Raw genomic sequence first — 56997 nt, forward strand, 5'->3', positions numbered from 1 at the left:
GACCACGCGGGCTGATCCGCATCAGCCGCACCGGGGTCAAACCACGCAAAGGTGCCATTCACTACGAGAGGACTGCGCCATGAGTGAAGTCGTACTCTCTGTTGAAAAACTGATGATGCATTTCGGTGGCATCAAGGCTTTGAGCGATGTCAGCCTGAAGGTCAAACGCAATTCGATCTTCGCCCTGATCGGCCCCAACGGCGCTGGCAAGACCACGGTGTTCAACTGCCTGACCGGGTTCTACAAGGCCTCTGGCGGCAAGATCGAACTCAACGTGCGCGGCCAGCAGACCAACGTCATCCAGCTGCTGGGCGAGTCGTTCAAAGCGACCGATTTCGTCTCGCCGAAATCCTTCCTCAGCCGCATGTACTACAAAATGTTCGGCGGGACTCACCTGGTGAACCGTGCAGGTCTGGCCCGGACGTTCCAGAACATTCGCCTGTTCAAGGAAATGTCGGTGCTGGAAAACCTGCTGGTGGCGCAGCACATGTGGGTCAATCGCAACATGCTCGCCGGCATCCTCAACACCAAGGGCTATCGCAAGGCCGAGAGCGATGCGCTGGATGTCGCCTTCTACTGGCTGGAAGTGGTCGATCTGGTCGACTGCGCCAACCGTCTCGCCGGTGAGTTGTCCTACGGTCAGCAACGGCGTCTGGAAATTGCCCGGGCCATGTGCACGCGGCCGCAGATCATCTGCCTCGACGAACCGGCCGCCGGCCTCAACCCTCAGGAAACCGAAGCGCTGAGCGCGATGATCCGGCTGCTGCGCGACGAGCACGATCTGACCGTGGTGCTGATCGAACACGACATGGGCATGGTCATGAGCATTTCCGATCACATCGTGGTCCTCGACCACGGCATCGTTATCGCCGAAGGCGGACCGGAAGCGATTCGCAGCGATCCGAAAGTGATTGCAGCCTACCTGGGCGCCGACGAAGAGGAGCTGGTATGAGCCAACCGATCCTCGAATTGCGCAATCTGGACGTGTTCTACGGCCCGATCCAGGCGCTCAAAGGCGTTTCGCTGCAGATCAACGAAGGCGAGACCGTCAGCCTGATCGGCTCCAACGGCGCCGGCAAGTCGACCCTGCTGATGTCGATCTTCGGTCAGCCCAGAGCGGCGGGCGGGCAGATTCTTTATCAAGGCGTCGACATTACCCACAAGTCCTCGCATTACATCGCCTCCAACGGCATCGCGCAGTCGCCGGAAGGACGGCGGGTGTTCCCCGACATGACCGTCGAGGAAAACCTGCTGATGGGCACCATCCCGATTGGCGACAAGTACGCCAAAGAGGACATGCAGCGCATGTTCGAGCTGTTCCCGCGGCTTGAAGAACGACGCAATCAGCGCGCGATGACCATGTCTGGCGGTGAGCAGCAGATGCTCGCCATCGCCCGTGCGCTGATGAGCCGGCCGAAATTGTTGCTGCTCGATGAACCGAGCCTGGGCCTGGCGCCGATCGTGGTGAAGCAGATTTTTGCCACCCTGCGTGAACTGGCGAAAACCGGGATGACCATTTTTCTCGTCGAGCAAAACGCCAACCATGCGCTGAAGCTGTCGGACCGGGCGTATGTGATGGTCAACGGCGAGATCCGTCTGACCGGCACAGGCAAAGACCTGTTGGTGAATGAGGAGGTGCGTAACGCCTATCTGGGCGGGCACTGATTCTTCTCGCGGTTATACACAGCCCCGGCGACGACAGTCCCGGGGTTTTTTTATCCCCCCAACTCACCACCTCCCCCTGTAGGAGTGAGCCTGCTCGCGATAGCGGTGTGTCAGTCCTGTAGATGTTGCTGAATAACCGCGATCGCGAGCAGGCTCACTCCTACATTGGAATTGCACAACTTTCAGAATTGTGGAAAACAAATTCCCCAAGCTGCCAAAGCGCGACATATAGACGCTGCAAATGGCTGTTTTTCCACAGTTTTGACTTGTCCCCGATTGCTGTGGAGCTGGCTGTGCATAACGTGGGTGTATATGGTTGCAGCCCTTTTAATCCGTGGCTTTCAAGCTCGTGGTTGTTTTTTGATCAGGCAATTTCAAGCAAGCGCGGGGTGCCATTGTCAACCTTTTTATAGCGTTGGTAGCACACACGATTTCGTGTGCCTCGGCCTGTGGATAAGTCTGTGACTAAACTCTGGAAAGACCTCGCTGAAGGCCGTAATTGCTGGCCTCGCGCAATCACGCGGTTGTACCGTCCGTCGTGCAAAATGCCCTGTCCCGCACATCCGGTCACTCAGGGTCAAGCAAAAAACTTTGCATTTCGCCCGCAAAGCCTTGTGCAGCGCGGCTTTGCGCGTTTCTACTTGCCCCCGGAAACTGTGGAGCAGACTGTGGATAACATGCGTGCACATGGCTGGAAGCCACGCAGGCTAAGGACTTGGTGCGTCTGGTTGATTTTTGTACAGACGGCGGGTGTTGCCCGTATCCGCGAGGGCGGGCATGCTGCCTGCTGATTTTCTATTCCAAGGGCTGCCGTGGCGGCCGAAGCAAGGAGAACACGATGTCCGACACCCTGTTTATCACCGGCGCGACGTCCGGTTTTGGTGAAGCCTGTGCCCGCCGTTTTGCCGAGGCTGGCTGGAAACTGGTGCTGACCGGCCGTCGTGAAGAACGCCTCAACGCCCTCTGCAGCGAGCTGTCGAAGCAGACCGAAGTGCACGGTCTGGTCCTCGATGTGCGTGATCGCAAGGCGATGGAAGAGGCGATCGCCAACCTGCCGCCGTCGTTCGCCAGACTCCGTGGCCTGATCAACAACGCCGGCCTGGCGCTTGGTGTCGATCCGGCGCCCAAGTGCGACCTGGACGATTGGGACACCATGGTCGACACCAATGTCAAAGGCCTGATGTACGCCACCCGCCTGCTGCTGCCACGCCTGATCGCCCACGGCCGTGGCGCCGGTATCGTCAACCTCGGTTCCATTGCCGGCAACTACCCGTACCCGGGCAGCCACGTGTATGGCGCAACCAAAGCCTTCGTCAAACAGTTCTCGCTGAACCTGCGTTGCGATTTGCAGGGCACGGGCGTGCGCGTGAGCAACATCGAACCCGGCCTGTGCGAAAGCGAGTTCTCGCTGGTACGTTTCGCCGGCGACCAGGAACGCTACAACGCCACTTACGCCGGCGCTGAGCCGATCCAGCCGCAGGACATCGCCGAGACAATTTTCTGGGTAATGAACACCCCGGCGCACATCAACATCAACAGCCTGGAGCTGATGCCGGTCAGTCAGACCTGGGCCGGGTTTGCCATTGAGCGCAACAAGACCTGATACCTGATCCTGTGGCGAGGGAGCTTGCTCCCGCTGGACTGCGCAGCAGGCCCCTGCTTTTTTGCTGAAACAGGGGGGGCGCTTCGCACCCCAGCGGGAGCAAGCTCCCTCGCCACAAAGTCGGGTGTAAATCGACGATAAGCTAAACTCCTCCCTCAACCAGCCACCGCATCCTGCGGTTTTTCAGGTTTCATGAGGAGTTCAAGTGAGTAACCGAGGTGAGCAGGCACTGCTCAAACAATCGACGCTGCTGATGCTGGCGGTGTCGATTGCCGGGATCGTCACCGGTTTTGTTTCAGGTTCGCAATCCATCCTGTTCGATGGTTTTTTCTCGCTGATCGCAACGTTTATCAAAATCCTGATGCTGATCACCGCCCGGTTGATCGCCAAGCAAAGCAATCAGCGTTTCCAGTTCGGCTTCTGGCATCTGGAGCCGATGGTGCTGCTGATTGAAGGCAGCTTCCTGCTGCTGATCGCCATCTATGCATTTCTCAATGGCGTGTTCGGCATCATCAACGGTGGTCGCGATATCGAGCTGGGTCTGGTGATCGTCTACGCGGCGGTGTTCACCGTCGTCGAGTTCGCTTATTTCTTCTACGTGCGCCGGCGTAATCGCACGCTCAAATCCAGCCTGATCCAGTTCGACAACATCAGTTGGCTGGTCGACGCGATGCTCTCGGTGGGCTTGTTGATCAGTTTCCTCGCCGCGCTGCTGCTCAAGTCCCAGGGTTATGGCGAGTGGGCGATGTATGTCGACCCGCTGATCCTTATCGTACTCGCGCTGAGCATGCTGCCCCCGGCGTTGAAGATCCTCGGCCCGGCGTTGCGTGATGTGCTGGGTATCGCCCCGGACACGCTGGATGAGCAGGTACGGCAGGTGATGGAGGTGGCGAAGGTCGAGCATGGTTTCGACGATTACGTCTCCTACGTACAAAAGCACGGTCGGGCGCGGTTCATCGAAATTCATGTGGTGCTGCCGGCGGCTTATCCGTTGCGCAATGTCGCGCAGCTGGACGCGTTGCGTGAGCAGATTTCCGCGCAGTTGGGCAAGCCGGATGCGGCGCGGTGGCTGACCATCAGTTTCACCGGGGACAAGAAGTGGATTGCCTGATGACCGCATAACGCCATTCGCGAGCAGGCTCGCTCCTATAATTTGAAATGCGTTTCTGTGTAGGAGCTGCCGAAGGCTGCGATCTTTTGATCTTCAAGCAAGATAAGCGGCCAAACCGTGATAGCAGGTCGCCAAATGATAAGGCGTGGTCGAAGGCATGTCCTTGCGGCTGACTTCGCCGTTTTCATCCCGGCACTCGTGCCACCCACCGGCGTGTAGAAACCGTTGCTGCAACGCCTGCAACTGGCGCAGCACCGCCGCTTCGCTGCCCTTGCGCAACGTCAGTGCGCGCAGGTATTCGGCCTGAGCCCAGATACGCTGGGTCGAATCCCTCGGTCGGCCATTGCTTTCCAGGTCAAGCATCGCCCGCACGGCGCCGCAAGACTCCAGCACTCCATATTGTTCGGTAAAGGCAAACGCCCGATCCAATGCCCGATGCAGTTTCGAATCGCGCAACAGCGGCGACGATTCGAGCAGGAAATACCATTCGAACTGATGCCCCGGCTCGTACCAGTTATCCACAGCGCCCAGCGGCTTCTCCATCAACACGCCATGTTGCGGATCGACGAATTGCTTGTGCATGGCTGTGCATAACTCAAGCAGGGCTTTCTGCGTCTGCGGATCTTCGCGCACCGCAAGGGTGGCCAGAAAGGCTTCAGCCAAATGCATCAGCGGATTTTGCAACGGGCCGGTCTGCAAGGTGATCCAGTCACGCTCAAGGCAGGCTTCGTACAAGCCGTCACCGGTGGCGAAACGGCGGCCGATGATTTCCAGCGCGGCGTTCAATGTCGACTCGGCCAGCGAATCGCCGGACTTGTGCCAGTAATGCGCGCAGGCAAACAGAATGAAAGCGTGGGTGTAGAGATCCTTGCGCTGATCCAGCGGCTTGCCCTGGGCGTCGATGCTGTAGAACCAGCCGCCATGCTCGGCGTCATGGAAGTGCCGTTGCAAGGAACGGAACAGCGCCGCCGCCCGTGCTTCGGCGTTATCCACAACCCCGATCAAGCTGGAGAACAGGTACAGCTGCCGTGCGCAGGCCATCGCCCGATAACGTTGCGCCGGCAACGCTTGATGCGCGGCGTCCAGTGCCTCATAGGGCAACGCCATGTCGGCATTCCAGCCCGGGCCTTGCCACAGCGGCACGATGACATGCAGAAAATGCTTCTGCACCTCGGCAAACAGGGCGTTCAATTCGGGCAGGGTGGTGGAGCGGGAAGCGTGGGGCATGAGCGGATGTCGTCACGGGCTGGGGCGATTGCGCGACATGGTAGCAGAGAGCACCGCTTGAGAGATGCGGTGTCTGTCAGGCCGTCTTCGCGAGCAGGCTCGCTCCCACAGTGGATTTGCAGCGTACATAAAACCTGTGGGAGCGAGCCTGCTCGCGAAGAGACCAGTGCAGGCGCTAAACAATCATCCTGCCAACAACCAGACCCCGGTCGCCGCCGAAGCCGCACCCGCCAGTCGCACAAGCGGTGCCGCTGCCTGCGGAAGAACCCGCACCACGCCATAGCCGAGCGCATGCAACACCGCCGTCGCCGCGACAAACCCGGTCGCATACGCCCACGGGCTGCTCATCTCCGGCAACTCCAGCCCATGCGCCACGCCATGGAACAGCGCAAACAGCGCCGTCGCCGCCACCGCCATCACCAGCGGTGGACGCACCGCCAGTGCCACGGCCAGGCCCAGCGCCAATACCGACGCGGCAATCCCGCTTTCCAGCGCCGGCAACTCCAGCCCTTCAAAACCGAGCAGGCCGCCCAGCAGCATGGTGCCGACAAAGGTGCACGGCAGCGCCCAGCGCGCCGCGCCTTGCTGCTGCGCCGCCCACAAACCGACGGCGAGCATTGCCAGCAAATGGTCGAGACCGCCGATCGGGTGGCTGATGCCCGCGACCAGGCCACTGTCGCCATGGCCCGGGTGAGCGAAGGCCAGCGCCGGTGTCAGCAGCAGCGCCACGGCGCCAAGAATGCGTTTGAATGTCATGGATAAGCTTCCTTGTTGATAAGTGAATCAGGCGGCGGTCAGCAGGCCCTGGCGTTCGATGAAGGCGATGATTTCTTCAAGGCCCTGACCGGTTTTCTGGTTGCTGAACACGAACGGCTTGCCGTTGCGCATGCGTTTGGTGTCGCTGTCCATCATTTCCAGCGAGGCGCCTACCAGCGGAGCCAGGTCGATCTTGTTGATCACCAGCAGGTCGGACTTGCAGATACCGGGCCCGCCCTTGCGCGGCAGCTTGTCGCCGGCGGAAACGTCGATCACGTAGATGGTCAGGTCGGACAGCTCGGGGCTGAAGGTCGCCGAGAGGTTGTCGCCGCCGGACTCGACCAGAATCAGATCCAGCCCTGGAAAGCGTCGGTTCAGTTGGTCGACCGCTTCAAGGTTGATCGAAGCGTCTTCGCGGATTGCGGTGTGCGGGCAACCGCCGGTTTCCACACCGATGATCCGCTCCGGCGCGAGGGCCTCGTTGCGCACCAGGAAATCGGCGTCTTCGCGGGTGTAGATATCGTTGGTGACCACGGCGAGGTTGTAGCGCTCGCGCAGGGCCAGGCACAGGGCCAAAGTCAGCGCAGTCTTGCCGGAACCGACCGGGCCGCCGATGCCGACGCGCAGAGGTTGTGTTTGCATTTCATTCTCCAAAATAAACAGGCCTAAGAGCGGAAGAGACGGCTGTACTGGCGTTCATGGGCCATGCACGCCAGGGACAGACCGAAAGCGGCGCTGCCGATGTGTTCGGGATTGATTCGGCTCGCGTCGTGCTGCGCCTGTTGCAGCAGCGGCAGCAGCTCGCTGGTAAGGCGCTGGGCGGCTTGCTGGCCCAGCGGCAGAGTCTTCATCAATACAGCGAGCTGGTTTTCCAGCCAGCTCCACAGCCACGCGGCAAGCGCGTCCTGGGGGCTGATGCCCCAGGCGCGCGCGGCCAGTGCCCAGCACAGGGCCAGATGCGGTTCTGTGATCTGTGCAAGAAAATCGCGGGCGGACGCGTCGAGTTCCGGCAAACCGTTCAACAACTGCTGCAAGGAGTAGCCCATCTGCCGGCTCTCCAGATGCAGTTCGCGGGTTTCGCGGCTGGCACGATGGTTTTCGCAAAGTAGCTGCAGGTCCGCCCAGTTTTCGTCCGCCGCCACCCGGCAATGCGCCAACAGCAGCGGCGCTTCGAAGCGGGCGAGATTGAGCAGCAGTTGGTCGCTGATCCAGCGACGGGCGCTGTCCGGGTTGTTCACCCGGCCGTTATCCACCGCCATTTCCAGACCCTGGGAATAGCTGTAGCCGCCAATCGGTAATTGCGGACTGGCCAGACGCAGCAGCGCCCAGGCCGGATTCACAGGCGCACGCCGAACTGATGGAGTTTCGGCGCGTAGTTGAAGTCCTCGTCACCGTGGCGGGAATGATGATGGCCGCCGCCGTAGGCGCCGTGCTCCGGCTGGAACGGCGCTTCGATGGCTTCGACTTGTGCGCCGAGCTGTTCGAGCATGGCCTTGAGCACGTAATCGTCGAGCAGGCGCAGCCAGCCATCGCCGACCTGTAGGGCGACATGGCGGTTGCCGAGGTGATAGGCCGCGCGCGTCAGTTCGAACGCATTGGCGCAGGTGACATGGAGCAGTTGTTCGGGACGGGCGCAGACGCGCACGACGCGGCCGTCTTCGGCCTGCAGGCATTCGCCGTCAAACAGCGGTGGCTGGCCGCGCTCCAAAAACAACCCGACGTCTTCGCCTTCGGCACTGAAACAGCGCAAACGGCTTTTGCTGCGCGCTTCGAAGGTCAGGTGCAACTCGGCGGCCCAGACGGGTTGAGGGTCGATTCTGCGATGAATCACCAGCATCGGAAAGCTTCCAGCAATGAACGTTGATTGGGCTAGAGCAAGGGCCGCGCCAATCGCACGAGATGTAGGAAATAGCTGTCGGCGCGTATCCGATCTTTCAACAGGCGCGGGGATTCTGGAAGGTTTTGGTGCATGAAGAATTTGTCATGCACCAAATCGAGGCTATTGCGGTGCACCCTTGTAGGGGTGAGCCTGCTCGCGATGACGGTGGATCAGTCAGTAAATATCTGACTGTTAAACCGCTATCGCGAGCAGGCTCGCTCCCACAGGGGATTTGTGGGGTAGCAGAGAGAGGGGGGAGTTATTCGGTACTGCCCAGCCCTTGCCAGTGCTTGAGGCCGATGAAGATGAAGCGCAGTTGCTGGGTGATCTTCGCCTGCGGCGTCAGGTGCTCCGGCAAGGCTTCGGGCGGTGGGTCGATGATGTCGGGGAGGGTGGCGAAGACTGATTTGACGATCAGGTCGGCCATCACGCTCAGACCCGCCAGATCCAGATGTTGCAGTTTGGGCATCAGCGCCAGGTCCGCCGCGAGGTCGGCGCTGATGTTCTCGCGCAAGCGTCCGATTGCCTGCCGTACCGGCAGCGAGCCGCCATACTGTTCGCGGGCGAGAAACAGGAATTGCGAGCGGTTGGCGTTGACCACATCAAGGAAGATGCGCACCGACGCATCGATGATGCCGCCCATGACGAATTCATTGTGCCGCACCAGGCGGATGGTCTCGCGGAAGGTCTGGCCGACTTCGCTGACCAGCACCAGCCCCAACTCGTCCATGTCGGCAAAGTGACGATAGAACCCAGTGGGCACGATGCCGGCGGTCTTGCTCACTTCGCGCAGGCTCAGGCTGCCGAATCCTCGGCCGCTTTCCATCAGGTGGCGGGCAGCGTCCATCAAGGCGTTGCGGGTCTGTTGTTTCTGTTCGGCGCGGGGCAGCATCGCAGGGTGTGTTCTTCGGCAGGACAAGCGCCGCACTCTAGCAAATCGGCTTTGTCGGCGTCGAACGGGGAGTCGTGCAGCGAGGAATTTACAGAAGCTGAAAAGTCAAAAGCCCAATCCGCTGATTGGGCTTTTTTGCCGGGCCGTCATGGGCTCAGCTCAGTTTGCTGTTGCGTTCGATCACACGGTCACCACCGCCTTCAGCGAGGGCTTGACCCAGTGGGGTTTTATCGAAGCCGTCATCAGCCAGGGTCTGGCCCTGTGGAGTGCGCTCGGAACCGTCAGACGCCAGGGTCTGGCCTTGTGGGGTGCGCTCGGTGCCGTCGGAGGCGAGGATCTGACCTTGAGGCGTGCGATCCGAACCGTCTTGCACCAGACCTTTTTCTTCGAGGCGATTGCGACCGTTTTCAGCCAGGGCTTGCCCTTGTGGGGTGCGATCCGAGCCGTCTTGAACCAGGCCTTTTTCTTCGAGGCGGTTGCGGCCGTTTTCAACCAGGGTCTGACCTTGTGGAGTGCGCTCGGAACCGTCGGAAGCTACGGTCTGGCTAAACACCGAGTGGCTCGATTTGATTTGCGGAGTGGCCTGATCGGCAGCGGGCAGGGCGAAAGCAGTGCTGGCTAGCATCGACAGGGTAAGGCTGAGCAGTAATTGGCGTTTCATGATAGTGGCTCCTTGGGAGGGCGATAAAGTGGGTACGAGGGCAATGCTACTCTCGATAAGTCGATATAAAAGTTCATAAACGCAATGGTAATAATCAACAGAATTGATTGTTCCACGCGAAGGCTCTAGCACGGGGCTTTCCGGGCGGCGGTTTTGCACCGTCGTGGGTATTTTCGACTCACTCGCGCCTCGCAAAAGTGCGGGTCGCGGTAACACTGCTCGACCGATCGGTCAGATTTGCTGCGCTTTTTATGGCTTAAACTGCCTTTCGATTAAACCTGCGGGCCTTTCGCCAGTCACAGACTGCATAGGGGCCGCTTCGGTCTGCCGTTTCAGCTGTGCGTCGGGTAATCGGCGTGCAGTCGTGATCAGGAGCTTTGTGCATGACGCGCACTGGAAAAATCTTCAGTTGGACCTTCGCCATCCTCGTGCTGCTAGTGGCAGCCTTGATTCTGATCATCGTGTTCTTCGACTGGAACCGGATCAAACCCACCATCAACGCCAAAGTCTCGGAAGAACTGCACCGGGCGTTTGCCATCAATGGCAACCTCGCGGTGATCTGGCAGCGCGAGCCGGAAGAGGGCGGCTGGCGTGCCTGGGTGCCGTGGCCGCACGTGGTCGCGGAGGACCTGAGCCTGGGCAATCCGGACTGGTCGAAGCAGCCGCAGATGGTCACGCTGAAACGCGTCGAGCTGCGCATTTCGCCGCTGGCCCTGCTGGCCCAGCGCGTGGTGATTCCGCGCATCGACCTGACCGAGCCGAATGCCGAGCTGCAACGTCTGGCCGATGGCCGCGCCAACTGGACCTTCAAATTCGACCCCAAGGACCCGAATGCCGAGCCATCGAACTGGGTGGTCGACATCGGCGCGATCGGCTTCGACAAGGGCCACGTGACCCTCGACGATCAGACCCTGAAAACCAATCTCGACGTGTTGATCGACCCGCTCGGCAAGCCGATCCCCTTCAGCGAAATCGTCGGCGACAAAGCGGCGAAAACCGCTCAGGACAAGGGCGGCGCACCGCAGGACTACGCTTTTGCGCTCAAGGTCAAAGGCCAGTACCACGCGCAGAATCTCACCGGGCAGGGCAAGATCGGCGGGCTGTTGGCTTTGCAGGACGCGAGCAAACCGTTCCCGTTGCAGGCCCAGGCGAAGATTGGCGACACCCGAATTGAGCTGGCCGGCACCCTCACCGACCCGCTTAACCTCGGCGCCCTCGACCTGCGCCTGAAGCTCGCCGGCGATAGCCTTGGCAATCTCTATCCGCTGACCGGCGTAACCCTGCCGGACACGCCACCGTATTCCACCGACGGTCACCTGATCGCCAAGCTGCATGACGAGGCCGGGGCGAGATTCACTTACGAGAAATTCAACGGCAAGATCGGCGACAGCGACATCCACGGCGACCTCACCTACGTCGCCAGCCAGCCACGGCCGAAACTCAGCGGTGCGTTGCTCTCCAATCAACTGCTGTTCGCCGACCTCGCGCCATTGATCGGCGCCGACTCCAACACCGAACAGAAAGCCCGTGGCGGTGCGAGCAAGCAACCCGCGGACAAGGTTCTGCCGGTAGAAGAGTTCAAGACCGACCGCTGGCGCGCCATGGATGCCGATGTCGAGTTCACCGGCAAACGTATCGTCCACAGCGAGAAGCTGCCGTTCAACGACCTCTATACCCATGTGAAACTCAACGATGGCGAGCTCAGCCTGGAACCGCTGCGCTTCGGCGTTGCTGGCGGCACCCTGGATGCACAGATTCGCCTCAATGGCCGCACCGAACCACTGGAAGGCCGGGCGCGTTTGACCGCACGCAAGTTCAAGCTGAAAGAGTTGTTCCCGACTTTCGAACCGATGAAAACCAGTTTCGGTGAGCTCAACGGCGATGCCGACATCAGCGGCCGTGGCAATTCCGTGGCGAAGCTGCTCGGCGGCGCCAACGGTAATCTGAAGATGCTGATCAACGACGGTGCGATCAGCCGTGAGCTGATGGAACTGGCCGGGCTCAATGTCGGTAACTACGTGGTCGGGAAGATCTTTGGCGACAAGGAAGTGAAGATCAATTGCGCGGCGGCGGACTTCGATATCAAGACCGGCCTGGCGACCACGCGGCTGTTTGTCTTCGATACGGAGAACGCAATCATCTACATCGATGGCACGGCAAACATGGCCACCGAGCAACTCGATCTGACCGTGACGCCTGAATCCAAGGGCTGGCGCCTGATCTCCCTGCGCTCGCCGCTGTATGTGCGCGGCAAGTTCATCAAGCCGGATGCCGGCGTCAAAGCCGTACCGTTGATGTTGCGTGGAGCGGGGATGGTCGCGTTGGGCGTGATCGCCGCACCAGCGGCGGGATTGCTGGCGCTGGTGGCGCCGAGCGGTGGCGAGCCGAATCAATGCGCGCCGTTGCTGGAGCAGATGAAGCAGGGCAAGGCGCCGGTGACCGTCAAACCTACCAAGTAAGCAGGGCAGATCAAAAGATCGCAGCCTTCGGCAGCTCCTACATTTGGAATGCGTTCCTTGTGTAGGAGCTGCCGAAGGCTGCGATCTTTTGCTGTTAAGGGTTACAGGTCGTTGAGGATGTCCGCCATGTCGTCGGCGTGCTCTTCTTCCTGGGCGAGGATGTCTTCGAAGATGCGGCGGGTGGTCGGGTCCTTGTCGCCGATGTACTGGATGATTTCCCGGTAGCTGTCGATCGCGATACGCTCGGCCACCAGATCCTCGTAAACCATTTCCTTGAGCGAATTGCCGGCCACGTACTGCGCGTGGGACAGCTTGCTCAGCAGGTCAGGGTTGAACTCCGGCTCGCCGCCCAGTTGCACAATGCGTTCAGCGAGGCGATCGGCGTGTTCGGCTTCCTGGTTGGCATGCTCGAGGAATTCGTCGGCGGCGACGTTGGCTTTCAGGCCGTTGGCCATGAAGTAATGGCGCTTGTAGCGCAATACGCAGACCAGTTCGGTGGCCAGCGACTCGTTCAGCAAGCGCAGCACCTCCTCACGGTTGGCACTGTAGGTCTCGGTGACCGCGCCGTTTTCCACGTGTTGCCGTGCGCGTTCGCGCAGGGTTTGAACATCAGACAAATGCAGGTCACTCATTTCATTCTCCTGGAGGCTAATCCGATGGGCGCCACGTTCTGAAGACGCGGTCGCTACCCAGGTTGTGAGTCTTGAGCGAAGCGAAAAGTTTTATGCGATTTACGCCGGGCTCCGTGCAGGAACTGCTGAAGACTGCGATCTCGGGGTCAGTCCAGACAACAGCGCTTCGTCCTGCAACCAGCGGAAAAACGCCCGCACCGGTGGATGCCGCTCGCGGCCCGGCACGCACAGCGCGCTGTATCCGGCGCCGTCGACCTGCACCTCGCCCCGGTAGGGCACCAGCAGACCGCTGCTGACGCTTTCCGACACCAGAATATTGCTCGCCAGCACCAGGCCCTGACCGGCGATCGCCGCTTGCAGCGCGTAATGCTCCTCGTCGTATGCGCGATTGACCGGATTCTGCTCCAGCCAATGCTCACCGGCCCTGGCGCACCACGCTTGCCAGCCATGCGCATACAGCTTCGAGTTGTGCCAGAGCACGCTGATCAGTGTCGGCGTGCGCCGCGCGGCCAGCGCCACCTGCTCGGGCGAGCCGTAAACGCCGAAGGATTCGTCGAACAGACACAGTCCATACAGGTTCGGGTAATCGTCGAGGCTGTAGCGCAAGACCAGATCGACGCTGGCGTCCTGATGCAAATCGATGACCTCGCAATGGGTATCGAGGCGCACATTGATCGTCGGATGTTGCGCATAGAAGCGCCCGAGGCGCGGCACCAGCCACAACGCGGCAAACGCCGCCGTGGTCGACAACGTCAGGGTGCTGGCATTGCGTTGCGGGCGCAGGGTGTCGACGCTTTGCGCAACCTCCAGCAGCGCACCGTGCACGCTGCGAAACAGACGCTCGCCACCCTCGGTCAGGCGCACCTGCCGCGGCAGGCGTTCGAACAGGGCAACGCCGAGCCAGTCCTCCAGCGAACGAATCTGATGAGAGATCGCCGTCGGCGTCACCGCCAGTTCTTCCGCCGCCGCCTTGAAGCTCAGCAGGCGAGAAGCGGATTCGAAAGCGCGCAGGGCGGTCAGCGGCAGAGAAGTGAACATTGAAAACTCCATGGATGAAATGAATTCATCCCGACTGATTTTTGCTCATTTGAAGAGCAGCAGCGAGCGGCTTCACGCTGCAGGCCTCAAGAGGTTTGAGTTTAGCTGGAGGATTTATAGATGAGCAGGATTCTTGTGGTGCATGGCAGTCCGCGTGGGGATCGGTCGACTTCGCGGCGTTTGGCGGAGGGATTTCTGAGTGCCTGGCAGGAGCGTCATCCAGAAGGGCAGGTGACCCGCCGCGAAGTCGGGCGGGTGCCGGTTCCTGCAGTCAACGAGGCTTTTGTGGCGGCGGCGTTTTATCCACAACCGCAGGCGCGGCCATTGGTGATGCAGGCGGATCTGGCGCTCAGCGATCAATTGGTCGACGAGTTGTTCACCCACGATCTGCTGCTGATTTCCACGCCAATGTACAACTTCAGCGTGCCCAGCGGCCTCAAGGCTTGGGTCGATCAGATTGTGCGGTTGGGGCTGACCTTCGATCACACGCTGGACAATGGCGTCGCGCAGTACAGCCCATTGTTGCAGGGTAAGAAAGCCTTGATCGTCACCAGTCGCGGCGGTTTCGGCTTTGGCCCGGGCGGGGACCTGGCGGCGCTCAATCACGCCGACCCATGGCTGCGCACTGCGCTGGGCTTTATCGGTATCAATGACGTCAGCGTGGTCGCGGCAGAAGGCGAGGAGTCCGCTGAGCGCACCTTCGCGGTGTCGGTGGCCGAGGCCGAGCAGCGTTTGCTCGAACTGGCCCGGGAGTTTCAGGTGGGGTTGATGTAGGCTCATCCAAGAGTTGTCATCGTCACGGTGGATGCTTGGCGGGCGTCTTGCACGTCAGGCCTCCACTCACCGCGCACAAGGATGTAACCCATGTCGACACGTTATCCACTGGTGCTGGTGCCGGGCATGCTCGGCTTTGTCCGGCTGGTGCTTTACCCGTACTGGTTCGGCATCATCAAGGCCTTGCGCCATGGTGGTGCGACGGTGATCGCGGTGCAGGTTTCGCCGCTCAACTCCACCGAAGTGCGCGGTGAGCAGTTGCTGGCGCGGATCGAGGACATTCTCCGCGAGAGCGGGGCGCAGAAGGTCAATCTGTTCGGTCACAGCCAGGGCGCGCTGACGGCGCGCTATGCAGCGGCGAAACGTCCCGATCTGGTCGCCTCGGTAACCTCGGTGGCCGGGCCGAATCACGGTTCGGAGCTGGCCGATCATCTGGAAAAAAACTATCCGGCGAACACCGCCAAAGGGCGTCTGCTCGAAGCATTGTTGCGCTTGATCGGCTGGATCATGGCGATGCTCGACACCGGTTATCACGGGCCAAGATTGCCTGTGGATATCCATGCCTCCCACCACTCGCTGACGACGGCGGGCGTTGCCTTGTTCAATCAACGTTATCCACAAGGGTTGCCGCAAACCTGGGGCGGGCAGGGCCCGGAAGAGGTCAACGGAGTGCGTTACTACTCTTGGTCAGGAACGCTGCAGCCGGGCAAGACCGATCGTGGTGGCAATCTTTTCGACGGCACCAATCGCAGTTGCCGCCTGTTCGCCACGACCTTCGTTCGCGAGCTTTGGCAGTGCGATGGCATGGTCGGTCGTTACAGCTCGCATCTGGGCACGGTAATCGGTGATGACTATCCGCTGGATCATTTCGACATCGTCAATCAGTCGCTGGGGCTGGTGGGCAAGGGCGCGGATCCGGTGCGGCTGTTTGTCGAGCATGCGGCGCGGCTGGAGGCGGCTGGGTGTTAACAGTCAAACCGCGTCATCGTTCTTCGCGAGCAAGCTCGCTCCCACAGGTGTCTGCATTTCAACTGAAGGAATGCGCTTGAATGTGGGAGCGAGCCGGCTCGCGAAAGCGTCGGTTCAGGCGACGCTGATCCTGCGGCCCAACACTGTGGTCCAGCGCTCCGACAAAACCACCCCACCCAAGGTCAGCAATCCGCCCACCAGGTGATACATCGCCAACTGCTCCTTCAGCACCACCGCGGCAATCATCGCGGTAATCAGCGGCAGCAGATTGAAGAACAACGTTGTCCGGCTCGGCCCCAGCCGCTGCACCGCCTGCATCCACGCCAGCGGCGCGACCATCGAAGCGAGCAGGCACGCATACAGCACCAGCGGCACGTTCTGCAGATTCAAACCGGTCTTCGGCGACACCGCGAACAACGGAAACAACACCACAATCGCCACCAGCACCTGCAAGTACAGGAGCACCAACGGTGGCAGGCGCAGCTGCCATTTTTTCAACAGCGTGCTGTAAACCGCATAGGCCAGCGTCGCGATCAGCATCATCGCGTCACCCATGTTGACCCCGTGTTGCAGCAGCGCACCGAGGCTGCCGGCCGACACCACCACCAGCACGCCAGCGAACGACAGCACTGCGCCGACCAGGGCGCCAGCCGTCAGGCGCTGACCGAGGCTGACGATCGCCATGGCCAGCGACATCAACGGCATCAGCGAGAGAATGATGCCCATGTTGGTGGCCGTGGTCAGGGTCGCGGCGAAGTAGGCGAGGCTCTGATACACCGCCATGCCGAGCACGCCGAGGACGAAGATCCGCCCCAGGTTCGGCCGAATCTGCGGCCAGTGCGCGATGACTTTGCGCAGCATGAACGGCGTAAACAGCAGCCCGGCCAGCAGCCAGCGATAGAAACCGATCTCGGCGGGGAAGATCGCCCCGACGGCCAGTTTGTTGATCACGGTATTGCCGGCCCAGATGAAAATCGCCAGCAGGGGAAACGCGTATTGCATGGGACAAAACCAGAGCGTTGATGAAGCGCGATTATCCCCTGTCTGGATGCAGGCCTATACTGCGAACCAGACAACCTGCCCCTGCATCCGGACAGCATGAACAGTAAACACATCGACTTGCTCGCATTCAGCCAATTGCCGTCAGCGGTGTACTTCCGCTACGCCGATTTCAATGCCCACGAATATGCCGCGCCCCATCGGCATCCCTGGGGCACGCTGGAATACGCGGCCCATGGCGTGCTGCACATGGATGTCGACGGCAGTCGCTTCATGTCGCCGCCGCAATACGCGGTGTGGGTGCCGCCCGAGGTCGAGCACAGTTTCTACAGTCATCAACCGGTCAACTACCGCGCGGTGTGCCTTGATCCCGATGTCTGCGCGCGCTTGCCGGCGCGCCCCTGCACGTTGGCAATCAGCGACATTCTCAAGGCGATCCTCAAGGACTTCGCCGCCCGCGATGTGAAGATCCCCGAACATGCGGCCGACCAGCGTCTGGCCCAGGTGCTGGTCGATCAACTGCAACAAGCGCCGGTGCAGGAATGTTACCTGCCGTATGCGAGCAGTCCCGGGCTGCTGACGATTCTGGAAACCTTGCAGGCGGCGCCGGGCGACAATCAGCCCTTGGCGCATTGGGCCGCGCAGGTGCATGTCAGCGAGCGCACGCTGGCGCGGCAGTTTGTCCGCGAGCTGGGCATGAGCTTTGGCGAGTGGCGTCAGCGCCTGCGTTATCTGGCGGCGATCGAAGCGCTGGAGACGTCGCGTTCGGTGCAGGAAATCGCTTTCGATCTCGGCTACAGCAGCGGCTCGGCCTTCATCGCCATGTTTTCCCGCCAGGCCGGTTGTACGCCAGAGCAGTATCGGCGCAGCCACCTCGACGACAGGAAGGTGTAACAAGCTTTGACTACACTGCGACAGAGGCCGCATCCATCGGTGCGGCAACAAGGAGAAAACTCCATGAAGATGTTGCGTGTGCCGTTGTTGATGATCGGTCTGCTCCTGTGTTCCCAGGGTTTCGCCGCCACGGCGCAACAGAACAAGATGACCACCTGCAATGCCGATGCGACCGCCAAGAGCTTGAAGGGCGATGAGCGCAAGGCGTTCATGAGCACCTGCCTGAAAGCGGCGCCAGCGGCCAACGATGGCAAGGTGCTGACCCCGCAGCAGCAGAAAATGACTACCTGCAATGCCGATGCGAAAACCAAGGCGCTGACCGGCGATGCGCGCAAGACATTCATGAGTGAGTGTCTGAAGAAGAAATAAGCGGGCTCCATGCGTGTCCGATTGATTCGGTCGGCTTGAGATTTGCCCTCACCCTAACCCTCTCCCGGAGGGAGAGGGGACCGACCGCATGTATACCGACAGGAACTGTGGTCTGAAATACCGAGTCGATGGCGGATTCGGCGCTGCACGTTCAGGTCGGCAAATTTCTCGAGCAACCCCCAATCGGTCCCCTCTCCCTCTGGGAGAGGGCTAGGGTGAGGGGGAAAATCGCACGCGTTGCACGAAAATCCGAAACCCCGCATATCCCTAGTGCTAACCCCGGATCGCTGGCAGACTGCCCATCCTTTCACGCCGTTCGTTTTGAGGCTGTATGCCAACGTTTTCTCAGCGTCATGTTGTGTTCTGGGTCAGTTGCATCATCATTTTTGGCGGACTGCTGCTGGTGCTGCCGCTGCGCCTGTTGCCGAGCCTGCTGGCCGGATTGCTGGTGTTCGAGCTGGTCAACATGCTCACCCCGCAACTGCAACGACTGATCGAAGGGCGGCGTGCGCGCTGGTTGGCGGTGGCGCTGCTCGGCACGCTGGTGGTGAGTGTGCTGGCGCTGATCTTCGCCGGGGCTATCAGTTTCCTCCTGCATGAAGCGGAAAATCCGGGCGCTTCGCTGGATAAATTCATGGGCGTGGTCGATCGCGCGCGGGGGCAGTTGCCGCCGTTCATCGACGCCTATCTGCCGGCCAGCGCGGCGGAGTTTCGCGTGGCGATCGGCGAGTGGGCGAGCAAGCATCTGGCCGACCTGCAACTGGTCGGCAAGGACGCCGCGCACATGTTCGTCACCCTGCTGATCGGCATGGTGCTCGGCGCGATCATCGCCCTGCAGCGCATCCCCGACGTGACCAAGCGCAAACCCCTGGCCGCGGCCCTGTTCGACCGTCTGCATCTGCTGGTGCAGGCGTTTCGCAATATCGTCTTCGCCCAGATCAAGATTTCCCTGCTCAACACGGTGTTCACCGGGATCTTCCTCGCAGTGATCCTGCCGATGTTCGGCATCAAGCTGCCGCTGACCAAAACCCTGATCGTGCTGACCTTCCTGCTCGGCCTGCTGCCGGTGATCGGCAACCTGATGTCGAACACGCTGATCACCATCGTCGGCCTGTCGCTGTCGATCTGGGTAGCGCTCGCCGCGCTGGGCTACCTGATCGTTATCCACAAGCTCGAATACTTCCTCAACGCGCGCATCGTCGGCGGGCAGATCAGTGCCAAATCGTGGGAGTTGCTTCTGGCGATGCTGGTGTTCGAAGCCGCGTTCGGTTTGCCGGGCGTGGTGGCGGGACCGATTTATTACGCGTACCTGAAGAGTGAGTTGAAGCTGGGCGGGATGGTTTGAGCTGACTGTCTGGCTGTCGACCATTGTGGCGAGGGAGCTTGCTCCCGCTGGGGCGCGAAGCGGCCCCGCTCTTGAAAGTCCAAAGCAGGGGCCTGCTGCGCAGTCCAGCGGGAGCAAGCTCCCTCGCCACAGAGAGTGTGGTCAGTTCATGGCGCCGTAGCGCTTCATCGCTTCAATCGCCAGGCCGCTGCCAATGCTGCCAAAGATGTTGCCTTCGACATGCCGCGCGTTCGGCAACATTGCCGACACGCTGTTGCGCAGGGCCGGGATGCCACTCGAACCCCCGGTGAAAAACACCGTGTCGACCTGATCGACCGCAACTCCGGCGTCATTCAACAGCTGCGTAACGCTGCCGCGCACGCGCTCGAGCAAAGTTTCGATTGCCGATTCGAACAGCGCACGCGTCAGCTCGACGCTCAGGCCGGCTTCGATGCGGTCCAGCGGCACGTGACGGCTGTCGGCGTGGGTCAGCTGGATCTTGGTTTCTTCGACTTCCATCGCCAGCCAGTGGCCGGCGCGCTGTTCGATCAGTTTGAACAGGCGATCGATGCCGCCGGTGTCTTCGATGTCGTAGCGCATGCTGCCCAGGGCCAGCGTGGACTTCTGCGAGTACACCGAGTTGATCGTGTGCCAGGTCGCCAGGTTCATATGGTGGCTGGTCGGCATGTAGGCACCGCTTTTCATCCGGCTGCCGTAGCCGAACAGCGGCATCAGGCCCTGCAGGCTCAGCTGTTTGTCGAAGTCGGTACCGCCGATGTGCACGCCGCCGGTGGCGAGGATGTCATCGTGACGGTTATCCACAGCGCGGCGCTCGGGCGACAGGCGCACCAGCGAGAAGTCGGAGGTACCACCGCCGATGTCGACGATCAGCACCAGCTCTTCTTTTTCGATGGTCGACTCATAGTCGAATGCCGCCGCGATCGGCTCGTACTGGAATGACACGTCTTTGAAACCGATCTTGCGCGCCACTTCGACCAAGGTGTCTTCGGCTTCCTGGTCAGCCAACGGATCGTCATCGACGAAAAATACCGGACGGCCCAGCACCACTTGTTCGAATTCCCGACCGGCGGCGGCTTCGGCGCGGTGCTTGAGCTGACCGATGAACAGCCCGAGCAGGTCCTTGAACGGCATCGCCGTGCCGAGGACGCTGGTGTCGTGCTTGATCAGCTTGGAACCGAGCAGACTCTTGAGCGAGCGCATCAGGCGGCCTTCGTAGCCTTCCAGATACTCGTGCAGGGCCAGGCGACCGTACACCGGGCGGCGCTCCTCGATGTTGAAGAAGACCACCGACGGCAGGGTGATCTTGTCGTCTTCCAGCGCAATCATGGTGTCCATGCCGGGGCGCAGCCAGCCGACGGTGGAGTTGGACGTGCCGAAGTCGATGCCGCAGGCACGGGCTGGAGAGGCGTCTTTCATGTCTTTCGGATTCCGGTCAAAAAACGGCCGCGCAGTGTATGTCAGTGCGCGGCAGATTCGAAGGCCGGTCATCCGCTATTTCGCCACTTGGCAGGTTGAAAACCGCCGCATCGCCCCAAACTTGCTGGCATGGGCCGGCAGACACACCGGCGGTCGCAAGAACCGTCGTCCACTGCCGATAAACTTCTGCGGCGCCACCCGGTCACAACCTTGAGATCGGTCAACCCGGCACGCGCCATTCGGGCGCACGCTGGCCTCGGCGCGAAATCGATAACGGATGGTGATCCTTCAATGGACTTCAAAGACTATTACAAGATACTCGGCGTGGAGCCGACAGCCGACGACAAGGCCATCAAAGCGGCCTATCGCAAGCTGGCGCGCAAATACCACCCCGATGTCAGCAAGGAAAAAGACGCCGAGGCCAAGTTCAAGGACGCCTCGGAAGCCTATGAAGCGCTGAAAAGCGCCGACAAGCGCGCCGAATACGACGAGTTGCGTCGTTATGGCCAGCACGGTCAGCCGTTCCAGGGGCCACCGGGTTGGCAGAGCCGTGGCGGTTTTGGCGGCGGCGGTGGCGACACCGGCGACTTCTCGGACTTCTTCAGTTCGATCTTCGGCAATCGCGGCCCCGGTTTCGGTGGCGCCGAGAGCCGCCAATCACGCGGACGCCGAGGGCAAGACGTGGAAATGGAATTGCCGGTCTTCCTCGAAGAAACCCTGTCGAACGAATCGAAGAAAGTCACCTTTCAGGTGCCGCAATACAACGCGCACGGCCAGCACGTGAGCAACACCAGCAAGAGCCTGAACGTGAAGATCCCGGCCGGCGTGACCGATGGCGAGCGCATTCGCCTCAAGGGCCAGGGCGCACCGGGCATCGGTGGCGGAGCGAATGGCGATCTGTACCTGACCATTCGTTTTGCGCCGCACCCGAAATTCGATGTCGAAGGCGAAAACCTGATCATTACCTTGCCGCTGGCGCCGTGGGAGCTGGCATTGGGCACTGAAGTGGCCGTGCCGACCCTGACCGGCAAGATCAACCTCAAGGTTCCGGCCGGCAGTCAGAATGGCCAGCGCATGCGTGCCAAGGGCCACGGCCTGCTGAACAAGGCCGGCGAGCGCGGTTATCTGTTCGTGCAACTCAAGGCCGTGATGCCGAAAGCGTCCGACGATGAGGTCAAGGCGCTGTGGCAGGAACTGGCGAAGAAAGCCGCGTTCAACCCGCGAGAGAACTTCTGAACCCGACGACGGAGTAGCCCATCATGAGCAGCCCCCTGATCGTTCAACTGGACCTGGCAGAATTCTGTGAGGCGGCCGATTTGTCGGACGTCTACGTGATCGAAATCGTCGAGCACGGCATCCTCGAACCTCAGGGCGCGCAGCCCCGGGAATGGCGCTTCACCGATTACGAACTGGCGCTGGCCAAACGTGCGGCGAAGCTGCGGCGTGATCTTGAGCTGGAGTGGGAAGGCGTGGCGCTGGCCCTGGACCTGCTGGAGGAAGTGCAAGCGCTGCGCGCCGAGAACCGCATGTTGCGGCAACGGTTGGGGCGCCTGGTGGTGGAATAGAGGGTCTGAAGGCTGTGTGCGGGTCATCAGCGGGTTAGTGTTTGCGCGTGTTTCCATCCATGTTAAGCGTGAGCAGGGTCTGATACTTTTTCGCGCTCAGGTCGGCAATGGATGCCGACTGTCGTAGCGCCAGCCACGCGGGCCAGCGCTACGCAAACTTTGCAAGGAAGCCTGCCCATGCCAGTCAAACCCAAACCGCCCAAAACGGCCACAGCCGATGTGAACACGCCTGCGCGCCCGCCTGTCGATGCAACTGCGCAGGGTCTTGAAACGCTGCGCATTACCCCCGATCCGGTCATTCACCAGACCCCGCGCGATACGCAAGGAACCGGCGACGGCACGCGGCAGATCGAGACCGCAGCCGCAACGCCGAACATCCAGGTTCACCCATCATCGTCCAGCGCTTCAATGGCCGCGACCGCTGAAGCCGTTTCTCTGCAGCATTATCTGATTCCCTCGACGGTTGCCTTGCCAGGCGCCGATGCTCAGGGGTTTCGTGTGTTCAAGGGACGTCAATACGCCGACCTGCAGAATGGCGGTACCGTCCTGCTTGGCGTCGATGCCGAAACCGGTCTGTACCGGGCCACATTACCCAGCGAGGCGCAAGCCTCCGGTCCCACTCTCGCGTTCGACCCGCTGCACAATCACTGGTATCCGCTGCAGGATTTCACCGCGCCCGCGGACGGTTCCGTACTCCTGCCGCGGAAAAACCGCAGGGTAAGCCGGCAGAGTGACGATGAATTCGAGTCGGCGCTCGAAGAGCTGCCCACTGATCACGACGGCGCTGGCGAGACGTTTTATCTGGCCTCCGAATCGATGCCGATCCAGCCTTACACGGCGGAAGAATTGAACACGATGCGCAGTGAAACGCGTTATTCATTCCTGGCCAATCAATTGGGTACCTACAACCGCGCCAACAACGGCAAGTATCCGCTGCGCGACACCGCTGGCCGGCCGATTCGCATCAAAAAACTGCAAACGAAAGTGCGCTTCGAAAACGGCGATCTCTACACCTCCGAGCAGATCAAACCTTACATCAGGTTTGAAGGGTACGAGGATGTCGCGCGGCTGTATGAGGAGAAGCTGCAATGGCGCGTGTTTACCGAAGCCGATATGCAAGCCCCCGGTGAGCGGGCCTTGATCGGTCAGTCCATGGTGGTCGCCAACCGGCGCATTGCCAAAGGCGAGGCGCTGGGTGTCTACGGCGGGGCCATCACGCCAGCACGCTTCGTCCAGCCCCACGAGCAGACCTTCACCATGCTTGCCGGTGTACGTTTGAAGTATGGCGCCGGAGAGTTTATCCCCGATCCGCTCGCGATCCTGGGTGACACCATCATGTCCCGCATCAACTCCACCTTTGAATATGACGCGACGGGCAAACCTGTGCGTCAGGCAACGGAGGGGTACAACGTCGAGCTGGTGCCGTTCGATGTCGAGGCGCAGCAATGGATCGGCAAACAGTTGGTCACCAGGGATTTTATTCTCAACGCCGTATTTGCCACCCAGGACATCCCCGCGGGCACCGAGCTGCGTCTGGATTACAACTACAGCGAGCAACAGATGTCGTGGGCGTTTCCCTGAGCCTTTGCCATGCACGGCTGAATACGGATGTGCCCGTCCGTATTCAGCCCCCGGCAGTTATCAGAACAGAAAGTAACGCTGCGCCATCGGCAGTGTTTCCGCCGGCTCGCACCACAGTAATACGCCGTCTGCCTTGACCTGATAGGTCTGAGGATCGACATCGATGTCCGGCAGATAGTCGTTGTGGATCAGGTCGGTTTTCTGCACGTCGCGGCAGCCTTTGACCACCGCGATTTTCTTCTTCAGTCCCAAGGCTTGCGGCAGTCCGGCCTCCTGCGCCGCCTGACTGATAAAGGTCAGGCTGGTGGCGTGCAGCGAGCCACCGTAGCTGGCGAACATCGGCCGGTAGTGCACCGGTTGCGGCGTCGGAATCGAGGCGTTGGCATCGCCCATCAGACTGGCGGCAATCGCACCGCCCTTGAGGATGAGCGTCGGCTTCACGCCAAAGAATGCCGGGCGCCACAGCACCAGGTCTGCCCATTTGCCAACTTCGATCGAACCGACTTCATGGCTGATGCCGTGGGTGATCGCCGGATTGATCGTGTATTTGGCGATGTAGCGTTTGGCGCGGAAGTTGTCGTTGCCTTCGCCATCCTGCGGCAGCGGGCCGCGCTGTTTTTTCATCTTGTCGGCCGTCTGCCAGGTTCGCGTGATGACTTCGCCGACGCGGCCCATGGCCTGACTGTCGGAGCTGATCATCGAAAACGCACCGAGGTCGTGGAGGATGTCTTCAGCAGCTATCGTCTCTCGGCGGATACGGCTCTCGGCGAAGGCGACATCTTCGGCGATGCTTGGATCGAGGTGGTGGCAGACCATCAGCATGTCGAGGTGTTCGTCGATGGTGTTGCGGGTGAATGGCCGGGTCGGGTTGGTCGAGCTCGGTAGCACGTTGGGGAAACCGCAGGCCTTGATGATGTCCGGCGCGTGGCCGCCACCGGCACCTTCGGTGTGATAGGTGTGGATCGTGCGGCCCTTGAACGCACCGAGGGTGGTTTCGACGAAACCGGATTCGTTGAGGGTGTCGGTGTGGATCGCCACCTGCACATCGTACTGATCGGCGACGTTCAGGCAGTTGTCGATGCTCGCCGGGGTGGTGCCCCAGTCCTCGTGCAGCTTGAGGCCGATGGCGCCGGCCCTGACCTGTTCGATCAACGGCTCCGGCAGGCTGGCGTTGCCTTTGCCGGTCAGACCGATGTTCATCGGGAAGGCATCGGCGGCCTGGAGCATGCGCGCCAGATGCCACGGACCGGAGGTGCAGGTGGTGGCGTTGGTGCCGGTGGCAGGTCCCGTGCCGCCGCCGATCATGGTAGTCACGCCGCTCATCAGTGCTTCTTCGATCTGCTGCGGGCAGATGAAGTGGATATGCGTGTCGATGCCGCCAGCGGTGAGGATCATGCCTTCGCCGGCAATCACTTCGGTGCCGGCGCCGATGGCGATGGTCACATCGGGCTGCACGTCGGGGTTGCCGGCCTTGCCGATCGCGGCAATGCGTCCGTCCTTGAGGCCGACATCGGCCTTGACGATGCCCCAGTGGTCGATGATCAGCGCATTGGTGATCAGTGTGTCGACCACTTCGGCGGCGAGCAACTGGCTCTGGCCCTGGCCGTCGCGGATGACTTTGCCACCACCGAATTTCACTTCCTCGCCGTAGGTGGTGAAGTCCTTCTCGACTTCGATCCACAGCTCGGTATCGGCCAGGCGCACCTTGTCGCCGACGGTGGGGCCGAACATGTCGGCGTAGGCGCTTCTAGAAATCTTCATGTGCTTGCCTTGGGATTCAATTGGGTCTGAAATCGCTCGCATTACTCGCTATCGCAGCCTCGCTGCGCTCGTCAGCTCCTACAGTCAGTGATCGGTTCGAGACCGAGTGACATTTGTAGGAGCTGCCGAAGGCTGCGATCTTTTCGGGGCACGCCTAAATCAGTCGAGATCACCCATGATGCGTCCGGCAAATCCGAACACCCGGCGCTTTCCGGCGTAATCCACCAGTTCGACCTCACGGCTCTGCCCCGGCTCGAAGCGCACGGCGGTGCCGGCGGGAATGTTCAGGCGCATGCCGCGACTGGCTGCGCGATCAAAGGTCAGCGCGTCGTTGGTTTCAAAAAAGTGATAGTGCGAGCCGACCTGGATCGGCCGGTCGCCGCTGTTGGCGACTTTCAGGCTGACGGTGCGACGGCCGACGTTGAGTTCGATGTCGCCGGGCTGGATCTGGTATTGGCCAGGAATCATCGCTGGGCTCCTTGCAGGACTTTGTAATAGAGCGCGGTCGGGCGATAGGTGCCGTTCGGGTCGCAGGCGTAATCAGGGATTTCGCCTGCGCGAACGTAGCCCAGCGCCTTGTAGAAATCTTCAGCCGGCGAGCCGGCCTCGGTGTCGAGATAGAGCATGCCGCGCTTGTGCTTGGGCGCTTCGAGTTCCAGCGCCTGCATCAGTTGCTGACCGAGACCGCGGCGGCGGGCGTGTTCGCGAACCAGCAGTTTCTGCACTTCGGCGCGGTTCAGACCGTTGGCTTTCTGGCACAGGCCCAATTGCACACTGGCCAGCACCTGCTCGTCCTTGACCACCACCCACAGCAGCGTGCTGCCCTTGTTGACGTTGTCCTGCACCTCGTCGAAATAGGCGCGCGCCTGCGCGGCATCGAGGTCGGCCATGAAGCCGACGCTGGCGCCGTAACCGACGGCGTCGAGCAGCAGATCGATCAGGCCCTGGCGATAGTGGGCAAAACTCTCAGCGTTGACGCGGCGCAACTGGGCGGCGTTCATCGACATCACTCCTTGTGAACATTCGGCGGCGGTGCGCCGGGGTTGAGGGTCAACTGCATGAAGGTCAGGTCGAGCCAGCGGCCGAACTTGGTGCCGACTTGCGGCATCTGCCCGGTGATGGTGAAACCGGCGCGTTCGTGCAGGCGGATCGAGGCGGCGTTGCCGCTTTCGATGGCGGCAACCATGACGTGTTTGTCGCAGGTGCGGGCGCGTTCGATCAACGCGTTCATCAGTTGCGGGCCGAGGCCGTTGCCGCGCTGATCGCTGCGCACGTACACCGAATGCTCGACGGTGTGACGGAAACCGTCGAACGGTCGCCAGTCGCCGAACGAGGCGTAACTCAGCACTGCGTTCTGGCTGTCGACGATCACCAGAATCGGGTACGCCTGCAGTTGACGGGCGTCGAACCAGGCCTCGCGGTTGCCGAGGTCGACAGCTTGTTCGTTCCAGATCGCCGTGGTGTTGAGCACGGCGTCGTTATAGATGTCGCGGATCGCCGGCAGATCGGCCCGGGTTGCATCGCGAATCGCATAAGTCATGGCGCGGCCTCAGACGATCGGCTGGTGAACGGTGACCAGTTTGGTGCCGTCAGGGAACGTCGCCTCGACCTGGATTTCCGGGATCATTTCCGCGATGCCTTCCATCACTTGTTCGCGGCTGAGCAGGGTGGTGCCGTAGTGCATCAGCTCGGCCACGGTCTGGCCATCGCGGGCCCCTTCGAGCAGCGCGGCGGAGATGTAGGCCATGGCTTCCGGGTAGTTGAGTTTCACGCCACGGGCCAGCCGCCGTTCGGCGACGAGGCCGGCGGTGAAGATCAGCAGCTTGTCTTTTTCGCGTGGGGTCAGGTCCATTGTTGGAATCCAATATCGGCAGTTAAGAATGATCAGGTCGATCGCGATCTGTAGGAGCTGCCGAAGGCTGCGATCTTTTGATCTTGCTGTTAAAGATCAAGATCAAAAGATCGCAGCCTCGTTTCACTCGTCAGCTCCTACAGGGCAATGCATTTCAGGTGTTCCAGATTCGGGGGGGCATAGCCTCGCGCCCCAGCAGCACAGGCCTTAGCAGTCGCCACAAATCAATCAGCCAGGCGCGGGCCAGCAACGCTTCACCGGCCAGACACCGTGCCACCAGCAGTCCCGGCAACTGAGTCAAATCCCCGCGCACCTCATGCCCCAGCGAGCGGCAACGCTCCAGCAGCTCGGCGTCTATCTCACCGGTCACCAGCATCGTCGCGAACACCGGTTGCCCATCCAGCCCGATTGGCGAGTCGAGCAAACCATCGCTGCCGACAATGCGCTGCCGTTCGTGCCAGAGCAACCGCCCGTCACGGCGTATATCCAGGTGCGCCTGAAAATGCCCGAGGCCGAAACGCTCGCCGCTGGCCGGACGACCCAGCGCCACCACGTCCCAGTAGAACAGTCGCGCATCGCCTTCGAGTTCGATCGTCGTGCTCAACTCGGCCTGCGCGGCGCTGTAGACGATGGTTTCCTGCGGCAGCCATTCCAGGGTCGCGCCGGCAGCAACTTGCAAGTCGAGCTGCTGATACGCCGGCCCACCCGCGCGATACCATTTGGCGGCGCCGGGGCTGGTGATCTGTGCCCAGGCGTCGGGTTCGACGCGGGCGCTGATATCCAGCCGATCGCCGCCAGCGATCCCGCCCGGCGGATGGACGATGATGTGCTGGCAGACTTCGGGGCCTTCCGCGTACAGATGCTTTTGCACCCGCAGCGGGCCGAGGTGGCGGCGCATGACCGGGCGCGTGCAGTCGCCGAAACGCGCGTAGGCCAGTTCCAGCTCGGCGTGCCAGCTGGGGGTAAACAGGGCAGGTGCAACAATTGAATTCATGGTGTTGTGATTATCGTTAGGAAGCTACAGATTAGACCGCCGCATTAGATTGTGACCAGCCCGCGAACACCTTCGGCCTCCATATTCTCACCGCGACCCTGCTGAACGATCTCGCCCCGGGACATCACCAGGTATTGATCGGCCAGTTCTGCGGCAAAGTCGTAGAACTGCTCGACCAGCAGAATCGCCATGTCACCGCGCGCCGCGAGCTGTTTGATCACCGCGCCGATTTCCTTGATCACCGACGGCTGTATGCCTTCCGTGGGCTCATCGAGAATCAGCAGTCGCGGACGGCTGGCCAGCGCTCGGCCGATCGCCAGTTGTTGTTGCTGACCGCCGGACAGATCGCCGCCACGCCGCTGCTTCATTTGTAGCAGCACCGGGAACAGTTCGTAGATGAAACCTGGGACTTCTTTGGCCTCGCTGCCGGGAAAGCGCGACAGACCCATCAACAGATTTTCTTCTACCGTCAGGCGCCCGAAGATCTCACGGCCCTGCGGTACGTAGGCGATACCGGCATGCACGCGCTGATGCGGCTTGAACGTGGTGATCGGTTTGCCTTCCCAGTTCACCGCGCCTTCCTTGGCCGGCAGCAGGCCCATCAGGCATTTGAGCAGGGTGGTCTTGCCCACGCCGTTACGCCCTAGCAGGCAGGTGACTTCGCCGACTTTCACGTCAAAGCTCAGGCCACGCAGGATGTGGCTACCGCCGTAATACTGATGCAGCTTGTCGACTTGCAGCATGTCCAGAATCTCCTTGAGTCCCCTTGTAGGAGTGAGCCTGCTCGCGATAGCGGAGTGTCAGTCAACGTCTATGTATCTGATACACCGCTATCGCGAGCAGGCTCACTCCTACAGTTTGGAAAGCGTTTGCAGTTCAGCGGCCGAGATAAACCTCAATTACTCGCTCATCGGCCTGCACCTGTTCCAGCGATCCCTCAGCCAAAACGCTGCCCTGATGCAGCACCGTCACGTGGTCGGCAATCGAGCCGACAAAACCCATGTCGTGCTCGACCACCATCAACGAGTGCTTGCCCGCCAGCGACTTGAACAGTTCGGCGGTGAACTCGGTTTCGGCGTCGGTCATGCCCGCCACGGGTTCGTCGAGCAGGAGCAGTTGCGGGTCCTGCATCAGCAACATGCCAATCTCGAGGAACTGCTTCTGCCCGTGGGACAACAGCCCGGCCTGGCGATTGACCGAGGTGGTCAGGCGAATCGTTTCCAGCACCTCGCTGATGCGGTCCTTCTGCTCGCCGCTCAAACGCGCACGCAAACTGGCCCACACCGACTTGTCGGTCTTCTGCGCCAACTCAAGGTTTTCAAACACGCTCAAAGCTTCGAACACCGTCGGTTTCTGAAACTTGCGGCCGATGCCGGACTGGGCGATCTGCACTTCGCTCATCTGCGTCAGATCCAGCGTTTCACCGAACCAGGCCTTGCCGTGGCTGGGCCGGGTCTTGCCGGTAATCACGTCCATCAGCGTGGTCTTGCCGGCGCCATTGGGGCCGATGATGCAGCGCAGTTCACCGACGCCGATATACAGGTTGAGATTGTTCAGCGCACGGAAGCCGTCGAAGCTGACGCTGATGTCTTCCAGGGTCAGGATCGTGCCATGGCGCGTATCGAGGCCGGGGCCGACGCGCTGGCCGAGGCCGATCGAGTCGCGACTGGTGCCTTCGTCCTTGTTCGGTTCCACGGGAAAGAACGCAGGTTCCAGCATGAATTCCGCACTCGCTGTGACTCTCATTGTTCACCTCGTTTCTTCAGCAGACCGATCACGCCTTTGGGCAGGTACAACGTCACGACGATGAACAGCGCGCCGAGAAAGAACAGCCAGTACTCCGGGAAGGCCACGGTGAACCAGCTCTTCATGCCATTGACCACGCCGGCGCCGAGCAGCGGGCCGATCAAGGTGCCGCGCCCGCCGAGAGCAACCCAGACCGCCGCTTCGATGGAGTTGGTCGGTGACATTTCGCTCGGATTGATGATGCCTACTTGCGGCACATACAGCGCACCGGCCAGACCGCACAACACCGCACTCAGCACCCAGACAAACAACTTGAAACCGCGCGGGTCGTAGCCGCAGAACATCAGGCGGTTTTCCGCATCGCGCAGGGCGGTCAATACCCGTCCGAACTTGCTCTGTGCCAGGCGCCAGCCAATGAACAGACTCGCCACCAGCAACAACACCGTGGCCAGAAACAGCACCGCGCGGGTGCCCGGCTCGGTGATGCCGAAACCGAGAATCGTGCGGAAGTTGGTGAACCCGTTGTTGCCGCCAAACCCGGTCTCGTTGCGGAAAAACAGGAGCATGCCGGCGAAGGTCAGGGCCTGGGTCATGATCGAGAAATACACCCCCTTGATCCGCGAGCGGAAGGCGAAGAAACCGAACACCAGCGCCAGCAAGCCCGGGGCCAGCACCACCAGGCACATGGCCCAGAGGAAGCTGCTGGTGCCGCTCCAGTACCACGGCAATTCGCTCCACGACAGAAAGGTCATGAACGCCGGCAAGCCATCGCCAGCGGCCTGACGCATCAGGTACATGCCCATCGCATAACCGCCGAGGGCGAAGAACAGACCGTGGCCCAGCGACAGCAGGCCGGCGTAACCCCAGACCAGGTCCAGCGCGAGGGCGACGATGGCGTAGCAGAGAATTTTGCCGACCAGGGTCAGCGTGTAGGCCGAGACGTGCAGGGCATTGTCCGGCGCGAGCAGTGACAGCAGCGGCAGTACGATCAGCAGCGCAAGGATCACACCACCGACCGCGAGCGTGGCTTTCGGCCCGGCCTTTTGTGTAGCCGTGACTAACAGAGGCTGGTTCATCAGTCGATCACCCGTCCTTTCAGTGCGAAGAGACCTTGCGGACGTTTCTGGATGAACAGAATGATCAGCGCGAGGATGAGGATCTTGCCGAGCACCGCACCGATCTGCGGTTCGAGAATCTTGTTGGCGATGCCTAAGCCAAACGCGGCGAGCACGCTACCGGCCAACTGACCGACGCCGCCGAGCACCACTACCAGGAACGAGTCGATGATGTAGCTCTGGCCCAGATCCGGGCCGACGTTGCCGATCTGGCTCAGCGCCACGCCGCCGAGGCCGGCAATGCCCGATCCGAGGCCGAAGGCGAGCATGTCGACGCGCCCGGTCGGCACCCCGCAGCAGGCGGCCATGTTGCGGTTCTGGGTGACGGCACGGACGTTCAGGCCGAGCCGGGTTTTGTTCAGCAGCAGCCAGGTCAGCACTACGACGAACAATGCGAAAGCAATGATGACGATGCGGTTGTACGGCAGCACCAGATTGGGCAGCACTTGAATGCCGCCGGACAGCCATGCCGGGTTCGCTACTTCAACGTTCTGTGCGCCGAATACCAGACGCACCAGTTGAATCAGCATCAGGCTGATGCCCCAGGTCGCCAGCAGGGTTTCCAGCGGCCGACCGTAGAGATGGCGGATGACCGTGCGCTCCAGCGCCATGCCGATGGCCGCGGTGACGAAGAACGCCACCGGCAGCGCAATCAGCGGATAGAACTCGATGGCCTGCGGCGCGTAACGCTGGAACATCAGTTGCACCACGTAGGTCGAGTAGGCGCCGAGCATGAGCATCTCGCCGTGGGCCATGTTGATCACGCCGAGCAGGCCGAAGGTGATGGCCAGACCGAGGGCGGCGAGCAGCAGAATCGAGCCCAGCGACATGCCGCTGAACGCCTGGCCGAGCATTTCGCCGATCAGCAATTTGCGCTTGACCTGAGCGAGACTGGTTTCGGCGGCGGTACGTACGCCGGCATCGCTTTCCACGCCGGGTTCGAGCAAGCCTTCAAGGCGTGTGCGCGCCAGCGGATCACCGGTTTCGCCGAGCAGGCGTACAGCGGCGAGGCGCACCGCCGGATCCGCATCGACCAGTTGCAGATTGGCCAGCGCCAGGCTCAGGGCGGCGTGGACACTTTCATCTTTTTCGCCAGCCAGTTGCTGGTCGAGGAATTTCAGCTGCGCGGGTTTGGCGCTTTTCTGCAATTGCTGTGCGGCAGCCAGACGGATTTTGCCGTCAGCGGCGAGCAGTTGATGGCTGGCCATGGCGGTGTCGATCAGACCCCGCAGGCGATTGTTCAAGCGCAGGGTCTTGCTTTGGCCGTCGATGACCAGCGCACCTTGTTGCAGGGCATCGAGCAACTCGATACGCGCCGGATCGGGCTGCGCGGCCCAGGTTTCCAGGAGCCTGGCCTGTTGCATCGGGTTGGCCGCGACAAAGTCTTCGGCGTCGCCGGCGTGGGCGAGCATGGGCAGCAACAGTGCGATGGCACAGATGAATCGGAAAAGGGCAGTGGGCATGGTCAGTCGCCTTGACGCGGACATTGTAGGAGCGAGCCTGCTCGCGAAAGCGGTCTGTCAGTCACATGGATGTTGCATGTGCCGACGTCTTCGCGAGCAGGCTCGCTCCCACAGGGAATTGCATCAGCCTCACGCCAGGCGCGAGACTGACATCCGGTGACTCAGTTGCTCTTCACCGCATAATCCGGCTTCTTGTCGTTGCCCTGAATGAACGGGCTCCACGGTTGTGCGCGGATCGGGCCTTCGGTCTGCCACACGACGTTGAACTGACCGTCGCTCTGGATCTCGCCGATCATCACCGGTTTGTGCAGGTGGTGGTTGGTCTTGTCCATGGTCAGGGTGTAGCCCGATGGCGCGGCGAAGGTCTGCCCGGCCAGCGCTTCGCGAACCTTGTCGACGTCGGTGGACTTGGCTTTCTCGACCGCCTGCGCCCACATGTGGATGCCGACGTAGGTGGCTTCCATCGGGTCGTTGGTCACCGCTTTGTCGGCGCCCGGCAGGTTGTGTTTCTTCGCGTAGGCTTTCCAGTCCGCGACGAATTTCTTGTTCGCAGGATTTTCCACGGATTCGAAGTAGTTCCACGCCGCAAGGTTGCCCACCAGCGGTTTGGTGTCGATGCCGCGCAGCTCTTCCTCACCGACCGAGAACGCTACCACCGGCACGTCGGTAGCCTTCAGGCCCTGGTTGGCCAGCTCTTTATAGAACGGCACGTTGGAGTCGCCGTTGACGGTGGAGATGACGGCAGTCTTGCCACCGGCCGAGAATTTTTTGATGTTGGCGACGATGGTCTGGTAATCGCTGTGACCGAACGGCGTGTAGACCTCTTCGATGTCCTTGTCGGCCACGCCTTTGGAGTGCAGGAACGAGCGCAGGATCTTGTTGGTGGTGCGCGGATAGACGTAGTCGGTGCCGAGCAGGAAGTAGCGCTTGGCGCTGCCGCCTTCTTCGCTCATCAGGTATTCCACCGCCGGGATCGCTTGCTGGTTCGGCGCGGCGCCGGTGTAGAACACGTTCGGCGACATCTCTTCACCCTCGTATTGCACCGGGTAGAACAGCAGGCCGTTGAGCTCTTCAAACACCGGCAATACCGATTTACGCGACACCGACGTCCAGCAGCCGAACACCACCGCGACTTTGTCCTGGGTCAGCAACTGCCGGCCTTTTTCGGCGAACAGCGGCCAGTTGGAAGCAGGGTCGACCACCACCGGCTCGAGCATCTTGCCGTTCACACCGCCCTTGGCGTTGATCTCGTCGATGGTCATCAGCGCCATGTCCTTGAGCGACGTTTCGGAGATCGCCATGGTCCCGGACAACGAATGCAGAATCCCGACCTTGATGGTCTCGGCGGCCTGGACGGTCCAGGTCATGCCCATCGCGGCAATGGATGCCGTGAGTGTGAAAGCCTTGATCAAACTGCGACGCTTCATTGTGCGATCTCCATGAACATTCGATTTTTTTTGATTGGCAGATGCGGACGACTGAAGGGTGTTTTGCAAGGGCTGTGCCCGGTCGGGATCAGGCAGGAAAATGTCGTGCTAGAGCGCTTGCGCGCTGAAGGCGTGCACCACGAGGGGACGGGTTGCGGGCGGTGGTGCGCAGGGGTGCGCCAGATTGGGGCGCGCGCGAAGCTCGAATGCAGATACAGAAACGATAAACATGTACCACAGCACGGGCGAACCGACGGCCGACACTCATTCGATCGATATCCCGATTTCTTTTAGCAGGATTTTTATCATGAATGACGTCCCAGGCCGGCCCGGTCTTGCTGCCACCCACAATGGAAAATCCAGGCTGCCGCCGCTGAGTCCGGCGTTCCTGTCTGAGGAGGACGCGGCCTATTGGGTCCACACACGTCTACCGCGTAAACCGGACCGGGAATATGGCAGCGTGATTCTGCTGCGCCCGGACGGCAGGTTCGTGGCCACTGCACCCACGCCCGGGGATGCCACTTCTTTCGATCTCAGCACTGTGCTCGATCTGGGTATCTCCGGATATTGGCAAGCGCCCTCGGGGTACCGGTTCGTTGCCCATCTTCACAGCCATGTGGCTCTCTACGAGGTTGTCAGTGCCGCCTGGCCGGAACTGGACGAAAGGCGTCGGCGACTCTTCGTCAATTTTTTTTCGCTCAAGGATTTCAAGACGGCCATCGATCTGCGCGCCGAGTTTCCCGGTGCCTATATTTCCGGCCCCGATGGGACCTTGCTGAAATATTCGCCCAGTGGTTCACAAGCGGAGCTCGACAGTTATCGGTTATATGGCGAGCAATCACGCTCTGGGCAGAAATCATGGGCGATCAACATCATCGATACCATCATCCGGCTTGCCTCGGTCGGTGAACTGAAGGTCATCGTTTCCAATGCCGACTGGGGCGATTCAGTGGGCGTGGTGCCGCTGGACTGGCAACCGGGTCAGGGGTTTTCCACGGGTACCCCGAGCGAGCCACCGCTGATGACCCGGGTCTGTGTCAACGCCGAGCGTGCAGTGCTCGCCGCATTGAAATCCACCGGCGCGCAAACCGCCGGGCTGCTGCTGAAAAAGTTCACCGGTGAAGAATATGTCGCGACCCATGCACGCCTGGCCGGGCTCGCTGCGTGGGATCCCGAGCAGATCTTTCCCGCTGATGCCCAAGGACAATTGCAACTGCCGCGTGGCTATCTGCTGGAGGGTTTTTACTTCGCATCACGCCCCGACCCTGCGCAGTTTCCAGCCGCGCAACCGTGGCTATACGAGAACTTTTTCACCCCGCAGGAAATCGCCATCGGCATCGAAGCCTTCGGTCGCAGCAAACACCTGGCAAAGGTTGGGCGGGCGCTGTCGCTGTACATGCGCGCGCAGGATCATTCGATGTTGAGGTACTGCTTCAGCGACCAGCCGATCGAGGCGGCATTGAGCGTCGTGAACGCCGACGCCACGGTCAGCGATAACGGCTTGCAGGCCAGGTTGCTGGCCGGCACGCTGAGTCCGCGTGAGTTCGTCTCGATGCTGGTATTGGCCGGCAGGCTGGAGGTGGTGCGGGGCAGTGCGCTCTGGGCGAACCTGGGCGCGGTGAGTCTGCAGTGGCAGCCGTTCGCCAACTTCCCCTGGCCGGTGCTGAGTCGGGATTTCCTGCGCGCTGACGATGCCGCCCTGCATGCCCATGAGCAGCTCGGCAGCCGTCGCGATCGGCAGCACGGCGGTTATGTTTTCCAGCGCAGCGATCAACGCTTTGTCGTGACCGAGCCGTTGCCGGCGGACATCGATAGGCTGAGCCAGGGGCGGCTTTATCCGCAGGACAATCAGGGTCGCCCGGTATTTCCGGACGACCACCGGTTATATGCGCGTTATGTCTGTCACGTGGCGCTGTCGCAACTTGATCCGGTGCATGTCCGCTATTTGCGCTGGACATGGGAAGAAGCGGTGCTGAGTCAGCAGATGCTGAGTGTCGATGAAATGCGCCAGACCTTGCTCGATGGCGCGATTGTGTACTGTTCCGGTGCCGGCAATAGCCTGATCAGATTCGAGCCCTCGGCAACCGCGCAGGCCAACGACCTGGCCCAACGCCTCGGCACTCGCCAGCAGCCGGGCTGGTTGGCCAATGAGCTGGAAAGAGGCAGCAAGCGGCCGCAGGATTTTGTCCGCGAACAGGCGCAGGCGGGACAATTGGTCAATCTGATCGACCATCCCCTGTGGGGCTATCGCGGTCAGATCAAGCCCGACGGTTACCTGCCGGTGGCTTTCCCGGGTGTCCCCGCCGAGCCCGAGAGGCCGCAGACCACGCTGCCGGCGCCGTCATTGCCGCAACCTTCTTTGCCGCCGTATCCGTCGCCGGCAACCCCTCTGCCCGCCGCTACGGTGATGCCATGGAAACGCCCTGAGAGGGTGCTCTTCGGTGCGGTTTTCGCTTCGGCGGACGATGTGGCCGTGAGTCAGTGCGCTGCTGACCGGCGCTTGCACACCGAAAACCGAGCGTGGTTCGGTTTTATCCTCAAGCACAACGATCGGGAAGAGTACATCGGCACCGAACTGATTCCCGTGAATGACTCCGGCGACAACCTGTTTCGCCTGGCGTCGGTGTTTGGCTCCCGAACAACGCCCCCCTGGCATGAATACCCGGATGGCTTCGATCTGCATGCCGGTTTTTATTCGCACCGGCGTGTCGAGGATCCTTCGCGCGATCCTGCGGACTGGCTTGGGCATTTTTTTGTTTCACCCGATACCCTCGCCGTGGCGATGTACTTGTCGCCCCGGCGCCCGGTCATCACCTCTGGCCTGCACAAGACACTGTTCATCGCGACAGGCGACGATGCCCTGCTGAAATATGTGCGCAGCAGTTCCGGCAAGTTGTTCCATGACGAGAGCTCGCAACAGACACTCGAATCGCTCAAGGACGATCTTGCTGCGCAACGGTTGCTACCGTCGGATCTGGTCCATGTCGTGGCCGAGAGTGGCCAACTGAGCGTGCTGCGAACCAGCCTGTGCTGGGACCGTCCGGGCATCGTCAGGAAAACCTGGCAGCCCTTTGCAAATCTTGAGCGGCGCGCCCTCGGCCCGGTTTTTCGCAGTGCCGATGATGCGGCAGTTCACGCCCGATCGCTTGTGCCGGAGGTCACGGAAAAAATCTGGGGAGGGCTGATTCTGGAAAGGCTCGACGGCCTGTACGTCGCCACGACGCCAGTGGAAGTCACCCGGGAAAATTTCGACAGCACGCAGATCATCGCCGATGAAAGCCGCTCCGCTGGACTGTTTCCGGAAGGCTGTCGGATCGTTGCGCGTTACCGTTCCAGGGTTGCACGGGAACTGTCGGTCGCCTTCTCCTCCATGGAAAAACGGATTTATCTGAACATGCTCTCGGTCGATACGTTGTATTCGGCTTTTACGCGCAAGCCGGTGCACGATGAATACCTGTTCGCGCCGGACGGAGCGACGATTCGCTATCAGCCGGGACTGTGGGAGCGCTTGCGCGCCGATCTGTCGATTGCGCTGACCGCAAACAATACGCTGCCCGACTCGTTGAACGGCGAGGCCATCAAGCAGCGCCTCTACAGCGGCGCATTGAAACCGATTGCCTGGATCGACTCGCTGGCCAGAACAGGCTATTTGCAAGTCGTCACCGGCAGTGACCTGTGGGGCCTGCCTCGGCAAGTTTCGCGCTGGGTGCCGTTCTCGACCGATCTGCAGGCCGGGTCTGATTACAGCAAAGCCGTCACTGGGGCGGTGTGCAGCCCGTTGTTCCTTCAGGCGGAGGCAGCCGTCCGATACGTGCATGAGCTGGCGGTGAGCCGGGATGCGCAGACATTTGGTGTCGTTCTGCGCTCGGCCGAGGGTCTGTTTCTTGCCAGTCTGCCGCTGACGACGCAACGCTCGGCGCTGGCGCTGGACCGGGTGTTCGAGCAAGGGCGACTGCCTGCAGGCTATCTGCTTGATTCCATCTACTTGCGTGCCGCTCTGCCGCCATTGGCCGCGCAGTCCGGGGATATCCGGCATGTGCTGCTTTCGCCCGGCGAGGTCCAGCAGGCCTGTAGACGGGCCTCTACGCCGCAGGGCTATCGGCCGATCTACTTCTCCTGCGTCGACGGTGCAATGTTGAGGCTGCAACTGCACGCGTTCGAGCCTGGCACGTTTTACGACGGCTTCGGGCAGATCCAGTTGCGCCCCAACGCCTTTGTCTCGATGGAGCAGGCCGCAGACGATGAGCGCGACATCGCCAAGGGGACGTTCAGCATGGTCGATTACATCAGGCGCATGGCCCGTGCCGGTGAGCTTGATGTGATTGAAACCAGTGCTTGCTGGTCGCGTCATGGGCGGGTGGATGAAAGCTGGCAGCCGGGCCTTGCCGATACGTCGCGCATGCTTCGCTGGCAACACCATCCGGTTCCGGCACTGGGGCCGATTTTTCAGCATCCCGACGATGCGGCTCGCTATGCCCAGCATCGGACTGACAGGGAAACGCTCAGCCGGAGCGGTTATGAGGGGGCGATTCTCGCCGAAAGCTCGAACCAGCGGTTTGTGCCACTGGAGCCGATTGCCTGGTTCGGCAATGAGGAAAACCTGCGTTTGCGGCTCTACCGTACCAGCGCAGACCCGGCGACCGACTGGCGTCGGCCGGTGCCACGCTTCCCTGACGGATACGCCGTGGTAGCCAGCCACCAATTCAGCCTGTCGGGCAACACCCTGTTGCTCGTCGACAGCGAACAGATTCGCAATAATTTCGCCGATCCCGCGCAGGTGCACGCACACACCCATGAACTGAAAAACCAGGGTTTCGATATCCGTGCCTATTACTACTCGACGCCCGGCCATGAGTTGCTCAAATACACGCCTGTGTACTCGGACGCCGAACGGGATCTGTTGCTGACCCGGTCAATCGTTTATGAAAACGGGCAATGGATCAGCCACCTGACGCCTGGGCAATTTGTCTCGCGGCTCATGCAACTGGGCGAGCTCCAGGTGTTGATGGCAGGCCAGTACTGGCGCCATACCGGGCGCCTGGGCAGCGGTTGGCGCACCCGTCGCCAACAGCCTTCGGCTCGAGGCACCGTGCGGATCAGAGATGAGCTGTAAATCGAACGCCATGTCGGGCGCGGGCCATCGAGCCCGCGCCGCGAGATCACTGGGGCTGGCCGGCGGTGCGCTGGCTCAAACGCGGCAGCAGGAAACGATCCAGCAACCACACCACCACCAGCGAGGCGCCTACCAGCGGAAACACCACCGCCAGCACCAGCATGATCGCCACGCCGGTTTTCCACTTCGGCAGGTCATGACGCAGCGGCGGTACGCCGAACTTGCCTTCGGGGCGACGCTTCCACCAGATCACCACACCGCTGACGGCGCTGAGCAGGATCATCAGGCAGATCAGCAGCACGACGATCTGATTGAAGGTGCCGAACATCTTGCCTTCGTGGAGCATCACGCCGATTTCGGTCGCGCGAGCAACCGTGCCGTAGTGCTCGAAGCGCACATCGGCGAGGACCTTGCCGGTGTACTGATCGACGTGCAGGGTGGCATCGTTGCGCGGGTCGTCGGCGAATACGGCGATGGTGAACACGCCGGTGGCGGTGGTTGGCAGGGTGATGCTATAGCCGGGTTCGACCTTGCGCTCGCTGGCGATGTTCTGCACCTCCTGCAGACTGATCGCGGGAGCCGCGGGGCCGGTGTGGGCGTTGCCGTGGTTCATGTGTTCGGCGTGGTCGCCGGACATGGGCATCGGCGTGTTTTCCATCGCCCATGGCACGGTCTGGCGAGTGGCGCTGTTGAGGCTGCGCGCTTCGATGTCGGAGGTTGGCACGTTGTTCCACATCGCGGCGGGAAACACGTTCCACACCTGCGCGTACTGCTTGCCCCAGAAACCGGTCCAGGTCATGCCGCTGAGCAGCATCACCAGCAGCAATGTCGCGCCCCAGAATCCGCTGACCGCATGCAGATCGCGCCACAACACCCGACCGCGACTGCTCAGGCGCGGCCACAGAATGCCCGCCGCCTGACCACGCGGCCACCACAGAAACAGGCCCGACACCACGAGCACCACGCCCCAGCCAGCGGCCATTTCGATCAGCCGATCACCGACGGTGCCGATCATCAATTCGCCATGGATCGCCCGGGCGATGGCTTGCAGATTCTGCTTGGCGTCCTGCTCGCCGAGGATGTCGCCGTGATACGGATCGACAAACACGTTGAGTTCGTGCCCGGCATTCTTCACCACGAATTGCGCGCTGCGTTCGGCATTCACCGGCGGCAGGTACTGGGTGACCTGGCCTTGCGGATAAGCGTTTTTCACCCGTTGCAGCAAGTCATCGGCCGGGACCGTGTGGTGACCGGCCGGCACTTCGAGCAGGCTGCTGTACATCAGCGCGTCGAGCTGCGGTTTGAACAGATAGATGATCCCGGTCAGGGCCAGCATCACCATGAAGGGCGCGACGAACAGGCCGGCATAGAAATGCCAGCGCCAGGCCAGGTTGTAGAAATTGGGTTGAGGCTTTTGCATCACGTGTGCTCCGCTGGGCTTGGTTCTTTTCGTTATTTGTCAGGACTGCCTGTTCGTGGCGAGGGAGCTTGCTCCCGCTGGCCTGCGAAGCAGGCCCTGGCTCTGCAAATCAAGAGAGGGCCGCTACGCGCCCCAGCGAGAGCAAGCTCCCTCGCCACAGGGCAGTGTTCACACCAGGAATTTCTCGTGGCGTGTCAGAAACTCATATCCACTTTGGTCCAGAGCGTTCGCCCCGGTTCATTAATTGCCTGCGGGTCATTGGCCGGGTAGCCGAACCCGGCGTTGCCGGCCAGGTTCAAGTGCTCGGCATAAGCCTTGCCGAACAGGTTGTCGACGCCGCTGCTGACCTTCCAGTGCTTGTTGATGCGGTACGCGCCGTTGAGCGAGAACACACCGAAGCCCGAGCTCTGGTCGTAGTCCTTGCCGACTACGTTGCCCTTGTTTGCGTCGATGCGGTGCTGCGCGGCGACCACCCGCCAGAGCGCCCCGGCACTCCAGTTGTCTTCGCTGTAGGTCAGGCCGAAACGCGCATCCAGCGGTGGCATTTGCGGGAGCGCCGAGCCGTCGCTGCTGTTCTTGCCCCAGGCGTAGGCCAGCGTTGCGTCGGCCTTCCAGTGTTCGCTGAGGTTGTAGGCAGCGCCGAGTTCGCCGCCCATGATCCGCGCGTCGATGTTCTCGGCCCGCGAAGTGCTCATACCCATCATTCCCGGCGTGTAGTCGAAAAGGATGTAATCGCGGACCACGCCGACATAGCCCGATGCCCAGGCTTCGAGGTCGGCGCTTTTGTAATTGACGCCGAAATCCAGCTGGGTGGTTTTTTCCGGTTTGATCGAATCGAAGGCATTGACCGAACCCGTCGGGCCGGCGTCAGGCGAAAACAGTTCCCAGTAATCCGGGAAGCGTTGCGCGTGGCCGAGGCCTGCGTAAAGCGTGGTCGGGCTGTCAGCCAAGTCATGCTCATAGCGCACGAAGCCGCTGGGCAGCGTATCGGCGCGGGTGTCGTCAGCGGTCGGGTTGGGCCGCGACATCATCCCCGACCCGGTGGTCTGGCGATAATCCCTGGCCGAAGCGCGATCGACCCGCGCGCCACTGATCAGGCGATCACGCTCGGCGGCGTACCAGGTCATTTCGCTGAACACACCGTAATTGTGGAAGTCTGCGTCCTTGCTGTACGGCAGATCCTTGTAGGTATCGACGCCCATCGCACTGCGCTCGCGGTGCTCATTGGTCTGCGCATCCAGCCCGGTGATCAGCTGAATATCCGCCCAACGCCAGGTCGCCTTGATCCGCGCGCCGAGGGTGCGCCGGTCGACGTTGGACGCCATCGGCCCGGCCATCATCCCGGTGCCGGACGGTGTGCGCAGGGTGTAGTTGTCCATCACATGGTCGGCGTAGTTGTAGTAGACCTGCGCCTCGAGTTTTTCCAGCACATCGGTGATATCGGATTTTTCAAAGCGCAGGCCAAGGCTTTCGCGCAGGAACTGCGAGCCGTCCATGCCACGCCCGGCATACCGCGCCTCACCATCGCCCTTGCCGGCGGTGAGCTCGATCAGGGTGTCGGCATCCGGCGTCCAGCCCAGCGCGATATCACCGTTCCATTTGTCGTAGCGCGAGGCGACGACGTCGTTGTTACCGTCGCGGTAATCGTCGGAGTGCGCGGTGTTGCCGATCACCCGCATGTAGCCCAACGCACCACCGGCAGCGGCGTCGATCACCTTGTCGAAACGACCGTGGGAGCCGGCCAGCACGCTGGCGTTCACCCGCGTGCCGAGTTCGCCGAAGCGCTCCGGTTCGCGCTCGAACAGCACCGTGCCAGCCGACGCGCCGGGACCCCAGAGCACGGTTTGCGGGCCTTTGATCACCGTGAGTTTGTCGTAGGTTTCCGGCGAGATGTACGAAGTCGGCGCATCCATTCGGCCTGGGCAGGCGCCGAGCATCATGCTGCCGTTGGTGAGGATGTTCAGCCGCGAGCCGAACATCCCGCGCAGCACCGGATCGCCGTTGGTGCCGCCATTGCGCACCAGGGCGAAGCCGGGAATGGTCTTCAGATAGTCACCGCCGTCACTGGCCGGCACCGGTTGGCGCGGGTCCTTGGGATCGGTGACGATCGTCAGTGGTGAGCTGGGGGCGATGGCAGTAATCACCGTCGGACTCAGTTCTTGCGGGTGGCCGGCATGCTCATCGGCCTGGGCCAGCGGTGTCAGCAATACGCCGCAGAGGACGGCGCTGGCGTGCCCGAACCGCATCCGCGATCGGTTCAGGGTAAAAGGCGCGCGGGCGGATTCCGCGCAGGGAACAGCAGTAAACCTGGACATGACAATTTCCATCGAACAGTCGTAAACACCACGGCCGACAGCCTGAAACTGTCTTCTCAACCGTGTGCAATCAGAGGTGCGTGTTTACGTGACGACGGGCGGGGCGCGGGTGCGGGCGCCGGGGAAGAAGGGTTGGCGGGCGTGGCCCAAACGCGGGGAGGGTGGGGTGAAGGTATTGGGTGGCGGGATGTTGAAAGCGATGAAATCGCCACCGCCGGTCAGCGCCGGGCAATTGAACAGCAGGCTGCAGTAACCGCACTTTTCCCACAGCATGTGATGCGAGGATTGCGGCGGGCAGTGCTCTACCGAGGGCTTGGCGTCATGGCTGCTGTGGTCCATGCCGGGCATGTCCATCGACATGTCCATGCTTATTGGCATCGATGTCGGGGCGTGCTGATCCATCGGCATCGACTGAGAAATCAGTGGGCCGATGAAGATCATCAACATGGCGAACAGGGCGATCCAGCTGCCACGCGTCAGCGCTTGAGTCTGACGATGGTGCGGGGCGGGCCTGGCGTGCAAAGGACGCATGGGCGAAGTCAGCCGGGTCGGTTACTGAGCGTGCACGTGGGCCTGGGTGGATTCCGGCGGTTTCTTCTGCACGGCGACATCGACCGTGACATCGCCGGCCTTCTCGAAATGCAGGGTCATCGGGAAGCGCTTGCCGTCGCTGAGCAGGCTGCGATCGCTCAGGTTGAGCAGCATGACGTGGTAAGCCATCGGCGCAAACGTCACGGTGCCGCCAGGTGGAATATCCACGCCTGGAACCTGCTGCATCTTCATCAGGTCGCCCTGCATCACGTGCTCGTGCAGTTGTGCTTCGGTGGCAATCTTCGAGTCGACGCTGAGCAGGCGATCGGCGCTTTTGCCGGTGTTGTGAATGATGAAATAGGCGGCAACGGTCGGCGCATTCGGCGGCAGTTCCTGCGACCACGGATGGGCGATTTCCAGCGCACCGGCCTTGTATTCGTGGGCATGGGCGAAGCACGCCGGCAAAAGCAGCGCAGCGAGGACGAAGAGTTTCTTCAACATGGCAGTTCTCCAGAACGATTTGAAACGCGGATTTATGGCGCGAACAAATCAGACCAGAGGGGATGCACGGGGATTGAGACTTGGCCATTGCTGGCGCGGAGCGGGGGCTTGCAGGGCGACGGGCGCAACGCTGCGGTTACTTTCGAATCGCGCGAAATACAACTGCGGCGAATGCCCCGGCAGCGCCAGCAGTGGCGCCGAGCCTGAGCAGCACCAGCAATGCTGCATGTTCGAATGGCTATCGTTTTGCGGAGCCTTTTGATCTGTAGCGCCGATGTCGATCGCCACCATCTTCATGCCGCTGCCGGTGCAGAAACTGCTCCAGAGGATCTGCTCGGCGGGGTCGCCGCCCGCCTGCGCCATCGCCCCGCTCAGCGGCATGGCGAGCATGTTGAACAGCACTGCAAAGCAGGCGATCCAGGCAAATGCTAACCGGCGTCGGTTCATGGGACAGGTCCGTTGGGTGGGCGATCAGGCGCGGCCCATTTAGCCTGATCAGGGCCGATAAGTAAAAAAGCGTCGTGCGGTCTGGTGTCGCAGTGCGCCGTTGAAAAGAGTGTAGCCACTTGGATTTGCAGTGCCAGACCTGACGTCTTCGCGGGCAAGCCCGCTCCCACAGGTTTTGTGGCTGCGCACAGCTATCAGCAACATCCACGGTTCCTGTGGGAGCGAGCCTGCTCGCGAAAGCGATTTGTCAGGCACTAATGGGCTGTCGGTGCTGACGTCTTCGCGAGCAGGCTCGCTCCCACGACGGGACGTGCCGATTCAGAGGGAGAGGGCAGCGAGGATATCGTCGACCGAGGCAAACTCCCGATCAACCCCCGGCAACCCCGGGCGCTTCAACACCAGCACCGGCACTCCACGCTCACGCGCCACTTCCAGCTTCGGCTCGGTGGCGGTGCTGCCGCTGTTCTTGCTGATCAGCACGTCGATCTGCCGGCGCTCGAACAGCGCTTGCTCATCCTCAAGCAGAAACGGCCCACGGGCGCCGATCACTTCGCAGCGTTCATTGCCGGGGTAAACGTCGAGGGCGCGCAGGGTCCAGAACTGGTGGGCGGGGATTTCGTCGAGGTGTTGCAGTGGTTCGCGGCCGAGGGTGAACAGCGGGCGGTGGAAGGGTTCTAGGGCTGTGATCAGCTCGGGCCAGTCACTCACCTCGCGCCAGTCATCGCCTGCTTGCGGCTGCCATGCTGGGCGCCGTAGGGCCCAGCAGGGAATGCCGGCGAGCTGTGCCGCGCGGGCGGCGTTAGCGCTGATTTGTGCGGCGTACGGGTGCGTAGCGTCTAGCAGCAGATCGACACTTTCATCAGCGATGAACTGCGTCAGTCCCTCAGCGCCGCCATAACCGCCGACCCGAACCTGGCAGCTCAAGTCGCTCGGCACCCGGCCAACACCGGCGAGGCTGTAGATATGTTCTGGCCCGAGCGTGCGGGCAATCGCCAGCGCTTCAGTCACACCACCGAGCAGCAAGATCCGTTTCATGCAAAACCTCCGGCGTGCCCGACGATCCCGCCCTGGCGATCGATCGCAAACACCTCGACCTGCACCTGCGCAGGCACCACGCTGCGGGCGAAATTCAGCGCGTGGCGACAAACTTCATCACCCAAAGCGATCCCCGCCGCACTGGCCATGGCCAAGGCCTGTTGGCTGGTGTTGGCCGCGCGAATGCCTTGCTGCAACGCCGCGTCCGCGCCAATCGCCGCCGCCCACTCGGCCAGTTGCGGCAAGTCGATGCTCGAATGCCGTGAGTGCAGATCCATATGCCCGGCGGCCAGTTTGCTGATCTTGCCGAAGCCGCCGCACAGGCTGAGTTTATTCACCGGCACCTTGCGCAGATGCTTGAGCACCGCGCCGACGAAGTCGCCCATTTCGATCAGGGCGATTTCCGGCAGGCTGTAGACCCGGCGCATGGTGTCTTCGCTGGCGTTGCCGGTGCACGCGGCGATGTGCAGATAACCGTTGGTTTTCGCCACGTCGATGCCTTGATGAATCGAGGCGATGTAGGCAGCGCAGGAAAATGGCCGGACGATGCCGCTGGTGCCGAGGATCGACAGGCCGCCAAGAATGCCCAGCCGTGGATTCATGGTTTTCAGCGCCAGTGCCTCACCGCCCTCGACATTGATCGTGACCTCGAAGCCGCCGTGATAATCGGTTTCGGCGGCGAGCAGGGTCAGGTGATCGCTGATCATTTTGCGCGGCACCGGATTGATCGCCGGCTCGCCGACAGCCAGTACCAGTCCTGGGCGGGTCACCGTTCCGACCCCGGCGCCGGCATTGAAACGGATCCCCGCTTCGTCCAGCAAGCGCACTCGTGAATACAGCAAAGCTCCATGGGTCACGTCGGGGTCGTCGCCGGCGTCCTTTATCGTGCCGGCCTCGGCGCCGTTCTCGCTCAGGCGGCAGAACTCCAGACGCATCTGTACCTGTTTGCCCTTGGGCAAGGTGATCTGCACTGCGTCGGCGCCGACGCCGGTGAGCAACAGGCGCGCCGCGGCGAGGCTGGTCGCGGTGGCACAGCTGCCGGTGGTGAGGCCACTGCGCAGGGGCGCGGGTTGTTCGGCGGTTTCGTCACGCATCGAGGGGTTTGACCAATTCCAGCAGGGTGATCGGCAGTGCCTGACGCCAGGTGTCGAACTCGCCGAGCGGCTGCGCCTGAGCGACATGAATGCGCGTCAGCTCGCCGCCGTAACGTTCGCGCCAGTGCATCAGGGCGACTTCGCTTTGCAGCGTCACGGCGTTGGCGACCAGACGGCCGCCGGGCTTGAGTTGTTCCCAGCAGGCTTCGACCACGCCTTCACGGGTGACGCCGCCGCCGATGAAAACAGCGTCCGGACGTTCAAGGCCATGCAGCGCTTGCGGTGCCTTGCCGCGAATCAGATGCAGGCCGGGCACGCCCAGCGCATCGCGGTTGTGTTCGACCAATTGCTGACGGCCCGCGTCGGCCTCAACCGCGATGGCGCGACAGCTCGGATGGGCGCGCATCCATTCGATACCGATCGAGCCGCTGCCGGCGCCGACATCCCAGAGCAGTTCGCCGGGCGTCGGTGCCAGACGGGCGAGGGTGATGGCGCGCACGTCGCGCTTGGTCAACTGACCGTCGTGACGGAATGCCGAATCGGGCAAACCGGCGAGCCGCGACAGGCCGGCAACACCGGGCTCGGCCAGGCACTCGATAGCGATGAGGTTGAGATCGGCAACGGGCGGGTTGTCCCATTCACTGGCGCGGCGGTCGATGCACCGCTCGGCCTCGCCACCCAAATGCTCCAGCACACTCAGGCGACTGGCGCCGAAACCGCGCTCGCGCAGCAGTTGCGCGACGGCGGCGGGGCTGCTGCCGTCATTGCTCAGCAACAACAGACGCACGCCGCTGAACAGGTGCGCATTGAGCGCCGCCAGCGGCCGCGCCACCAGCGACACAACCGTCACCTCCTGCAGCGACCAGCCCAAGCGCGCCGCCGCCAATGCGCACGACGAAGGCGCGGGAATGATCGACATCTCGGCGCTCGGCACCAGACGCGCCAGACTGGCACCGACGCCGTAGAACATCGGATCGCCGCTGGCCAGCACGCAAACGGGCTCGCCACGGGACTCAAGCACCAGCGCGAGAGAAAACGGGCTTGGCCACGACTGCCGCTCGCCGTTAATGCACGGCGGCAGCAAATCCAGTTGCCGCTGACCGCCGACGATCCGCGAAGCGCCCATCAGGGCACGCCGGGCGTTCTTGCCCAGGCCCTTGAAGCCGTCCTCACCAATTCCCACGATCGTCAGCCAGGGTGACATCTATATTCCTCTAAACGTGCCGTTCCGACGGGCAGACTTTTCATGCCGCCGGACAAAGCAGGCATAATACCGCGCCTTCGCCCGCGAAGCGCTTCTGCCACGCAACCGGTCAGCCCCTTGAACGAACGCCCGATGTCCACCGCCTTACGCCCCTCGGCCTGCCCGGGGTTGCTGCGTATCGTCCAGGCACTGGACGGCGGTATCTGTCGGATCAAACTCGATGGCGGTTCGATCAGTGCCGATCAGGCCGATGCGGTGGCCGCTGCCGCCGAGCAGTTCGCCAGTGGCGCGATCGAGGCGACCAATCGCGGCAATCTGCAGATTCGGGGAATCGCTGCGCAATCGGCGGCGCTGATCGAGCGCTTGCTCGCCGCTGGGCTGGGGCCAAAAACCGCCGCCGGCGATGATGTGCGCAATCTGATGCTCAGCCCGACCGCCGGGGTCGATCAGCAGTTGTTGATCGACACGCGCCCGCTCGCCGAACAGATCCTCGACACCTTGCAAAGCCATCCGCGCTTCCACGAACTGAGCGCCAAGTTCGCCGTGCAGCTCGATGGTGGTGAAGCGCTGGCGATGCTCGAACATCCCCATGACCTGTGGCTGTCGGCGTGCGAGCGTGATGGCGAAATCCTCTGGGCATTCGGTCTGGCCGGTTGCCCGACCGATCGCCCGCTCGGCGCCGTGACCCTGGACAACGCTCACGCGCTGGTGGTCGCGGTGCTGGAGTTGTTCCTCGACCTGGCCCGGCCAGAGCAAACACGGATGCGCCATCTGCTCGATGAGTTGCCGAGGCTCGCGTTTCTTGAATCGTTGCGCGAGCGCGTATCGGTCAAGGCGATCAGCGATTGGCAGCGCCCGACGTCGGCAGATGCGCTGCACATTGGCGCCCGGCAGCAAAGCACGACGGATCATTTTTACATCGGCGCGGTGCCGCCGCTTGGGCGACTCGATCCGCTGATGCTACGCGGCGCGGCGCAACTGGCCCGTCAATTTGGCGATGGCAGCCTGCGCTTTACGCCATGGCAAAGCCTGCTGCTGCCGAACGTGAACGCCACTGAGACCGAGCAAGTGCTTGAGCAGTTACGGGCGTTGGGCCTGTTGACGACCGAAGCCGAACCGCTGGCCCGGCTGATCGCCTGCACCGGTGCCGATGGCTGCGGCAAAGGCCTGGCCGACACCAAGCAGGATGCCCGGCAACTGGCACCTTTGCTGCCCGAAGGGCTGCGCGTGCACCTGTCTGGCTGCTCGCGCTCCTGCGCCGCCGCTCACTGCGCGCCAGCCACGCTGCTGGCCGTTGCCCCCGGTCATTACGACCTCTATTTTCGCGATGCAGCACAGCCCGGTTTCGGCTCGCTGCACGCCTGCAACCTTACTATTGAAGCGGCCGCGACCCTGCTCGACGCCCGCTCCCGGAGCCCCCTTGATGCTTGATTACATCCGCGACGGTCAGGAGATCTATCGCAACTCCTTCGCGATCATTCGCCGCGAGGCCAATCTGGCGCGCATCCCCGCCGATCTGGAAAAACTCGCGGTGCGGGTGATCCACGCGTGCGGCATGGTCGAGGCCGTCGACGGTCTGCAGTTTTCCGAAGGCGCGGGCAAGGCCGGGCGCGATGCCTTGGCGGCCGGTGCGCCGATTCTCTGCGACGCGCGCATGGTCTCCGAAGGCGTGACCCGCACTCGTCTGCCGGCCAACAATCAAGTGATCTGCACCTTGCGCGACGACAGCGTGCCGGAGCTTGCTCGCGAGCTGGGCAACACCCGCTCGGCCGCGGCGCTGGAGCTGTGGCGCCCGCACCTTGCAGGCAGCGTCGTGGTGATCGGCAACGCGCCGACCGCGCTGTTCTACCTGCTGGAAATGCTCGACGCCGGCGCGCCGAAACCGGCGCTGATTCTTGGCTTCCCGGTGGGCTTCGTCGGCGCTGCCGAATCGAAAGCGGCGCTGGCTGCCGACAGTCGTGGCGTGCCGTTCGTGATCATGCAGGGCCGCCTGGGTGGCAGCGCCATGGCCGCCGCCGCCGTCAATGCCCTCGCCACGGAGATCGAATGATGCAGGCCAAAGGACGTCTGATCGGCCTTGGTGTCGGCCCCGGTGATCCGGAACTGATCACCGTCAAAGCCTTGCGCCTGCTGCGCGAATCGCCAGTGGTCGCGTACTTCGTGGCAAAGGGCAAGAAGGGCAACGCGTTCGGGATCATCGAGGCGCACCTGGTCGAGGCGCAGAATCTGCTGCCGCTGGTGTACCCGGTGACCACCGAGGCGTTGCCGGCTCCGCTGTCGTATGAGCAGGTCATCAGCGATTTCTACGACGAAGCCGCGGTGGCGGTGGCCGAACATCTGGATGCCGGCCGCGACGTGGCGGTGATCTGCGAAGGTGACCCGTTCTTCTACGGTTCCTACATGTATCTGCACGACCGCCTCGCCAGCCGTTATGAGGCTGAAGTGGTGCCCGGCGTGTGCTCGATGCTCGGCGGCGCTTCGGTGCTCGGCGCGCCGCTGGTGTATCGCAATCAGAGCCTGTCGGTGCTCTCCGGCGTGCTCCCCCATGAAGAGCTGAAACGGCGTCTGGCCGATGCCGATGCGGCGGTGATCATGAAGCTGGGGCGCAATTTTCCCAAGGTGCGTCAGGTGCTGGAAGAACTCGGCCTCGCCGAGCGCGCGCTGTACGTCGAACGGGCAACCATGGCCAATCAGAAGATCGTGCCGATGGATCAGGTCGAGCCGATGTCCTCGCCATACTTCTCGCTGATCATCGTCCCGGGCGAACGGTGGCAAGGGTGATGACGCACTCGACACCCGCCATCGTTATCCTCGGCCAGGGCAGCCTCGCGACTGCACGGCGGATTCAGCAGGTCTATCCGGCGGCGCAGATCCACGGCCTCGCCGGGCGGGTTGAAGGCGCTGATTGCCTGTATCAGGAATTCGGCGCGACCCTGCGCGCGTTGTATCAGCAGGACACGCCGATCATTGCCCTGTGCGCGGCCGGCATCGTCATCCGCACCCTGGCGCCGCTGCTGCTGGAGAAGGGCGCCGAACCGGCGGTGCTGGCTGTCGCTGAAGACGGCAGCGCTGTGGTGCCGCTACTTGGCGGGTTGGGCGGAGTGAATGTCATGGCCCGGGAGATCGCGGCGGCGCTGCACGTGGCGCCGGCAATTACCACCAGCGGGGAATTGCGCTTTGGCACCTGCCTGCTCAATCCGCCCAGTGGTTATGCGCTTGCGGATCTGGAATCGGGCAAACGCTTCGTCTCCGACCTGCTCGCCGGGCACAGCGTGCGTATCGAAGGCGCGGCGCCGTGGCTGGATCAGGCGCAGTTGCCACAGGATCCGCAGGCACTGCGTTCGATCCATGTGAGCAGTACGCAGCGTCTGGCCAGTGCCGACGAGTTGTTGATCTATCCGCGCAGTGTGGCGGTGGCGGTGAATGCTGAAGTGGCGGATCTGCCGAACGTCGTTCGCGCCGCATTGCAAGGGGCCAACGTCGCCGTGCCGGCGCTCGCCTGCCTCGTGGCTGCCGACACTGATATGGCCGCGACGAACTTGCGCGAGGCTGCGCTCGAATTGGGCGTGCCACTGCGCTTCGTGGCGGCGCAAAGCGATCTGCAGGCATTGGCGCGTATCGCAGTGCCTGAAGCGAACGTGATTGGCGATGAACATCTGGCGGTGGCGATTGCCGAGCAACCACTGGACGTTTCGCAGATCGGCCGCCCACGGGGTCGACTCGCGGTGATCGGCCTTGGCCCTGGCGCCGCCGAACTGATGGTGCCGGCGGTGAAAGCCGAATTGGCGCGCGCCACCGATGTGCTCGGTTACGAAACCTACGTGCGCATGGCCGGCCCCTTCCGCGATGATCAAGTGCAGCACTGCACCGATAATCGTGAAGAAATGCAGCGTGCCCGTCACGCCTTCAGGCTTGCCGCCGAGGGGCGCTCGGTGATCGTGGTGTCTTCTGGCGACCCGGGCGTGTTCGCCATGGCCGCTGCGGTGCTCGAGGCCTTGCACGAATCGGATGATCCGGCCTGGCACACTGTCGAGCTGGAGATCCTGCCCGGTGTCTCCGCCTCGCTGGCAACCGCCGCTCAGGCCGGGGCGCCGCTGGGCCACGACTTCTGTGTGATGTCGCTGTCGGACAACCTCAAGCCGTGGGCGATCATCGAGAAGCGTCTGGATCTGGCCGCCGAAGCGGATCTGGCCCTGGCGTTCTACAACCCGATTTCCCGGGCGCGCCCCTGGCAACTGGGCCGCGCGCTGGAAATCGTTGCAGTGCACCGCGCGCCGGAAACGCCGGTGGTACTGGGCCGGGACATCGGCCGCCCGGGACAGACGCTGCGCACCACGACGCTGGGTGCGCTGACGCCGGAACAGGTCGACATGCGCACGATGGTGCTGATCGGTTCGTCGACCACTTGTACTTTCGCTCGTGCCGGGGGCGGTGACTGGGTGTATACGCCGCGTTGGTATGGCGAAAAACCACGTTCCTGAGAAAGCCGCCAGTCATTCGATTTCCAGCTGTAAGAAGTTTGAGCGGTTGTAAGTTGAGTTGAAGTTTCAATTGTTTTCTTCAAGTCATAAAAAATGGTCATGTCCCCCCGGACAGGGCCTTTTTTTATGCCTGGAGATTGCGCCAGCCCGTTAGTAATCGCGCTGCTGTTACGGTTGGATGATTTCCGTGTGATCAGATATTGCCGGCGACAAGCTTTGTATTCCTTGTTGTTTGTATGGCGCTTGTTGGCCCACTAGGGTGCTGTGTTCGTAGCACTTGTCGAGTGTCATTGAAATCGGATTACCGCTCTGCAGCGGCGCGAAAGTGTGCGCGGTGAATGGGTCATTCAATAAACAAGGAATGAGTGATGGCTTTAAAAAATGATTATTCGTTCGGACGAGCATTCGTATCTGCGCAAGAATATTCGGTGCTTTCCAAGGCACTTCAGGAGTTTTCCGCTTCGGCGCAATACCAAGCGCTGAACGACTATTATCAGCAGGCCAGTCAGACGACTGACCCGGTGCTGTTACTGAATCTGGCGAGCTTGTTTCAAGAGCAACTTGCAGCATTGTTGAAACGCAAGAATACCGCTGTGCCTGTGGCTGTGGATAACATTGCGAGCGGGCTGCAGCGTTATCTGGCACGGCTTTCGACGACCGTGGAAATGTTGTCGGGGGTGGGCCGACCGGTGCCGAAAATTGTTCATTTCGTCTGGGTTGGCGGAAGCGAAGTCGGTGTCAACCAGCGCGATTACATGAATATCTGGCGTCAGGTGATGAGGGCTGAGGATTACCGCTTCAACCTTTGGTACGACAGCGACGCGTTGCTGGCTTTCGAGATGAACCGGGTCATTCTCGACAGTGCCAGGGCTGATGCGATGGCGTCCGGTGGCGCACAACTCAACCATGCCGGGCAACTGGCGACGATGATTGAAGACCGCGCGCGGGTCTTGAAACAGCAAATGTTCGACTACCTCAGCCAGCCGAAATGGAAGGGGCGAACCGATGAAGCGCGCATCGATCTGATGGTGCGTGCTTATGGCAAGGATCGCGCGACGCTGCAGGCTTTCCGTCAACGCTGCCTCGACAGCCATCTGGCCATGGTGGGTCCGGACCTGCAATTACGCGATGTAGCTCAGGCCTTTACCGATGACCTGCTGGCGGACGTCTACCGCCGCGAAGTGGCGATGCGTGGCAATTTCGCCGCGGCGAGCGATGTGGTGCGCTTGCAGGCAGAACTCCTTGAAGGCGGGCGTTATACCGACATGGATTATCTGCCGCCACTGCTCGATAAGTTGGGTGGTGTCGATATCAGCGATTACAGCCAGACGCAGAAAATCGGTGTTCTGCAACTGTTGTTGAATAACAACCGACAGTTGATGCCTGGGCGCGATCCGCAGCATTACCCGGACAGAACCGACAGCCTTCCCGAACAACATAAACAACTTCTGGAGGATTTTGCTCGGAGCAAGCCGGACGTCCTTGAACTGTTCGTGCCGCCAGAAACCATGGACGCTGTCGAGAACGGCTTTCGCATGGGACTGCAAATCGGCGAAGAAATGAACGCGCATTTTATTGCTCAGCCAGGCAGCGGCATGACGATGTCGATCTTGCAAGTCATTCGACTTAATTACGACGTGCTCATTGAAGTTGAAAAACGCATGGCGAATTCGGGAGCGGGCTGGGCCGACAGCGAAACCCTGACCGGCGTTGCTGCAACAGTCATTGAAGATATTCTGGTCAGGTCGAACTTCACCCGATGGGATGAGGCGTATGCCTATCAGTTGCTTAAAGCGGTTGTCACCTATTACCAGGACGGTATCCGTAATGACGCCGGGGGTACCGTAACGCTTACCGGCCCGGGCGCGGCACTCGCCGGATTGCATGAATATATCGAAGCCAATTGCGATCCGTCTTTCAGCCGTCAGGTATTGGCGCAACAGCGTTTGCGCGAGGGCTACAACGTCAATACCGAAGAGGAAACCGTTTCCGGATGGATTGTCAGGGGCAAGGAAAAAGACTGGCTGGAACGGGAGCACGCGCGGTGGGCCGAGGGAAAGCTCAAGTCTCGGTATGCCGGTCGCTTGTCCGAACTGCTCAATGATCGAAGCCTGATTTTCGAGCGCGGCTGGCCGATTATCGAAGGCAAACCGGTGCTGTTGACCTCGGTGTTGCAAGGTTTGATGGATGATCTGGGAGAGCCGTTCATTCGAGCAATGCGCGACAAGTTGAGTGGTGAAGTCGCTTTCCACCAGGCCGTGGTCATCGACTTCGACACCCGCCAGCAAGTACTGGCGCAAAGGCCTGCCGTTGTGCCGACCTCCCGCGGTGCGGATTCCGTCAGCCACCTCAACGAACTGTTCAGCCGGATCGCCCACGGAACGATGCCGCTGGAACAACTGAGTCCTTTGATGCGAGTGGTGCTCGGAGGGATTTTCGGTGCGACGCATTTGGACGATGCAGGGTTCGCCGATACCTGGCAGAACGTGCGCAACCTCGCCCTCGAAACGGACAGCGACGGTACGTTCGCCCGCTATGATGCGATCGAAAAAGCCGTCCGCCAGCGCCACTCGGCAACGTTCGAAAACGGACTGGCGCGCGACCTGCCGGCCGTTGCATCGACGGCCCGCGAGCTCAAGGTCCAAGCCATGTCCGAGCCGCTGACGCTACGCCAGTGGGGCGAGCGTATCGGCCAGATCAAGCGCAGCGCCGAGCAGGAGTTGCGCACGCAGATCTTCCAGCGCAGCGGGCAAGTGCGCGACGCCTTTTTCACGGCTGGCGCCGTCTCGGTCAAGCAGTTGCCGCAGGATCTGCTGATACGCAGCGCGGGCGATCCGGGTCGCCGTTGCTATCCGCTGGCGCTGCTGATGGCCGCCGCCGTGGCTGCCGGCGAGACGGCCGAGCGAGCGTTGGTAGGGCATGTCGCCACCGCCAGCGCGAGTCCCGACGAACTCGGTGCACAGGCGTTGCGCAGTGCGCTGGACGAACTGCGTGCCGTGCCCACCGCCGAGGTCGGCACCGCGCGGGGCGTGCAGCGTCTGGACAGCATCATGGCTGCACTGGACGCCCGCGCGGGGCCTGCGGTGCTGCTGCTCGACACTGGCGACCACGCCCTGTTGCTGGCCAAGGTCCTGACCGGTGAACACCCGACCTATCGCTTCTACGATCCCAATTTTGCCCTCTACGGGTTTGCCGATGGCGCACAACTGCTGCGTGGCATAGAGCGCTATCTGAGCGCGGACGATAACGCCCTGGCGAAACTTTATGGCCTGGGCGATATGGCCACCGCGCAGTTCACCGTGACTGAACTGGACACCGTGGCGATCGCCGAACGCAGGCTGTCATCGGATATGCGCGTGGACAGTTTTCTGCACAACGTTGCGCTGGCCGACCCTCAGGGGGCGTCGATCTGGCACAAACAAGCGCTGGCCCGCACCCGGTCTCTGGGCCAGAACTCGCGGCTGGGCGCCAGTCTGGCGCAGCTGGATGCGCGCTACTGGGCCAGCGAGTTCGAACAGGCGACCCTGCGTTTGCGCAGTGAGCACAAGCTGACGCGTGAGTATGTGCCGCTGCTCGATACCCTCGGCAACGACGCCGATGGCGGCTATCGCCTGACGCTCATGGATTCGCGCAATGCGCAAAATACCGTGACGGTCCTCAGCCGGGATTCGCGTTTTCAGAGAATCAGGCAGTATGTCGAACGACTCGTCCAGGGCGGCGCGGCCAGGCCAGGCCAGGCGGCTGATCACGACGGTGGCAGCCGGTTGAGTTTCGCCTTCGCGATCCAGACGCTGATCAGTGAAATGCGCCAGCGCGAGTACCGCGCTGGCGATTCAGTGCCGACATTGACCGTCTCCCTGCAAATCCAGCTGTACGTGAGTTATGCACAGCTGGGGACTGGTGTGGTCAGCGATGCACTGCAGATTGCCCAACTGGTGCGCCAGGTGGCGGCGGCTGAGCAGGCATTGAAGCAGGCTTCGTTATCCGCTCGCCTGGCAGGGCAGGCCGCCACGGGCGTCGGGGTGGCGTTTTCCGTGGCCAACATCGGCTTCGACATTTACAACCTGACGCAGGCAGAGAATCGTGAGCAGCGTGCGCGGTTTTCCACGTCTCTGGCGTTCAACGTGGCGGCTTTGGGCCTGGATATCGTCGCCCTGGCGGCGGGCGGAGCGGTGGGCGCGTTCGCCGCAGCGCTGTCCGTGCCGCTCCTGGGCGTGGGTATCGGCGTGACCGCCATTGCCAGCAATCTGGGGCAGATCATGGACAAGGCTGCGGCCATTGGCGAGCACCTCTCGCAGATCCATGACGCTTATCAGGCGTCTTACGAAAGCCATGGTGCGGTCTTGCAGTTCCCCTCACTGGCAGTGATCACCGATCTGAATCTGCAAAGCAGACGGGTGGTGTTCGAGGGGCAGAAGTTCTACCCGTGGAAGGGCAGCGCGCTGGAGCTGCCGCAGTACGACGATGATCCCGCCCGGCGGCACGCCGCGATCGATATCCGCAGCGCTTTTCAACGACCTGCGGTCGCCAGCGTCTGGGGCACGTTACCCGAGGTGATTGTGCTGCCCTGTGCGCCAATCTGTTACTACGGCTACGAATATCAGATCGGCAGCGCCGGCGCCGTACCCTTTTCCACCACTCGCTATCCGCAGTTGCATGATCG

Annotated in this window: 50 protein-coding genes (2 of these 50 only partly in view); 20 read left to right on the plus strand and 30 right to left on the minus strand. The window is 61.7% G+C overall.

What is annotated here, in order from left to right:
- From livM to LIS66_RS02760, 5 genes are all read left to right on the plus strand, one after another.
- A protein-coding gene (gene livM, locus LIS66_RS02740) for a high-affinity branched-chain amino acid ABC transporter permease LivM (protein WP_024011385.1) crosses the window boundary here: on the plus strand, positions 1 to 83 show its 3' portion. 1219 nt of this gene lie to the left of the window's left edge; only the last 83 of its 1302 coding nucleotides appear in the window; its start codon lies off the left edge, out of view; its stop codon occupies positions 81 to 83.
- The gene (locus LIS66_RS02745; RefSeq protein ID WP_042608954.1) at positions 80 to 952 is read left to right on the plus strand and encodes an ABC transporter ATP-binding protein; all 873 of its coding nucleotides are present in this window, start codon (positions 80 to 82) and stop codon (positions 950 to 952) included. Before livM ends, LIS66_RS02745 begins: the two co-directional genes overlap by 4 nt.
- Positions 949 to 1665, plus strand: a complete 717-nt coding sequence (locus LIS66_RS02750; RefSeq protein WP_042608953.1) for an ABC transporter ATP-binding protein — start codon at positions 949 to 951, stop codon at positions 1663 to 1665. The genes LIS66_RS02745 and LIS66_RS02750 overlap by 4 nt, the downstream gene beginning before the upstream one ends.
- Positions 1666 to 2503: 838 nt before the next feature.
- Positions 2504 to 3268: an SDR family oxidoreductase gene (locus tag LIS66_RS02755; RefSeq protein ID WP_042608952.1), complete on the plus strand. Its 765-nt coding sequence runs from the start codon at positions 2504 to 2506 to the stop codon at positions 3266 to 3268.
- 205 nt (positions 3269 to 3473) lie between these two features.
- Entirely contained in the window at positions 3474 to 4379 is a 906-nt protein-coding gene (locus LIS66_RS02760) for a cation diffusion facilitator family transporter (protein WP_227973571.1), read from the plus strand.
- Positions 4380 to 4472: 93 nt separating this feature from the next.
- Here the strand turns inward: LIS66_RS02760 and LIS66_RS02765 are convergent, their stop codons facing one another.
- From LIS66_RS02765 to LIS66_RS02795, 7 genes are all read right to left on the minus strand, one after another.
- On the minus strand, positions 4473 to 5606 hold the full coding sequence (locus LIS66_RS02765; RefSeq protein ID WP_227973572.1) for an AGE family epimerase/isomerase: 1134 nt from the start codon (positions 5604 to 5606) through the stop codon (positions 4473 to 4475).
- Between the two features lie 183 nt (positions 5607 to 5789).
- Positions 5790 to 6362: a HupE/UreJ family protein gene (locus LIS66_RS02770; protein WP_064363060.1), complete on the minus strand. Its 573-nt coding sequence runs from the start codon at positions 6360 to 6362 to the stop codon at positions 5790 to 5792.
- Positions 6363 to 6389: 27 nt separating this feature from the next.
- On the minus strand, positions 6390 to 7004 hold the full coding sequence (ureG, locus tag LIS66_RS02775; RefSeq protein WP_064363057.1) for an urease accessory protein UreG: 615 nt from the start codon (positions 7002 to 7004) through the stop codon (positions 6390 to 6392).
- A gap of 23 nt (positions 7005 to 7027) precedes the next feature.
- Positions 7028 to 7702, minus strand: coding sequence for an urease accessory protein UreF (locus tag LIS66_RS02780; RefSeq protein WP_227973573.1), 675 nt, complete (start codon positions 7700 to 7702; stop codon positions 7028 to 7030).
- Positions 7699 to 8199 carry an urease accessory protein UreE gene (gene ureE / locus LIS66_RS02785; protein WP_123419914.1) on the minus strand — a complete coding sequence of 167 codons (501 nt, stop codon included), beginning with the start codon at positions 8197 to 8199 and terminating at the stop codon, positions 7699 to 7701. Before ureE ends, LIS66_RS02780 begins: the two co-directional genes overlap by 4 nt.
- A 301-nt stretch (positions 8200 to 8500) precedes the next feature.
- Entirely contained in the window at positions 8501 to 9133 is a 633-nt protein-coding gene (locus LIS66_RS02790) for a TetR family transcriptional regulator (protein ID WP_042608945.1), read from the minus strand.
- A gap of 154 nt (positions 9134 to 9287) precedes the next feature.
- On the minus strand, positions 9288 to 9794 hold the full coding sequence (locus tag LIS66_RS02795; protein WP_042608944.1) for a hypothetical protein: 507 nt from the start codon (positions 9792 to 9794) through the stop codon (positions 9288 to 9290).
- 383 nt (positions 9795 to 10177) lie between these two features.
- On the opposite strand from LIS66_RS02795, the gene LIS66_RS02800 reads away from it, so the two are divergent.
- Positions 10178 to 12253, plus strand: coding sequence for an AsmA family protein (locus LIS66_RS02800; RefSeq protein ID WP_227973574.1), 2076 nt, complete (start codon positions 10178 to 10180; stop codon positions 12251 to 12253).
- Positions 12254 to 12354: 101 nt separating this feature from the next.
- On the opposite strand, the gene LIS66_RS02805 is transcribed toward LIS66_RS02800, so the two are convergent.
- Together LIS66_RS02805 and LIS66_RS02810 are read right to left on the minus strand one after the other, a co-directional pair.
- Entirely contained in the window at positions 12355 to 12885 is a 531-nt protein-coding gene (locus LIS66_RS02805) for a ferritin-like domain-containing protein (protein WP_042608942.1), read from the minus strand.
- Positions 12886 to 12984: 99 nt separating this feature from the next.
- Positions 12985 to 13935 (minus strand): LysR substrate-binding domain-containing protein, encoded by a 951-nt coding sequence (locus LIS66_RS02810; RefSeq protein ID WP_227973575.1) that lies wholly within the window; start codon positions 13933 to 13935, stop codon positions 12985 to 12987.
- 108 nt (positions 13936 to 14043) lie between these two features.
- Here LIS66_RS02810 and LIS66_RS02815 point away from each other — a divergent pair, with 108 nt between their 5' ends.
- A complete protein-coding gene (locus LIS66_RS02815) occupies positions 14044 to 14697 on the plus strand; it encodes an FMN-dependent NADH-azoreductase (protein ID WP_123419916.1) in 654 nt (217 codons plus the stop codon).
- 90 nt (positions 14698 to 14787) lie between these two features.
- Positions 14788 to 15666 (plus strand): esterase/lipase family protein, encoded by an 879-nt coding sequence (locus tag LIS66_RS02820; protein ID WP_227973576.1) that lies wholly within the window; start codon positions 14788 to 14790, stop codon positions 15664 to 15666.
- A 114-nt stretch (positions 15667 to 15780) separates the two neighbouring features.
- On the opposite strand, the gene LIS66_RS02825 is transcribed toward LIS66_RS02820, so the two are convergent.
- On the minus strand, positions 15781 to 16668 hold the full coding sequence (locus tag LIS66_RS02825; RefSeq protein WP_227973577.1) for a DMT family transporter: 888 nt from the start codon (positions 16666 to 16668) through the stop codon (positions 15781 to 15783).
- A 96-nt stretch (positions 16669 to 16764) separates the two neighbouring features.
- Between LIS66_RS02825 and LIS66_RS02830 the strand changes: the two genes are divergently transcribed.
- The 3 genes from LIS66_RS02830 (at position 16765) to LIS66_RS02840 (ending at position 19273) form a co-directional block, all read left to right on the plus strand.
- Positions 16765 to 17559 carry an AraC family transcriptional regulator gene (locus LIS66_RS02830; protein ID WP_227973578.1) on the plus strand — a complete coding sequence of 265 codons (795 nt, stop codon included), beginning with the start codon at positions 16765 to 16767 and terminating at the stop codon, positions 17557 to 17559.
- A gap of 63 nt (positions 17560 to 17622) precedes the next feature.
- On the plus strand, positions 17623 to 17928 hold the full coding sequence (locus tag LIS66_RS02835; protein WP_064363040.1) for a PsiF family protein: 306 nt from the start codon (positions 17623 to 17625) through the stop codon (positions 17926 to 17928).
- 331 nt (positions 17929 to 18259) lie between these two features.
- A complete protein-coding gene (locus tag LIS66_RS02840; protein WP_039756974.1) occupies positions 18260 to 19273 on the plus strand; it encodes an AI-2E family transporter in 1014 nt (337 codons plus the stop codon).
- Positions 19274 to 19414: 141 nt separating this feature from the next.
- On the opposite strand, the gene LIS66_RS02845 is transcribed toward LIS66_RS02840, so the two are convergent.
- Complete coding sequence (locus LIS66_RS02845) at positions 19415 to 20689, minus strand: Hsp70 family protein (RefSeq protein ID WP_227973579.1); 1275 nt, start codon at positions 20687 to 20689, stop codon at positions 19415 to 19417.
- A gap of 291 nt (positions 20690 to 20980) precedes the next feature.
- On the opposite strand from LIS66_RS02845, the gene LIS66_RS02850 reads away from it, so the two are divergent.
- The 3 genes from LIS66_RS02850 (at position 20981) to LIS66_RS02860 (ending at position 23835) form a co-directional block, all read left to right on the plus strand.
- Positions 20981 to 21925 (plus strand): DnaJ C-terminal domain-containing protein, encoded by a 945-nt coding sequence (locus LIS66_RS02850; protein WP_024011397.1) that lies wholly within the window; start codon positions 20981 to 20983, stop codon positions 21923 to 21925.
- A gap of 23 nt (positions 21926 to 21948) precedes the next feature.
- Positions 21949 to 22254, plus strand: a complete 306-nt coding sequence (locus LIS66_RS02855; protein WP_042608936.1) for a chaperone modulator CbpM — start codon at positions 21949 to 21951, stop codon at positions 22252 to 22254.
- A gap of 177 nt (positions 22255 to 22431) precedes the next feature.
- The gene (locus LIS66_RS02860; protein ID WP_227973580.1) at positions 22432 to 23835 is read left to right on the plus strand and encodes a hypothetical protein; all 1404 of its coding nucleotides are present in this window, start codon (positions 22432 to 22434) and stop codon (positions 23833 to 23835) included.
- 60 nt (positions 23836 to 23895) lie between these two features.
- On the opposite strand, the gene ureC is transcribed toward LIS66_RS02860, so the two are convergent.
- The 11 genes from ureC to urtA all read right to left on the minus strand — a co-directional run bounded on the left by ureC (position 23896) and on the right by urtA (position 34193).
- Positions 23896 to 25596: an urease subunit alpha gene (ureC, locus tag LIS66_RS02865; protein WP_042608935.1), complete on the minus strand. Its 1701-nt coding sequence runs from the start codon at positions 25594 to 25596 to the stop codon at positions 23896 to 23898.
- Between the two features lie 159 nt (positions 25597 to 25755).
- Positions 25756 to 26064, minus strand: coding sequence for an urease subunit beta (locus LIS66_RS02870; RefSeq protein ID WP_083354099.1), 309 nt, complete (start codon positions 26062 to 26064; stop codon positions 25756 to 25758).
- Complete coding sequence (locus tag LIS66_RS02875; RefSeq protein ID WP_042608933.1) at positions 26061 to 26597, minus strand: GNAT family N-acetyltransferase; 537 nt, start codon at positions 26595 to 26597, stop codon at positions 26061 to 26063. The genes LIS66_RS02870 and LIS66_RS02875 overlap by 4 nt, the downstream gene beginning before the upstream one ends.
- Positions 26598 to 26602: 5 nt before the next feature.
- Positions 26603 to 27136: a GNAT family N-acetyltransferase gene (locus LIS66_RS02880; RefSeq protein WP_227973581.1), complete on the minus strand. Its 534-nt coding sequence runs from the start codon at positions 27134 to 27136 to the stop codon at positions 26603 to 26605.
- 9 nt (positions 27137 to 27145) lie between these two features.
- Positions 27146 to 27448, minus strand: coding sequence for an urease subunit gamma (gene ureA, locus LIS66_RS02885; RefSeq protein WP_042608931.1), 303 nt, complete (start codon positions 27446 to 27448; stop codon positions 27146 to 27148).
- Between the two features lie 154 nt (positions 27449 to 27602).
- Entirely contained in the window at positions 27603 to 28442 is an 840-nt protein-coding gene (locus tag LIS66_RS02890; protein WP_227973582.1) for an urease accessory protein UreD, read from the minus strand.
- 44 nt (positions 28443 to 28486) lie between these two features.
- Entirely contained in the window at positions 28487 to 29185 is a 699-nt protein-coding gene (urtE, locus tag LIS66_RS02895; protein ID WP_016771889.1) for an urea ABC transporter ATP-binding subunit UrtE, read from the minus strand.
- A gap of 133 nt (positions 29186 to 29318) precedes the next feature.
- Positions 29319 to 30188: an urea ABC transporter ATP-binding protein UrtD gene (gene urtD, locus LIS66_RS02900; RefSeq protein ID WP_039756989.1), complete on the minus strand. Its 870-nt coding sequence runs from the start codon at positions 30186 to 30188 to the stop codon at positions 29319 to 29321.
- Complete coding sequence (urtC, locus tag LIS66_RS02905; protein WP_042608929.1) at positions 30185 to 31264, minus strand: urea ABC transporter permease subunit UrtC; 1080 nt, start codon at positions 31262 to 31264, stop codon at positions 30185 to 30187. The genes urtD and urtC overlap by 4 nt, the downstream gene beginning before the upstream one ends.
- Entirely contained in the window at positions 31264 to 32766 is a 1503-nt protein-coding gene (gene urtB / locus LIS66_RS02910) for an urea ABC transporter permease subunit UrtB (RefSeq protein ID WP_227973583.1), read from the minus strand. Before urtB ends, urtC begins: the two co-directional genes overlap by 1 nt.
- A 161-nt stretch (positions 32767 to 32927) precedes the next feature.
- Positions 32928 to 34193: an urea ABC transporter substrate-binding protein gene (gene urtA, locus LIS66_RS02915; RefSeq protein ID WP_042608927.1), complete on the minus strand. Its 1266-nt coding sequence runs from the start codon at positions 34191 to 34193 to the stop codon at positions 32928 to 32930.
- 307 nt (positions 34194 to 34500) lie between these two features.
- Here urtA and LIS66_RS02920 point away from each other — a divergent pair, with 307 nt between their 5' ends.
- Positions 34501 to 39306, plus strand: coding sequence for a DUF4329 domain-containing protein (locus tag LIS66_RS02920; protein ID WP_227973584.1), 4806 nt, complete (start codon positions 34501 to 34503; stop codon positions 39304 to 39306).
- 46 nt (positions 39307 to 39352) lie between these two features.
- Here LIS66_RS02920 and LIS66_RS02925 read toward each other — a convergent pair whose 3' ends face one another.
- From LIS66_RS02925 to cbiE, 8 genes are all read right to left on the minus strand, one after another.
- Complete coding sequence (locus tag LIS66_RS02925) at positions 39353 to 40726, minus strand: PepSY-associated TM helix domain-containing protein (protein ID WP_042608926.1); 1374 nt, start codon at positions 40724 to 40726, stop codon at positions 39353 to 39355.
- 194 nt (positions 40727 to 40920) lie between these two features.
- Positions 40921 to 43041, minus strand: a complete 2121-nt coding sequence (locus LIS66_RS02930; RefSeq protein ID WP_227973585.1) for a TonB-dependent copper receptor — start codon at positions 43039 to 43041, stop codon at positions 40921 to 40923.
- Between the two features lie 84 nt (positions 43042 to 43125).
- Positions 43126 to 43572, minus strand: coding sequence for a DUF2946 domain-containing protein (locus tag LIS66_RS02935; RefSeq protein ID WP_227973586.1), 447 nt, complete (start codon positions 43570 to 43572; stop codon positions 43126 to 43128).
- Between the two features lie 21 nt (positions 43573 to 43593).
- The gene (locus LIS66_RS02940) at positions 43594 to 44073 is read right to left on the minus strand and encodes a copper chaperone PCu(A)C (RefSeq protein WP_227973587.1); all 480 of its coding nucleotides are present in this window, start codon (positions 44071 to 44073) and stop codon (positions 43594 to 43596) included.
- 48 nt (positions 44074 to 44121) lie between these two features.
- Positions 44122 to 44520, minus strand: coding sequence for a DUF2946 domain-containing protein (locus LIS66_RS02945; protein WP_064363012.1), 399 nt, complete (start codon positions 44518 to 44520; stop codon positions 44122 to 44124).
- Positions 44521 to 44838: 318 nt separating this feature from the next.
- Complete coding sequence (locus LIS66_RS02950) at positions 44839 to 45555, minus strand: cobalt-precorrin-6A reductase (protein ID WP_227973588.1); 717 nt, start codon at positions 45553 to 45555, stop codon at positions 44839 to 44841.
- The gene (locus LIS66_RS02955; RefSeq protein WP_227973589.1) at positions 45552 to 46649 is read right to left on the minus strand and encodes a cobalt-precorrin-5B (C(1))-methyltransferase; all 1098 of its coding nucleotides are present in this window, start codon (positions 46647 to 46649) and stop codon (positions 45552 to 45554) included. Before LIS66_RS02955 ends, LIS66_RS02950 begins: the two co-directional genes overlap by 4 nt.
- Entirely contained in the window at positions 46642 to 47853 is a 1212-nt protein-coding gene (gene cbiE, locus LIS66_RS02960) for a precorrin-6y C5,15-methyltransferase (decarboxylating) subunit CbiE (protein ID WP_227973590.1), read from the minus strand. Before cbiE ends, LIS66_RS02955 begins: the two co-directional genes overlap by 8 nt.
- Before the next feature lie 132 nt (positions 47854 to 47985).
- Here cbiE and cobG point away from each other — a divergent pair, with 132 nt between their 5' ends.
- The 5 genes from cobG to LIS66_RS02985 form a co-directional block, all read left to right on the plus strand.
- A complete protein-coding gene (gene cobG / locus LIS66_RS02965) occupies positions 47986 to 49284 on the plus strand; it encodes a precorrin-3B synthase (protein ID WP_322746235.1) in 1299 nt (432 codons plus the stop codon).
- The gene (locus tag LIS66_RS02970) at positions 49277 to 49903 is read left to right on the plus strand and encodes a precorrin-8X methylmutase (protein WP_042608916.1); all 627 of its coding nucleotides are present in this window, start codon (positions 49277 to 49279) and stop codon (positions 49901 to 49903) included. The genes cobG and LIS66_RS02970 overlap by 8 nt, the downstream gene beginning before the upstream one ends.
- Positions 49900 to 50634, plus strand: a complete 735-nt coding sequence (locus LIS66_RS02975; protein ID WP_370695113.1) for a precorrin-2 C(20)-methyltransferase — start codon at positions 49900 to 49902, stop codon at positions 50632 to 50634. The genes LIS66_RS02970 and LIS66_RS02975 overlap by 4 nt, the downstream gene beginning before the upstream one ends.
- Positions 50634 to 52334 (plus strand): precorrin-3B C(17)-methyltransferase, encoded by a 1701-nt coding sequence (cobJ, locus tag LIS66_RS02980; protein ID WP_227973592.1) that lies wholly within the window; start codon positions 50634 to 50636, stop codon positions 52332 to 52334. Before LIS66_RS02975 ends, cobJ begins: the two co-directional genes overlap by 1 nt.
- A gap of 368 nt (positions 52335 to 52702) precedes the next feature.
- On the plus strand, positions 52703 to 56997 hold the 5' portion of the coding sequence (locus LIS66_RS02985) for a TcdA/TcdB pore-forming domain-containing protein (protein WP_227973593.1). It continues 2812 nt past the right edge of the window; only the first 4295 of its 7107 coding nucleotides appear in the window; it begins with the start codon at positions 52703 to 52705; its stop codon lies beyond the right edge, outside the window.

It is taken from the genome of Pseudomonas sp. HN2 (assembly GCF_020736465.1).
GTDB classification, from domain to species: domain Bacteria; phylum Pseudomonadota; class Gammaproteobacteria; order Pseudomonadales; family Pseudomonadaceae; genus Aquipseudomonas; species Aquipseudomonas moraviensis_A.

Excerpts from the sequence above, each read along its gene's own strand:
- LIS66_RS02770 (WP_064363060.1), bottom strand. The coding sequence starts at position 6,362 with ATGACATTCAAACGCATTCTTGGCGCCGTGGCGCTGCTGCTGACACCG.
- LIS66_RS02820 (WP_227973576.1), top strand. The coding sequence starts at position 14,788 with ATGTCGACACGTTATCCACTGGTGCTGGTGCCGGGCATGCTCGGCTTT.
- LIS66_RS02850 (WP_024011397.1), top strand. The coding sequence starts at position 20,981 with ATGGACTTCAAAGACTATTACAAGATACTCGGCGTGGAGCCGACAGCC.
- cobJ (WP_227973592.1), top strand. The coding sequence starts at position 50,634 with ATGACGCACTCGACACCCGCCATCGTTATCCTCGGCCAGGGCAGCCTC.
- LIS66_RS02920 (WP_227973584.1), top strand. The coding sequence starts at position 34,501 with ATGAATGACGTCCCAGGCCGGCCCGGTCTTGCTGCCACCCACAATGGA.
- LIS66_RS02855 (WP_042608936.1), top strand. The coding sequence starts at position 21,949 with ATGAGCAGCCCCCTGATCGTTCAACTGGACCTGGCAGAATTCTGTGAG.
- ureA (WP_042608931.1), bottom strand. The coding sequence starts at position 27,448 with ATGGACCTGACCCCACGCGAAAAAGACAAGCTGCTGATCTTCACCGCC.
- LIS66_RS02955 (WP_227973589.1), bottom strand. The coding sequence starts at position 46,649 with ATGCGTGACGAAACCGCCGAACAACCCGCGCCCCTGCGCAGTGGCCTC.
- urtD (WP_039756989.1), bottom strand. The coding sequence starts at position 30,188 with ATGAGAGTCACAGCGAGTGCGGAATTCATGCTGGAACCTGCGTTCTTT.
- LIS66_RS02860 (WP_227973580.1), top strand. The coding sequence starts at position 22,432 with ATGCCAGTCAAACCCAAACCGCCCAAAACGGCCACAGCCGATGTGAAC.
- LIS66_RS02880 (WP_227973581.1), bottom strand. The coding sequence starts at position 27,136 with ATGACTTATGCGATTCGCGATGCAACCCGGGCCGATCTGCCGGCGATC.
- cobG (WP_322746235.1), top strand. The coding sequence starts at position 47,986 with ATGTCCACCGCCTTACGCCCCTCGGCCTGCCCGGGGTTGCTGCGTATC.
- LIS66_RS02845 (WP_227973579.1), bottom strand. The coding sequence starts at position 20,689 with ATGAAAGACGCCTCTCCAGCCCGTGCCTGCGGCATCGACTTCGGCACG.
- LIS66_RS02870 (WP_083354099.1), bottom strand. The coding sequence starts at position 26,064 with ATGATTCCTGGCCAATACCAGATCCAGCCCGGCGACATCGAACTCAAC.
- LIS66_RS02765 (WP_227973572.1), bottom strand. The coding sequence starts at position 5,606 with ATGCCCCACGCTTCCCGCTCCACCACCCTGCCCGAATTGAACGCCCTG.
- urtC (WP_042608929.1), bottom strand. The coding sequence starts at position 31,264 with ATGAACCAGCCTCTGTTAGTCACGGCTACACAAAAGGCCGGGCCGAAA.
- LIS66_RS02970 (WP_042608916.1), top strand. The coding sequence starts at position 49,277 with ATGCTTGATTACATCCGCGACGGTCAGGAGATCTATCGCAACTCCTTC.
- LIS66_RS02830 (WP_227973578.1), top strand. The coding sequence starts at position 16,765 with ATGAACAGTAAACACATCGACTTGCTCGCATTCAGCCAATTGCCGTCA.
- LIS66_RS02745 (WP_042608954.1), top strand. The coding sequence starts at position 80 with ATGAGTGAAGTCGTACTCTCTGTTGAAAAACTGATGATGCATTTCGGT.
- LIS66_RS02935 (WP_227973586.1), bottom strand. The coding sequence starts at position 43,572 with ATGCGTCCTTTGCACGCCAGGCCCGCCCCGCACCATCGTCAGACTCAA.
- LIS66_RS02825 (WP_227973577.1), bottom strand. The coding sequence starts at position 16,668 with ATGCAATACGCGTTTCCCCTGCTGGCGATTTTCATCTGGGCCGGCAAT.
- LIS66_RS02755 (WP_042608952.1), top strand. The coding sequence starts at position 2,504 with ATGTCCGACACCCTGTTTATCACCGGCGCGACGTCCGGTTTTGGTGAA.
- LIS66_RS02805 (WP_042608942.1), bottom strand. The coding sequence starts at position 12,885 with ATGAGTGACCTGCATTTGTCTGATGTTCAAACCCTGCGCGAACGCGCA.
- ureE (WP_123419914.1), bottom strand. The coding sequence starts at position 8,199 with ATGCTGGTGATTCATCGCAGAATCGACCCTCAACCCGTCTGGGCCGCC.
- LIS66_RS02975 (WP_370695113.1), top strand. The coding sequence starts at position 49,900 with ATGATGCAGGCCAAAGGACGTCTGATCGGCCTTGGTGTCGGCCCCGGT.
- LIS66_RS02930 (WP_227973585.1), bottom strand. The coding sequence starts at position 43,041 with ATGTCCAGGTTTACTGCTGTTCCCTGCGCGGAATCCGCCCGCGCGCCT.
- ureC (WP_042608935.1), bottom strand. The coding sequence starts at position 25,596 with ATGAAGATTTCTAGAAGCGCCTACGCCGACATGTTCGGCCCCACCGTC.
- LIS66_RS02790 (WP_042608945.1), bottom strand. The coding sequence starts at position 9,133 with ATGCTGCCCCGCGCCGAACAGAAACAACAGACCCGCAACGCCTTGATG.
- LIS66_RS02815 (WP_123419916.1), top strand. The coding sequence starts at position 14,044 with ATGAGCAGGATTCTTGTGGTGCATGGCAGTCCGCGTGGGGATCGGTCG.
- LIS66_RS02835 (WP_064363040.1), top strand. The coding sequence starts at position 17,623 with ATGAAGATGTTGCGTGTGCCGTTGTTGATGATCGGTCTGCTCCTGTGT.
- urtB (WP_227973583.1), bottom strand. The coding sequence starts at position 32,766 with ATGCCCACTGCCCTTTTCCGATTCATCTGTGCCATCGCACTGTTGCTG.
- LIS66_RS02800 (WP_227973574.1), top strand. The coding sequence starts at position 10,178 with ATGACGCGCACTGGAAAAATCTTCAGTTGGACCTTCGCCATCCTCGTG.
- LIS66_RS02925 (WP_042608926.1), bottom strand. The coding sequence starts at position 40,726 with ATGCAAAAGCCTCAACCCAATTTCTACAACCTGGCCTGGCGCTGGCAT.
- LIS66_RS02890 (WP_227973582.1), bottom strand. The coding sequence starts at position 28,442 with ATGAATTCAATTGTTGCACCTGCCCTGTTTACCCCCAGCTGGCACGCC.
- LIS66_RS02810 (WP_227973575.1), bottom strand. The coding sequence starts at position 13,935 with ATGGAGTTTTCAATGTTCACTTCTCTGCCGCTGACCGCCCTGCGCGCT.
- cbiE (WP_227973590.1), bottom strand. The coding sequence starts at position 47,853 with ATGTCACCCTGGCTGACGATCGTGGGAATTGGTGAGGACGGCTTCAAG.
- LIS66_RS02950 (WP_227973588.1), bottom strand. The coding sequence starts at position 45,555 with ATGAAACGGATCTTGCTGCTCGGTGGTGTGACTGAAGCGCTGGCGATT.
- LIS66_RS02795 (WP_042608944.1), bottom strand. The coding sequence starts at position 9,794 with ATGAAACGCCAATTACTGCTCAGCCTTACCCTGTCGATGCTAGCCAGC.
- LIS66_RS02750 (WP_042608953.1), top strand. The coding sequence starts at position 949 with ATGAGCCAACCGATCCTCGAATTGCGCAATCTGGACGTGTTCTACGGC.
- LIS66_RS02840 (WP_039756974.1), top strand. The coding sequence starts at position 18,260 with ATGCCAACGTTTTCTCAGCGTCATGTTGTGTTCTGGGTCAGTTGCATC.
- LIS66_RS02945 (WP_064363012.1), bottom strand. The coding sequence starts at position 44,520 with ATGAACCGACGCCGGTTAGCATTTGCCTGGATCGCCTGCTTTGCAGTG.
- ureG (WP_064363057.1), bottom strand. The coding sequence starts at position 7,004 with ATGCAAACACAACCTCTGCGCGTCGGCATCGGCGGCCCGGTCGGTTCC.
- urtE (WP_016771889.1), bottom strand. The coding sequence starts at position 29,185 with ATGCTGCAAGTCGACAAGCTGCATCAGTATTACGGCGGTAGCCACATC.
- LIS66_RS02940 (WP_227973587.1), bottom strand. The coding sequence starts at position 44,073 with ATGTTGAAGAAACTCTTCGTCCTCGCTGCGCTGCTTTTGCCGGCGTGC.
- LIS66_RS02875 (WP_042608933.1), bottom strand. The coding sequence starts at position 26,597 with ATGAACGCCGCCCAGTTGCGCCGCGTCAACGCTGAGAGTTTTGCCCAC.
- urtA (WP_042608927.1), bottom strand. The coding sequence starts at position 34,193 with ATGAAGCGTCGCAGTTTGATCAAGGCTTTCACACTCACGGCATCCATT.